The organism is Streptomyces sp. GL_140 (assembly GCF_057834465.1).
Genome location: NZ_JBYQMJ010000003.1, coordinates 1 through 57,671 on the forward strand (window position 1 = coordinate 1; position 57,671 = coordinate 57,671).

The window sequence follows — 57,671 nt, forward strand, 5'->3', positions numbered from 1 at the left end:
GGGTACCCAGGCGCTGCGCGCCTGGGAGAGACCGGGAGCGCTTCGCGCTCCCGAAGCTCCCCTTCGGGGAGCTCACCCTCCGCTTCGCTACGGGTACCCAGGCGCTGCGCGCCTAGGAAGAAAAAGGCCTCGCTGCGCTCGGCCCTGCTCGGCAAAGCCGAGCAGGGCCGGCCTTCGGCTGGAGTCCTGCGCTTCGCTTCGGACTATCCGGAGGGTTACCTCCCCCTCCGGGGGAGGTAACCCTCCGCTTTGCTTTGGGTACCTGAGCGCTGCGGGCTCAGGAGCGTGGCCCCTGCGCTTCGCGCAGGGGCTGGCCCTTCGGGCCGGTTGGTAGGCCTTCCGCTTCGCTTCAGGCCGTTGAGCGCTGCGCGCTGGGGAGGGGAACCGCCTCGCTGCGCTCGGCGGGGGCCGCTTTGCGGCCCAGCGCCTCCCCTTGGGGGAGGGGGGCGCCTTCGGTGCCAGGCCCTGAACTTAGCTCCGGGCGATAGCCAGCGTTTCGGGCCGGAGTCCCTCGTTTCGCTCCAGACTTCCTGTTCCGCTGCGCTCCATAGGTAGCCAAGCGCTGCGCGATTAGGAGAAGCACCGCTTTGTTGCGCTCGGTGGAGGCTGCTTTGCAGACCAGAGTGGGCTTTAGGCCGGTAGCTCTCCGCTTAGCTTCGAGCCAAGGCTGTCAGACCTGTAGCGCAGCCACAGGTGCCCGAGCCTGTGGGAGTGCAGCTGACCCACTGGTTTGCTGCGGGTCCTCAAGTGCTGCGTGCTTGGGTTCTAGTGAGCTGGGTTGCTAGGCACAACAGAGTCGGGCAGTAGCGGCCAGGGTTCGATGATCGGTAGCTGGACTTCTAGGCCAAGTTGGTGGTTCAGGACGGGTGTGTTTTGCCTGTAGAGCTACTCGATGGCTGGTCGCCGACTCGCTTTGTTGACGAGGTGTCAGAAGTGTCCTGTAGCGGGGGAGAGGGTTGATTCCTGGGCTTGGGTTAACGGCGTTAACGCCGTTAAGGGGGTCTGGGGCGGGGTGATTCAAAATTGAGGGTGGATAGAGACGGGAATCAGTCAGATTCTGCGGCGTTGTGGCTGTGGCGTAGGTCGTTCAGCCCTGGGGTGATGCACGTCTCCCGGCATTTGATCAAGGGCCAGGAACTGGTCGTCTGAAGGCTTTGAGACGGCCTTGAGTGCGCGCAGCGGCGTGCCCACCGGCCTATAGAAGGTACGGAGATGCGTCGCCGCAGGTCAGAGGGGGTACAGGCAGAAAGATATGTCCCCTCAGGAGGGACATATCTCGGTGGTTGTGTCGCTGCTAGGGGGACACAACGGCTGCAAAATGTCAGTGACGCTGACGTAAAATGGGCTAAAACGTCGGGGGCGCTGACGTTTTAGTGGAGATGTGTCGGCGAACTGGCGGTGGGGTGGGTGGGGTTGGTCGGGGAGGGTTGGGGGACGGGGGCTGGAAGGGTGTGGCTGAGATATGTCACCTGTGAGGGGACACAAGACACGCCGAACGTCAACGAGCGTGACACTTGTGTCACCCTTGTTGACATACTGATCTCCGCAGATCAACGGAGTGGAGAGCAGCCTCGTGTCATCAGAGCCACAGCGCCGCCGGGGCAATCCGGCTGGGACCCCGCGTCCCGATCTGCCGGTGGACGATGCGATCTCCGCATGGAGTCAGCCGCTGGCTCCGGTCAAGGACCTGGACAGCCTGGCCAAGCGGTACCCGACGCGGAAGCTGACTCTGGACGGCGAGCGCAAGCCGCTCGAGTTCTACGGGACCGAGAATCAGCCGAATGCGTTCTCGATGGACAGCCTCGAGTTCTTCCTCGTGATCGCCCAGTACTTCCGGGAAGCGTTGCCGCTTCGGCTGATCCTGCTGCTCATTGCCTGCCAACGGGCGGGGGGCCGGATTCCACTTACCCAGGAGGAGATGGCTACCATCCTGGATGTCAGCCGGACGAAGACCTCCGAAGCTCTGCACACCGTGATGTCTCATGGGATCGTCTTCAAGGTGAGGCGGGGTGTGTATCAGTTCAACCCGCCCTACAGTTATCGGGTGGCGGAGTTCATCCCGGGTACCGAGATGACGGGTGAGTTCGTGAAGGTGGAGCAGCACGGAACCATTTCGCAGATTCGTAGCGATACGAGCCTGCCCGACTTGGTGCGCTTCCCTTCGTTGGACCACATGAGGCAGGCCATCGCGGAACTGCGGGCCGAACGGGCAAGAGAGCGCGCTGCGCGTCGGGTGAGCCGGACGAAGCGCACGGGAGAAGGGACGGCTCAGTGAGCACCTTGCGATTCGCTGCGGTCAACGCGGATGGGCTTCTCTCGGACCTCGACCTTCCGCCGGCGGCCTACCGCGTGCTGTTGAAGCTGCGTTCGCTGAGCGAGCCGGGCGGGCGGATCCTCATCGACCAGGCGACGGTCGGCGGGATGCTCGACCTGAGCCGGCCGAGCGTGAACGCCGCGCTGCGGAGCCTGGAGCTCGCGAAGCTGGTCAGGAAGATCCGCAACGGCGTCTACCAGATCAACCCGATGCTGGCCGGGTACACCTCCTTCGAGGACGCTGTCGCGGCCGTGAACGAGATGGACGCGGACGAGCGGCTGGATGCCCGGGGCTATGTGGCCAGCTACCACCGGGCGGTGGCGGCCTATCAGGACCAGCTGGCCGAGCAGCGCAAGAAGCGGGCGGCTCAGGCCGTCGCGAAGAAGGCGGCGGAGTCGAAGCGGCGTAGGGCACTGCACGCGGTTGGCTGATTGTGTGGAGTTGAAGGGCTTCTGAGGGCGACTCAGGGGCTTGTGAGGGCCTCGGGGTATCCCGGGGCCCTTTGTGGTTCCTGAGGGGCTCAGAGGGGGCCTGGAGGGGCTTGGGGGAGTGGTTGGGGCTTGGGTGGTGGGGCGACTGCCCGTCAGGTCCTGCCTTTCAGGGGGATGGCTTGGTTATGCGGGTGTCCGCGATCGTGAACGCCATGGCTTGGATATGGCCTTCCGGCTGGGCTGGTGCGGGCATGTTGGCGTTTACGAACGCGATCCGCCGTGCCCGTGTCGGAGCGCCTCGAAGTCCCCGGCGGGCACCACGGTGAAGAGGTCGTGCAGTGTCCTGACTTTCGCGGCTTGCCGTGGGTACGGTGGCCGGATGATCGAAGTCCGTCGTGCCGGTGCCCAGGACGGCGATGCGCTCGGGGAGATCCATGCCGCGGCCTGGGAAGCGGCGTACGCACCCTTCTTCGAGGCGGGGTTCGCCGCGCGGGCGGTGCGGAGCAGACGTACCCGGTGGCATGCGCGGGTGGTGGAAGGGGCGAAGCCGATCCTGCTCGCCGTCGCCGACGGACGGCCCCTGGCGCTGTCCGCCTTCGGTCCGTCCCAGACGCGGGCCGGGTGCGCGGAGATCCTGAGCTTCTACGGGCACCCCGACGGCTGGGGCAGCGGGATCGCCGCCGCGTTGATGGCCGGGACGTTGCGCGCTCTGCGGGAGGACGGCTTCGCCCGGGTACACCTGTGGACCCTGCGCGACACCCCGCAGTCCCGTCGCTTCTACGCCAAGTCCGGGTTCACCGACTGCGGCACGGAGCGGGCCTGCGATTTCGGTGAGGGACACTTCCTCGATCAGGTGGAGTACGAGCGGGACTGCTGACGGGGGCGCACCCGGGTGTCCTCCTTTAGAAGTTGAGCTCCACGTAGTCGATGTCGGTGAACTCGACGAGGAGGCCCTGGGCACGGGCGCCGTGGTCCTTGAAGTAGATCTCCTGGAGGCCTTCGGCGGCGATGGTGCGCAGCTGGCTCTCGTTGGCTCCGGCTTCCTGGGCGGCGAAGAGGCGGGAGGCGTACTCCGGGGGGAGGTGCTGGGTGATGCGGCGCATCCGGCCGTCGTCGGTGGTGCCGGGGGCGGCGCTGAAGCCGAAGCGGGCGCGGGTTTCGATGACCAGGCCGGTCTGCTTGGCGGCCTTGGCTCGGGCGCGCTTGCGGACCAGGGGCTGCCAGCGGCGGCGTACCTCGCGCTCCAGGCGGGTGGAGAGCGCCGGCTTGGGCTGCTTGATCTGGTCCTTCACGTACCGCTCGACGGTGCGCCGGGAGATGGCGAGGAGGTCCGCCACGGCTTTGGTGGATTTGAGCTGCTTGACGAGGTACCGGATTTGGGCGCCCGCCGACTTGGGGATGGGACGGGTGAAGTTCTGTTCGTCGGCGCGGTCGAGGCTGTCGCTGATCTCGGACATGGGTGGCTCTTACTCTCCGTCGGCCGCGGCGTCGTGGCCCTTGATGTGGCGGGCGGGGTTGTGGCGTTCGTCGAGCATCTGGACGGCCCAGAGCAGGGGCTGGGTGCCCTCGTGCTTGACCATGCCGGGGCTGACGCCGAGGCGGAAGCCGCCGGGCAGCGGCTTGCCGTCGGGGGTGCGGGGGAGGAAGTCGAGGGGGCTGGGGCCGTCGGAGAGGTAGACCGCGCAGTCGGAGAGGACGGCGATGGGGTACTGACCGGAGGCTGTCGCGAGCTTTCGCATCTTGCGGTGCATGTTGACGCGGGCCGTCGAGATGACGGCGGCGCGGATGTCGGGACGCCACGTGGGGCGTTCGAGCGCGGGCCAGGCTTCGCCGGGGCGGTAGCCGGCGCCCTGCGGGCGTTCGCGGAGCTTGCCGATGCCGCCCTTGACGGTGGACTTGATCGCGGAGAGGACCGCGGTCCGGTGGGGGTCGTGCTGCTTGTGTTCCGTCATCGCGGTGAGGAACTCGGCGTCCGTGAGGTCCGGGTGGACGCCCAGGTCCGCCATGGTCGCCATGTAGGCGTCGCGCAGGCGGGTGTACCAGGCGTCCAGGTACGGGCCGTGCTCCGGGCGGAGCCAGGCCTCGGTGGGCTGGACGGGGACGCCGAGCTCCTGGGCGTAGGCGAGGGTCGGAGTGGCGTACCAGGCGGGGCCGGTCGGGGGCAGGCCGTGCGGGGTGAAGGGGCTGGGGAGGCGGGGGTCGAGCTCGGTGGTGGAGAGGTCCGCGAGCCAGCAGCCGGGGAGCTTCGGGTCGAAGCGGGGGGCAGCGGCGTGGACGGCGGGACCGATGCCGACGAGGAGGCGGTTGGCGGCGGCGGCGAAGGCCATGTTCACGTCGATGCCGACGGCGTAGGCGTGGGCGCACTCGGCGTCGGTGAGGAGCTGCGGGTCGCGGATCCAGTCGTACGCCTCTTCGTCGAGGACCTGGTCCGGAGTGCGCTGGTGGCTACGGGGGTAGAGGGCCGCGACGACCGGGTGCTCGTCGGGGGCTTCCGGGGGAGCGGGGTCGACGGGGCGGGTGAGGGAGCCGGCGACCGGGGCCGAGACCCAGGTGTTGGTGGACTCGTCCCGGGCGGCGCGGGTGGGCGGGCGGAGCGCCGTCATGAGCTCCAGGCCGGAGACAGCCGTCGAGCCGCGGGGGGTGAGCACGCGGGTGGCGTAGGAGGTGAGCAGCTCGGCGAGTTCCGGGGCGGGGAGGTCGGCGGTGCCCTCGCCCCAGGCGCGGGGGTCGAGGGCACCCCAGGGGAGGACCGCGAGCTGGACGCACTGGCGGCCGGTGGTGGGGGTGGCGGGGCGGTAGACGCGGGCCCAGGGGCCGAAGCCGCGGCGGGTCAGTTGCCACTTCGCTTTGGTGAGCTGCTTGATGACGGGGTGGTTGTCGGGGAGGCGCAGGCCCCGGCGGTCTTCGAGGACGAGGGGGAGGCCGAGGGACTCGGCGGCGGCGGGAGTGAGGACGAGGAGGGGGTCGCCGTCCTTGCCGTTGCGGTGGAGGCGGGGGGAGCGGAGGTCGGCGTCGGGGCCGAGGGCCCAGGAGATGAGGGCGGGGAGGGTGGCGGGGGGTGCGAGGACGATGCCTCCGGCGGCGTGCGCTTTGCCGGTGCCGTCCAGGACGGCGAGGGGGCCGTTGCCTTCCAGGGGGGTGGAGGCGGGGACAGGGCGGCGGCGCGGAGGGGTGGCCCGGGCGGGGGTGGGGGCGGGCGGTGCGGTCTGGGGGGTGGAGCCTTCGGCATTAACGGCGTTAACGCCGTTAATGGGTGCCGGGGCCTCGGGGGTGGGGGCTGCGGTGTGGGGTTCGGCATTAACGGCGTTAACGGGGGCCGGGGCGTTGGGCGCCGGGGCTTCGGCGGGGGGCTCGGCGTTAACGGCGTTAATGGGGGGAGTGCTCTCCGGGGTCGGGGCGGTGGCCTCGGCTCGGGGCACGTCCGCGAGGAGAGGCCCGGGCGCGGCATCCGGCTCGGCGTTAACGGCGTTAATGGGTGCCTCGGGCTGGGCCTCGGGCTCGGCGCTGGGGGTGGGGGCGTTAACGGCGTTAATGGGGTGGAGGTCTGCGAGGCCGTTGAGGAGGCGGGCGTAGGCGGCGCGCTTGGGAGGGCGCGGGGCCGTGCGGCCGGTCTCCCAGGAGGTGACCGTCTCGCGGCGGACGGAGAGGGCCTGGGCGATCTGGTCCTGGCTCAGGCCGGCCGCTTCGCGGAGGCGCTTGCGCTCGTCCGGGTGCGGGAGGGCGTCCTGTGCCGCCGCCTCTTCGAGTAGGGCGTCGACCGCCGCGAAGAGCGTGGTCTGTTCGTGGTCGTGCGCGTTGAGCATGAGAACCTCCAGGCGCAGCCTATGCGAGTCGCACCATGGAACGCACCTGAAACACACGTGGGGGCGTTAACGGCGTTAATGGTCGTCGGTCCGTTAGCGCCCCCGGGTCGTGTCAGATGCGGGTCAGGAGCAGCTCCGTGACCGCCTTCAGATCGTCCGGCGTGAGGTGCGCCGTGAGGGCGTCGGCGACGGTCTCGGGGGAGTCCGTCACGATCGTGATCCGGCGGGGGGACGGGGCGGCAGCCGGAGTGGGGGCCGGGGGCGTGGTGGGGGTTGCGGTCGGCTCGGTCTCGGCGGGGATCGGCCGGGCTGTGGTGGCCGTCGGGCGGGTGCGTTGGCGCGGGGGATTAACGGCGTTAACGGTTTCCTCCACCGCTGCCGCCTGATCCTCCTGGGGGAGGCGGCCGATGCGGCGGGCCGGTTCCACCTTCAGCTCGCCCGTCTCCACCTTGTCCTGGAGTTCCGGGGTGAGGTTGAGGAGGGTCAGGCGCTGGGAGACCCAGGCCGGAGTCTTGCCGAGCCGCTTGGCCACCTGGGCCTGGGAGCCGTGGACTTCGACGAGCTGTTCAAGGACTCGGGCCTGGTCCATGGGAGCCACGTCGACGCGGTGGACGTTGGCGATGAGCGCCGACTCCAGGATGTCCGCCGCCGAGGTGGCGAGTGAGTCGTTGACGTGGATGTGCATCGTCCGCAGCCCGGCCCGCTGGGCTGCCGCCAGGCGGCGGTTGCCGTCGATGACCACGTACGGGGCGCGGCCCAGGCCGTCGGTGTGGCCCGGGTGGGCCTCCATGAAAGCCATGCGGGTGGCGACGGCGAGGGGCTGCAGCTGACCCCGGACACTCAGGGACTGGGCCAGCTCGTGGATCTCGGTGAGGTCCTCGCGGAGGTTGAACGGGTTGTGCGCGAGGGCCTCGATGGGAACCTCGGACGGGGGGACCACCCCGGAGGTGGGGGCGCCGGTGGCCTCGGCGATGGCTGCGCGGCGGGGGCTGACGCCGACCGGCTGGGCCCGGGCGAAGGAGGTCGAGACTCCGAGTTTGTCGGCCTTGCTCATGAGATCTCCCTTGCGAGGGCGCGCAGCGCGATGGCCTGGTCGCCCTTGGGTGCGTAGACGAACAGGGGCTGCTTCACGCGGACGGCTTCGCGCTGTTCCTTGAGGTCCGGGACGATCGCCACCACGCGGGGATCCTTTATGTCCATCCAGGCCTGGAGGGACGAGGTCGCGATGTAGCCGCGCCGGCCGTCGTAGAGGTTCACGACGAGCCCGAGGTAGTCGATGTCGAGGCTGAGGTCGTCGCGCAGATCGTTGATCTGGGAGGTGAGGAGGTCGTAGGCGTCCGCGGAGGAGTCTTCGGCCTGGACGACGATCAGCGCGCCCGAGGCTCCGGGCTGTTCGGTGTCGCGGCGACGCCCGTAGTAGATGGCCGCGTCCATGCTGAGGCCGAGGCTCGGCGGGCAGTCGATGAGGATGACGTCGTAGTCGGCCTCGACGGGAGCCAGTGCGCGTTCCAGGGCCGCCTCGCGGGCGCGGACCGTGGAGAGGCGGACGTCGAGGAGGAAGGCGTCGGTGCAGGCGGGCAGGACGTGGAGCCGGTCGCCGAAGCGTTCGTCCTGGATGGGGAGGATCAGGTCGGAGAGGGGCCCCTTGGCCTCGCCCGCCATGTGGCAGGTGAGGCTGTCGCCGCCGATGGGCAGCGGCTGTCCGCCGAGCTGCTTGGTGAGGTGGCCCTGGGGGTCGAAGTCGACGATCAGGACGCGCATGCCGAGGCCGGGCAGGTCTTCCAGGTCGACGGGTGCGGCGGATTCGGAGCCCGGCTCGTAGCCGTCCTCGGAGGCCGAGGACCGCGCCAGTTGGCGGGCCACGCGGACCGGGTGGAGGGTGGCGGGATCCTCGGCGAGGGCCTCGGCGGTGCCGGCGGTGATGGCGGTCTTGCCGACGCCGCCCTTCTGGTTGCAGACCACGATGCGGCGGACCACGGAGGGCCGCTTCACCGTGGGGGCCGGGTTCATCTCCAGCCAGAGGCGGACCGCTTGGGCGAGTCCCTGGATGAGCGAGACGCCGCGGTCCTTGGAATCGGCGCGGAACGACTCCCATTGGCCGGAGGGCAGCCAGGTGGAGAAGGACTCGGCGCCGGAGGTGTCGACGGGGGAGGGGGAGGAAGCGAGCGCGCTCCAGTGGGCGATGCCCTGGTGAACGGCGTCCTGGATGTCCACCCGCAACTGGGCGGTCCGGATCTTCAGTTCCTGGCGCAGCCACGGAGGGAGTTTGGAGACGACCTTCTCTCGGTCGCTCTGTGACGAGGGCGAAGTCATGAGAGGGACTTTACTAACGTTCAGGGGTGCATGTGGGCGCCACGCTTGAGTTTTGCTAACGAAGTGGTGCGAGGGTGCGGGCGATCTGGGGCTGTTTGTGCCTGGATGCGTCGTCAGCCGGGGGCGCTGAGCGGGGAGTCGGGGGGGGGGCTTAACGGCGTTAACGGCGTTAATGCCGACAGGGGGTGGGGCTTAACGGCGTTAACGGTGCTGAGCTCGCTCGGCTCGGGGGCATTAACGGCGTTAACGCCGTGGGGGCATGCCTGTCGGGCCGGTCTTGGGCGTCGGTGCTCGACCTGGGTGCCGGATGCCATCTGGCTTGAGGGCAGTGGGTCGGCAGTGGGTCGTGGATTCCGTCGGCGGTGTTCCATGGTTCTTGGTCGTACGGCGCCGGCGGTGAAGTCAGGATCTCCCGGGGGAACACCAGTCGCGCGTGCGGGAGAAGACGGACGGCTCGTGGCTATGCCGAGACGGTGGCGCTGAAGCAGAGTGCGCCGTCCTGGTGGCCGGTGACGAGGACGGTGTCCGCGCCGTCGGGCAGCTGGCGGGGCATGCGGCGGGCCTCGATCATGCAGGGGGTGTTCAGCTCCACGTACCGCCTGAAATCGCCGGCGATGGCGAGGGGCAGCAGGGAAGAACGCTTGAGCAGGCCGGCGGTGGCCTGGCGGGCGGCTTCGAGCAGCACCATGCCCGGCACGTGGTCGAGGGGGTGGTCGAAGAGCACGGGGTGGCGGGTGTCCACCCTGAGCTGCCAGCGGTTCGTCTCGGTGGTGGGGGAGAGGACGACGTCCATGGGGGACATCCGTCCGACGCTCTGGGGCGCGGCCGGAGCGATGAGGGGCGGCTGACCCCCTTCGCTGCTGAGCGTGCGGCCGCCGCGCAGACGGCCGTAGACCGCCGGATTCAGGCACGTGTAGGAGCCGCCTCCCGTCGCGACGATGTTCCCGTCGCGGCGTATCACGACCTCCAGCCGCATACCGGCCAGAACTCCGCGGTGCTGCCTCACCATGGTGGCGACGACGTCGATTTCGAGCGAGGCGGGCTTGCCGGCTCCGGAGAGGTGCTCCGGCCGTACGGCCACGGCCAGGTCGTGGACCAGGAACTGGTGGCCCAGCGGCAGGCCGAACTCGGCGTGCGCCAGGAGCGTGCCGAGCTGGCGGATGGTTTCGGCGGCCATGAGCGGGTCGTAGGACTCGCCGTCGATCAGAGTGAAGAAGCTGTGGCTGCGTGACCACTGCGCGGAAACGTGGAAGTGGGTCTCATCCTGCCGCCACCAGTTGGTGAGCATGACCTCGGCGACGGCGGCGCGGTGTACGAACTCCTTCGGGACCGTGGCCGTCAGGGTGGGAAAGCGCAGGTCGGAGGGTGTTCTCAGGGAGCCGTCCGTGACGTTCACCTGGTACGCGTCCACCGTTGAGCGTGCAGCCTGAAACGTGCTCGCAGTCATTGTTCCCCCTGAACAGCGATGGCGAGGTGCGGATGAAGGAAAGATACATACCATCCGGTTTAATTTCCAGGGGGAATCATCCACGAAACGGGAATATCCGGAGTGATTGACTCCTGAACTTTTCCGCCGCGAGCCCTCACCCCGACAGCTGCGGTTCGGCCAACATACGAGGGTTCCCGTCGGACCGGGTCGACCTCCACTGCGACCCTAGGCGTCCTTTAGCCCGCGGTGCTTCGGTGGGGGGTCCCGGTCCGAGGGTGGGTGGTTGACGTTTTCGCAGATCGCATGGTGTTCGGGGCTGGTGGTGGCCGGGTCGTCGGGGCTCGTCGCAGCGGTGCCGATCGGGGCCGATTTCCGGGTCCTGATGGGCGTGGCGTCCGGCTCCGCGACCGAAAGCGGAGCGAGCGTTCGGCGGCAATCCCCCTCGCCGGCCTGGCTCTTGATCGAAGGCGACGGGTCGGTATCCGGACGGTCGCATCGCTTTCGGCCCGTCGCGGAGGGGCGGCGAATCGACGGCCGGGGCGCTGTCCGTCGTGTCGTCGGCCGTTTCGGCATAACCGCTCCGGGCCTGTTGATCAGTCACGCGTGCCGTTCACGGCCTCGCGGGGTGACCGCCAGTACGTCGCCCCGCCGTGCGGAGCCGACGGCGCGTTCCGGCCCTGTTTCGGGAAGGCCCTGCGGCAGGGGCGCCGTCCGCCGCGACTGGGCCACCAGGTGGACCCTGTCGTGTCGTCGGACCGTTGGGGAGCGCCGGGCTGGCTGATCAACACCGTCGGATTAATCGGACTATTCGCAATGAATATGGATTAAAGAATGGGGCAGATGAGCATTTAGCTCCACAAAGGTGATTTCGGCGCGCTCCCGTTCGGCTGATCCGAAGGGAAATTGCAGGTCAGGTGGTGTGTGGGGAGTGAGATCCCGAGGGGCGTGCATTAAAAACAGCGCGGACGGTTTTATATTGACAAACCGTCGGTCCTGTTTTTTACTGGTGATGCCTCAGTAGGGCGAGATCACCCACAGACCAGGGGGAATTCGGCGTGGACATCGATGTACTGGGCGCACTTTCAGTGCGTGAGAACGGCTTCTCGATCATGCCCACCGCGCCCAAGCCCCGTCAGGTGCTGGCTCTCCTGGCCCTGCACGCGGACCAAGTCGTACCGGTCTCCGCACTGATCGACGAGCTCTGGGCCGGCGAACCGCCGCGCAGCGCCCGCACCACACTGCAGACGTACGTGCTCCAGCTGCGGGCACTGATCTCCACCGCCCTCGAGCGGGATCCCGCCGAGGGTCACGAGGGAACCTCCGGGCGGCGTACGGCCAAGGGCGTGCTCGTCACCCTCCCCGGCGGCTACCTGCTCAACAGCGGGGGCGGCACCAGCGACGTCCGCGAGTTCGACCGGCTCGCCGGGATGGGCTACCGCGCCATGGACGCCGGGGACTTCCCGGGCGCCGCCCGCCTGCTGCGCGAGGCGCTGTCGCTGTGGTCGGGTCCCGCCTTCGCCGACGTACAGGGCGGCGTCCAGCTGGACATGGAGACGCGGCGGCTGGAGGAGACCCGGCTGTGCGCGCTCGACCAGCGCATCGAGGCCGACCTGAGGCTCGGCCGGCACCGCGCGCTGCTCGCCGAACTGACGGTGCTCGTCAGCCGGTACCGCACCCACGAGAACCTGCACGGACAGTTCATGCTCGCCCTGCACCGCTCCGGCCGACGGGGCGAGGCCCTGGACGTCTACCAGCGACTGCGCGCCACGCTCGTCAGAGAGCTCGGACTGGAGCCGTCGGCCGCACTGCGCCGGTTGCAGCGCTCCATCCTGATGGCCGGTCCCGAGCTGGCCGTGGAAGCGGCGGAGGCCGACGGCGAACGACTCGTACGTGTGGGCTGAGACGGCCGTGGCGAACGCGACGGGCCGCACCACGATCGGACGGACCCGGGTCACGGGCCGAGGAGGCAGCGCGGTGCAGGAGCGGTCGGAGCGGACCCGCAGGAACCTCCTCCACGCCGGGGCCGAGATGTTCACCCGCAACGGCTACGCCAACTCGACGCTCGCCGGGATCGCCGGGGCGGCCGGGGTGACCAAGGGGGCGCTGTACTTCCACTTCGCCTCCAAGGACGAACTCGCGGAGGCCGTCCAGCAGCGCGGCTGCGCCATGCTGGAGGACTGGGTGCGCACCCTGCGGGAATCGGGCGTCTCTCCGCTCCAGACGCTCGTCGACACCACCCACTGGCTGGCCCGCACCCTGCACGAGGAGCCGGCCATCCCCGCCAGCTTCCGCATCACCAAGGAGCACCTCGGGCGGCAGCCCGGCCTCACCGACTTCCACCAGGAGTGGATGGACGTGGTGTGCGAACTGCTCGGGCAGGCCCGAGACGCGGGCGAACTGCGCGAGGGCCGCTGGGAGAGCTCCGAATCGCTGGTCGCCGCGGCTGCCTGCGGGATCGAGGTCATGGCCGGCACCGGGATGCCGTACGAGGAACTGCGGCGCAGGGTGGCCACGATGTGGTCGCTGCTGCTGCCGAGCCTCGTACCGGTGGGCCGGTCGAAGGACTTCCGCACCGAGGCTCCGGACGTGCAGGGCGGACCCGGGGCCCCGCAGGGTTGCCGCCGGCAGGAGTTCACGGGCAGCGCCGTGTGACGGATCCGGGCGCGCGAGCCGGGCTGGCCGGGCGCCTTCGACATCTTGGAGGAGCCACCGATGACGATTGACCAATCCGGTCCGAGCAGGACCATGCCGCCGACGACCCCCGCCGATGTGCTCAGGGACCTCACCCGGGTGCTCGGCGACGTCCTGCGGGTCAAACCGGAGAAGATCGACCCGGAGGAGACCTTCTACAACCTGCGGCTCGACTCGCTGCTCACCGTCGAGTTCGTCGCCGTGCTCAACGCCCGCTACGGGACCCGCGTGCTTCCCGGCGACCTGAAGGACCACCCGACCCCGGCGGCCTTCGCGCGGCAGATCGCGCGGGAACTGGGCCGGGAGGCAGCCGGTGCCGTCCCGCCGTCCCCGGCGGCGGCACCGATGGTCGCGCGCGGGGAGGTCATCGAGGTGCTGCGCGAGCAGCTCGCCGGGATCCTGTGCTGCGACGTCTGGGACGTCGTCCCCACCACCACCTTCGACGTGCTGGGTCTGGACTCCGTCCTAGGGGCGGAGTTCATCGCGGTGATCAACCGCACCTTCGGTCTCTCCGAGCGGGCCGTCACGCTCTACGACCACCCGGACATCGCCGCGCTGGCCGCCTACATCACGGCGCGGACGGGCGGCATGGCAGGCGCGCGCCTTGAGCGGAACCCCGAAGTCGACGTCCTGCTCAACGCGGTGAGGGACGAGCGGCTCACCGTGGAGCAGGCGGTCGTGCTGCTGGCCCGCCGGGGATGATGGACGAGAAGGAGATCCTGACCCGGTTCAAGAACGGGACCCTGGACCGGGCTCAGGCGGCTGCACTGCTCATGCGCGCCCCGGTGGTCCCGGGAACCGCGGGCCCTCCCGCGCCGGTTGCCCCTGCGGACCCCGTTCCCGTTCCCGTTCCCGTTCCCATCCCCGTTTCCGTTCCCGTTTCCGGCCCTGTCCCTGTCCCCGCCACTGGCGGGGAGCGTTTCGCCGTCGTCGGGATCGCCGGGTGCTACCCCGGCGCCCCGGACCTGGACGCCTTCTGGCAGCTGCTCCTCAGTGGCCGCGGCACCGCCTCCGTACCGCCGCCGGGGCGCCCCGGCACCGAGGCGGGCCACTACCTGGAGCGCGTGCAGGACTTCGACGCCGAGTTCTTCGGGATCGACGCGGACGAGGCGGCCCTGATGGACCCCCAGGAGCGGCTCTTCCTGGAGACGGCCTGGGAGGCCCTGGAGGACGCCGGATGCACCGGCGGCAGGCTCGACGTGCTCACCGCGCCCGACGGAACGCCCCGCAGCGTCGGGGTGTTCGTCGGCGCGGGAGCGGGCGACTACGCGCTGCTCGCCGCCGAGGCGCGGGCGCGCGGCAAGTCCGGGCGGATGCCGCACGGCGGTACGTGGAGCCTGCCCAACCGGCTCTCCGGCCTGCTGGGGCTGACCGGCCCCAGCCAGTGCGTGGACACCGCCGAGTCCTCCGTGCCCGTCGCCCTCCACCTCGCCCTCGGTTCCCTGCGCCGCGCCGAATGCGCGGCCGCGCTGGTCGGCGGGGTTCAGCTGCGTCTGCACTCCTCCAGCCGCCGCCCCGGCGCGGGCGAGGGCGTCGGCGCGCTGCTGCTCAAGCCGCTGGAACGGGCGGTGGCCGACGGCGACACGGTCCATGCCGTCGTCCGCGGCAGCGCCGTCTCCCACACCGGATCGCAGGGCTGCGCGGGCCCGCCCGGCGCGCGTGCGCTGCGGGAGGCGCTGCGGGCGGCCGCGGTCGCGGAGGAGAGCGTAAGAGCCGGTGTGGACCCCGTGTCCGTCGGCGCGGTGGTCGGCGACGGCGGCGCCGCGACCGGCGCCGCCGTGGTGACGCGGGCCGTGCTCCAACTGCGTCATCGGGTGCTCCTGCCCGAGCCCGGACGCCGGGAGCCGGAGAGCTGGCCCGCCGAAGCCGGTCTGCCGCGCAGGGCCTCGGCCGGTGTGCGCGGAGCGGGCGGGGTGGACGCGCAGGTGATCCTGGAGGAGTACCTGCCCGGGGCGCAGGAGCGGGCGCAGGAGCGGGCGCAGCCCTACGCGGGCGGTCGGGCGAGCGGAGACGCGGGTGGCGGCGCGGGGGACGAGCTCTTCGTGCTGTCCGCGCCGACGCCCGCCCACTTGGCCGCCACCGCCGAGCGGTTCGCCGTGCTGCTCGGCGGCGGTCAGGCACCCCCGCTCGACGTGCTCGCCCGCTCGCTGCGCGCCGGCCGGGCCGCCATGGACTGCCGGTTCGCGGTGGTCGTGGCGGACGTGTCCCAGCTGGTGGGCGCCCTTGAGGAGTTCGTCCATGGCCGGCTGCCCTGCGCCGATCTGCGCGACGGCGCCGCGGACCCGCTGGGCCTGGGCGCCGTATCCGAGACCCAGGGGTACCTCGCCACCCTGTGGCGTGCCGGGCACCTGCACCAGCTGCGCGCGCTGTGGCTGTCGGGACTGGACATCGACTGGGCGGCGCTGCACCGGGCACCGGGCACCGGAGCCGTCGCGGTGCCGCTGCCCGCGTCGGCCTTCCTGCGCACGCCCCTGTGGCTGCCCGGGGTCTAGGCCGTCTCCGGGGGTGCCGCGCATTTCCCCGGTCCGGCTTCACCTTGGATTTCCGTGGGGCCGCTCCGCTCCCCTTTATCTGGTTATGGCGGAGCCGGTCGGGGCGGCCGGGATTTCCGTTGCGATCGGGAAATAGTCCCGCTTTCGAATGGTTCCGGGAATTCTTGGAACGCGGTCGGTGAAGTGTGGATAATCGCCCGGCCGGTCAGACGGTGACGGCCGCCGAAGGGATATTCAGGAGAGCGAACCGGCGTGCCAGTGCCTCCTGTTCCCGGGTGAGATGTTCGACCTGGGCGCGCAGCCGGGTGATTTCGGCGCCGAGATCCAGGAGGGCCGCCCCCTGCCCGGAGGCCGGCAGCGGTCCGCCCGGCACGCCGGCCGCGGGGGCGTGGTGGAGGATCGACTCCACCCGGCCGCGCAGGGCGGGCCCCGGCTCCACGCCGAGTTCGTCCCTCAGCTGCCGGCGGGCCCGCTCGTACACGCCCAGGGCCTCGGCGTGGCGGCCGGACCGGTACAGGGCCGCCATCAGCAGTTCGTGGAGGCGCTCGCGCAGCGGGTGGGCGGCCGTCAGCCGCTCCAGCTCCTCGATGGTTCCGCCGCTCGAAGTGCCCCGCAGCGCGGCCTCGTAGCGGGCCTCCAGCACGCTCAGCCGGGTCTCCTCCAGCCGGTCCGCCTCGGCCAGGCAGATCGGCCCGTGGCCGCTGCCCTCCAGCGCGGGGCCCCGCCACAGGTCCAGGGCCGTGCGCAGCAGTTCGGCGGCATGGTCCGGATCGGAGGCGGACGCCGCACGGCCCTCGGCCGACAGCCGGTGGAAGCGCTGGGCGTCGGTGGTGGCGCGGCCGAGCCGCAGCAGGTAGCCCACGGGGTGGGTGTCGATCCACTGCCGGCCGCTCCGGCCCGCGCCGCCCCCCAGCAGCCTGCGCAGCCGCGCGACATGGGCCTGCAGTGCGTTGGCCGCGGCCGTGGGCGGGGCGTCGCCCCACAGCTCGGCCACGAGCCGGTCGACGGAGAGCACTTCGCCGGCCCGCACCACGAGTGCGGCCAGCAGGGCGCGCTGCTTGGCGCCGGACGGCACGATCCGCGCACCCGTGCCCAGGTCGTGCACCTCGACGGGGCCCAGGACGCGGAAGTCCAGGCGCCGCGCGTCCGTGGTCCCGCGTGCGCTGAATTCCATGGTGGTGACTCCTCCCGGCGATCCGGCGGGACTCACGGAAAGACTGCGGACGGACAGGGGGAAATGGGTGCCCGTTTTCGTCCCTGTGGGGAATCTAGCAGCTGAATCAAGCGACGGAAATCCGGCTCTTGGAGATGCGCTCAACAGGTGCTCGAGATTATCGGGATGCCGCCCTGCGCCCGGCTAACGTGCTCGCGTCGAAGGCTTGAAATCGATGGGAACTCGACGACGTACGGAGGAAACCGTGAAGATTCAGATCTTGGGTCCGTTGAGTGCCGAAGTCAACGGGGGATCGATTGTTCCGACGGCCAGCAAGCCGCGCCAGATCCTGGCACTGCTCGCGCTCTACCCGGGGCGGGTGATGCCCGTACCGACCCTCATGGAGGAGATCTGGGGGACGAACCTGCCGCAGAGCGCGCTCACCACGATGCAGACGTACATCCTGCAACTGCGCAGAAGGCTCGGCACGGCCATGGGGCCGGGCGCCCCGGGCGCCAAGGAGGTGCTCGCGACCCGGCACGGCGGCTACCTGCTGCAGATCGCACCCGAGGCCGTGGACGTGCACGAGTACGAACGGCTGGTGACAGCCGGTCAGAGTGCGTTCGGCGAGGGCGACGACGAGCTCGCCGCGAGCCGGCTGAGGCAGGCGCTCGCGCTGTGGGAGGGGCCCGCGCTGGTCGACGTACGCGTCGGGCCGATCCTTTCGATCGAGGTGATGCGGCTGGAGGAGAGCCGGCTGGTGACCGTGGAGCGGCGCATAGACGTCGACCTGCGGCTGGGACGGCACACGGAGGTCATCGCCGAGCTCACCGAGCTGATCGCCCGTCATCCGCAGCACGAGGGCCTGCACGCGCAGGCGATGGTGGCGCTCTACCGGTCCGGCCGCCAGGCCACCGCGCTCGACGTCTACCGCAAGATGCGCATCCGGTTGATCGACGACCTCGGTGTCGAGCCCTCGCCCCAGCTCCAGCGCCTGCACCAGGCGATGCTGACGGTCGACCCCGCGCTGGACGTGGTGGCGGGTCCGCGGCGTGGCTCCACCTTCGACCTGTACGCGGCCTGAGGGCCGTGCGGACCGCGGCCGACGGCCGCGGTCCGTCCCGACGCGTCCGCACGCCCGAGGTCGAGGCTGAGATCGAGGTCGAGGGGGTCTCGAGCACTCCTCCGGCGCGGCCCGGCACTCTCTCGTGATCGAGGGCGAGGGAGGCGAGGGGCCGATGTCAGGTGAGCGAGTGCACCGCACGTCGTACACGGTGGACGTGGCCGCGCCCGCGGGCGTGGTCTACGGGCTGATCGCGGACACGACCCAGTGGCCGCTGTTCATGCCGCCGAGCCTGCACGTCGAACGGCTGGACTTCGACGGGACCCTGGACCGGTTCCACATGTGGGTCACCGCCAACGGGGCCGTCAGGTCCTGGCTGTCCCGCCGCACGCTGGACGCGCAGTCCCGCCGCATCGACTTCCGCCAGGAGACCCCGGCGGCCCCCGCGCTGGCCATGGGCGGCTCCTGGACGGTGGACTCCCGGGGCCCGGAGCGCTCCCGGCTGACGCTGGTCCACGACTTCACCGTCGCCGCGGACCGCCCCGGGGACGCCGACTGGGTCCGCCACGCCACCGACACCAACAGCCGCGCCGACCTCGCCCAGCTCAAGGAGACCGCCGAGCGCTGGAAGCGGCTCGACGAGCTGCTGCTGACGGTCGAGGAGGAGGTACGGATCAAGGGCCCCGCCGAACTCGTCTACGACTTCCTCTACGGAGTCGCCGACTGGCCCGGCAGGGTTCCGCACGTCCTGCGCCTGGACGTCACCGAGGACGTGCCCGGAGTCCAGCTCCTGCGCACCGACAGCCTGGCCGCGGACGGCTCCACCCACTCCACCGAGTCGGTGCGGATCTGTTTCCCGTACGCGGGCCGGATCGTCTACAAGCAGACCAGGACGCCGATCCTGTTCGCCGCGCACACCGGCGAATGGGCGGTGACCCCCGACGCGACCGGCACCACCGCCGTCTCGCGGCACAGCGTGCTGCTCCGCGAGGAGGCCATCGAGCACGTCCTCGGCCGCGGCGTGGACACCGGCCAGGCGCGGGCGTACGTCCGAGAGGCCCTCGCCCGCACCAGCGCCACCACCCTGAACCTCGCCAAGCGGCACGCGGAATCCGCCATCAGGACCCTGTGACACGCCGTTTCTTCAACGCGTCGATACGTCGGTACATCGATACGCCCTTACGTCCATACGTCCATACGTCCATACGTGAAGCCGCGGCGGTCTTGAGGACGCGGCGGCCCCGGCTCGCGCTCGGATCCAGAACCACTGGAACACCGGAGCGACCACGGAACCCTCCTGACCTGCACTGTTCCGGAACGGGAGGGCGGCGCCGAGGTGCGGACGGCCGTGCCGACGCCCGCCGGGGCGCGCGTGTCAGCGCCGTGTCAGCGCCGTGTGGGCACCGTGGCCCACGCTCGTTCCCCTTTGACCCATCGGGTTCGCCCACTCGCGCACACAAGCTCAAGGGAGGGAGTCGATGGCCGCGCCCGCGCCCGTGCCCGCGCCAGTGGCCGTCCAGGCCACCCCGCTCCAGCGCGACGTCCTGCTGGACTCTCTCGCCGGCCCCGTTTCCCCGCTCCACGTCGAGCAGCTGCACTGGCGCTGGTACGGGCCCCTGGACCCGCATCGGTTCACCGCCGCCTGGCAGGCGGTGTTCGACCGCGAGTCGGTGCTGCGCGCCGCCGTGGCCGACCCCCTGCGGGGTGCCTGGCCCCGGATCGCGGTGCACCCCCACACCGTCCCGCACATCACCCGGCACACGCGGGGCGCCGTCGACTGGCAGTCCCTGCTCGTCAGCGAGCGCAGGCGCGAGTTCGACCTGCGCCGGCCCGGCCCGCTGCGCATCGTCGTCCTGGACGAGAGTCCCGCCATGGGGCCGGTCGCCCGGGTCCTGATCACCTACCACCAGGCGCTGTTGGACCGCCGCAGCCTCGACATCCTCATCGGTGCCTTCTACCGGGCCTACCTCGCCGACGGCCGACCCCACGGCGGCGAACGCCGCCCCGACCTGCGCGACCACCGGAACTGGCTGTCCGCCCAGGACCTGGGTCCCGCCCGCTCGTTCTGGTCCGCCGCCGCGCCCCCGCGCCGTGCGGTGACCCTGCCCGCCCGGCTCACGGGCCGCCTCGCCGGGCGTCTCGCCGCCCGGCCCGGCCACGGCCGCACCCGTGAACGGCTCCACTCCTACGAGGCGTTGCGGCTGCGGGAGTGGGCCGCCCACTGCGGCGCCGCCGAGAGCACGGTCCTGCACGCCGCCTGGGCCCTCCTGCTGCACCGGGCGGCCGCGGGCCCCGACCAGCGACCCACCCCCGTCGCGTTCTCCGTGGCGGTGTCGGGCCGCGGCATCCCCCTCGAAGGCGTCGCCTCGCTCCCCGCGCCGCTGCGCAACCCGCTGCCCATGTCCGTGGACGTGGATCCGGCCGGCACCGTCGCGCAGCTGCTCGCCGCGCTGGGCGGCCGGGCCCTGGACATGGCGGCCTACGAGTGGGTCTCCGCCGGGCAGATCCACACCTGGGCGGGCCGCTCCCCGTACGAGGAGGGGCTCACCGAGTCGGTGCTCTCCTTCGAGGCTCCGCCGCAGTTGCGGCCCGGCCGCCCCGGCCCCGGCGGCCTGTACGAGGAACTCGCCGTGCAGGGCGTCCGGGTGGAGCGGCCCGAGGCGGTCGGCCCGCACACCGCGGTGCCGCTGACGCTCGCCGCGCACTACGACACCGTCGGCGAGCTGGTCCTGACGGCCGTCCACGACCGCACCCGGATCGCCGACGAGGACGCGGCCGCGGTCCTCGCCCAGACCGCGCGGCTGCTGCGCGGACTTCCCGCCGCGGGCCGGTCCGCGACCGTGGCCGACGCGCTCGGTCTGCTGGACGGAGCCCTCGTCCCCGCGATGGCGGCCCGCCCGGCCGACCTCCTGACCACCCTGCGCCGGGGCGCCCACCCCGGGGCGGGCACGATCTGCCTGCTCCCCCCGGCGGACGCGCCACCCGGCTGCTACGACCGCTTCGCCGTCGCCCATCCGGGACCCGAGGCGCTGATCGCCCTGGCGGCTCCGGCCGACGCCTCCGCGTGCCTACGGGCGCTGCGCCCCGTCCTCGCGACCGGCGAGTCCCTGCTGCTGGGCTGTTTCTCCGGCGCGGGCGCGGTCGCGTACGAGGTCGCCGACCGCATCGCCGCACACGGCTGGGAACCGCCGGCCGTCGTGGTCGCCGGCCGCGCCGACAACAGCGCCGATTCGGCCCGTGAGCTGTCCCTGGCCCTGGAATCCGCGGCCCGGGCGCGTGCGGCGCACTGATCCGTCAGGCGTGGCAGGCAGGTACTCCCCCGTTGAACTCGGACATCTCCTGGAAGAGGGCGCCCACGTCCAGGGGGTCGCCGGGCGCCGCACCGGCCAGTTCGGCGTACGCCCGGTGCAGGTTCGGTACGAGGCGTTCGGCGTCCAGCAGTGCGGAGAACGGCCCGTCGCCGAGCTCGCGGGCCAGCCGCAGCGGGGTCAGACCGGCCGCGACGCCGAGCCGCGCCTGCTCGGCGAGCCAGCGGAAGTACGCCGCGTTGGATTCGATGAGCTCGGGGCCGCCGACCGGGCCGTGGCCCGGGACGACGGTCTCGGCGCCGAGGGCCCGCAGCCGCTCCATCGCCGCGAGCGACCCGGAGACGGATCCCATCAGGCAGAACGGGGCCACGCCGGACATCAGCAGGTCACCGGCGAACAGCACGCGCTGCTCGGGCAGCCAGACGGCGGTGTCGCCGGTGGTGTGCGCGGCCGGACCCAGGTGCAGCAGCTCGGCCCGTATCCCGCCCGTGTGCAGGGTCAGGGCGTCCCGGTAGGTGACATCGGGCAGCGCGACCTCCAGCTCGCCCCAGCACACGTCCGGCCACAGCCCGGTCAGGGCGAGCCCGGTGGCGGACATCATCGTGCGGGTCTGTTCGTGGGCGAAGACCACCGACTCGGGGAACAGGTAGTTGCCGAAGGTGTGGTCGCCGTGGAAGTGGGTGTTGACCAGTGCGCGCGGCGGAGCCCCCGCGAGCCGCAGCACCTCATCGCGCAGCAGCCGCGCGCGCCGTTCGGTGGCGACGGTGTCGACGAGCAGGGCCTGCCCGTTCGCGCCGACCACGAGGCCCGCGTTGTTCAGGCACCAGCCGCCGTGCGGCTGCACGTAGGCGTGCACCCCGTCCGCGATCTCCGTGGTGGTGGCCTCGACCTGGACGCTCATGTCCGACTCCGTTCTCGTACGGGCCGCCACCCTCGCCCACCGGGGTCGAGCGGTCCTCAAGGCCGGTTCGTGCGGCCGTCGAGGCGTCCAGGACACGGTCAGGGCATCAACGCCGCCGTGGAGGGACCCCGATGACAGCAGAGACGAAGCCGGCCGCCCTGGTCACCGGCGGCACCAGCGGGATCGGTCTCGCCGTGGTCCGGGACCTGGCCGCCCGCGGCCACCGCGTCTTCCTGTGCGCCCGTACCGAGGAGCAGGTCGACACGACCGTCGCCGAGCTGCGCGCCGAGGGCCTCGACGTCGACGGCGCCGCGGCCGACGTGCGCGACCGTGCGTCGGTGGCCGCCCTGGTCCGCGCGGCGGTCGAGGCGTTCGGCCCGATCGGCGTGCTGGTCAACAACGCCGGGCGCAGCGGCGGCGGACCGACCGCCGACATCAGCGACGAGCTCTGGTACGACGTCATCGACACGAACCTCAACAGCGTCTTCCTGATGACGCGCGAGGTGCTCAAGAACGGCGGGCTGGAGGGCGCCCCGTACGGCCGGATCATCAACATCGCCTCGACGGCGGGCAAGCAGGGCGTCGTCCTCGGCGCCCCCTACTCGGCCTCCAAGCACGGAGTCGTCGGCTTCACCAAGGCCCTGGGCAACGAGCTGGCACCGACGGGCGTCACCGTCAACGCGGTCTGCCCCGGCTACGTCGAGACACCGATGGCCCAGCGCGTACGGGCGGGCTACGCGGCCGCGTACGACACCTCCGAGGAAGCGGTCATGCAGAAATTCACCGCGAAGATACCCCTCGGCCGCTACTCCACCCCCGAGGAAGTCGCCGCGCTGGTCGGCTACCTCACCACCGAACTCGCCTCGTCCATCACCTCGCAGGCGCTCAACGTCTGCGGCGGCCTGGGCAACTTCTGACCCCGAAAGAGGACTCAACGATGTCTGCCGGTCCACTCCACCACACCACGCACGAGGTGACCGTGGCCGCGCCCGCCGGGGTGGTCTACGGCCTCATCGCCGACGCGGCCCAGTGGCCGCTGTACTTCCCGCCCAACGTCCACGTCGAGCAGCTCGACTTCGACGGCACCCGCCAGCACCTGCGGATGTGGGCCACGGCCAACGGCAGCGTCAAGTCGTGGACCTCGCGGCGGGTCCTCGATGCGGCGGCACGCCGGATCGACTTCCGCCAGGAAGTGCCGGCCGAGCCGCTGACGTCGATGGCCGGCACCTGGGTGGTGGAACCGCTGAGCCCCTCGCAGTGCAGGCTGACGCTGCTGCACGACTTCACGGTCGCCGGCGACGACGCCGCGGACGTGGCTTGGGTCGAGCGCGCCACCGACACCAACAGCCGCGCCGAGCTGGCCAACCTCAAGCAGCTCGCCGAGGGCTGGACGCTCCTGGACGACCTGGTGCTCTCCTTCAACGACTCGGTGCGCGTCGACGGCCCTGCCGAGCTGGTCTACGAGTTCCTCCACCGGGTCCGCGACTGGCCGCGGCTGGTCCCCCACGTCTCCCGCCTCGACGTCACCGAGGACGAGCCGGGCATCCAGGTGATGTCCATGGACACCCTCACCGCGGACGGCAATTCCCACACCACCGAGTCCGTCCGGGTCTGCTTCCCGCACGCCGGGCGCATCGTCTACAAGCAGACGGCGACACCGCTGCTGATGGCGGCGCACACCGGCGAGTGGTCGATCGAGGAGGACGGGCACGGCGTGCTGGCCACCTCGCACCACGGCGTGCTGCTGCGCCCCGAGAACATCACCCGGGTGCTCGGCGCGGACGCCGGCATCCCCGAGTGCCGCCGCTACGTGCGCGAGGCGCTCGGCCGCAACAGTACGGCCACCCTCGACCTCGCCAAGCGGTACGCCGAGAGCTTCGTCCGTACTGCGTAGGACCGCGGTTCGAGCGGCTCTCCAGCGGGGTTGGGGAGAGTCGGCGGGACGCAGCGGAAGTTTGGGGGAGGACGGCGATGGAGGTACGGCTGCACTGCTTCGCGCACGCCGGGGCCGGCGTGTCCGCGTTCCGGCGGTGGAGCACGTCCGCCGGGAACGGGGTCGAGGTCCTGGCCTGGCCGCTGCCCGGACGCGACCGGCGGCGGCGCGAGGCGCGCATCACCACCCGCGAAGGGCTGCTCGCCGACCTCAAGCCGCTGTTCGACCAGGTGGCCGACGAGCCCGGCGTGCCCTACGTGCTGTACGGGCACAGCCTCGGCGGGCTGGTCGCCTACACCGTGGTGCGCGCACTGGAGGAGGCCGGGCTGCCGCAGCCCGCGCTGCTCGCCATCGGTGCCTGCCCCACGCCCGGTGCCCCCGCCGCGCTCGCCGGCGCGGCGGAACTGCCCGACACCGAACTCGTACAGGTCATGGAGGCCTTCGACGCGGCCCCGGCCGGATTGACGCCCGGCGACCTGTGGCACCGGTGCGTGCTGCCCGTGCTCCGGGACGACCTGCGCCTGGCCCTGGCCCTGCGCGCCGCCGCCGACGCCAAGCTGAGCGTTCCGGTGCTCGCCGTCAACGGCGCCGAGGACCTCCTCGCGGACGCCCGGGCGCTCGACGAATGGGGCGGGTGGACCACCGGACGGCTGGTCCGGCGGACGCTGCCCGGCGACCACTTCTTCGTACGGGACCCACAACTGCCGCGGCTGCTGGGCCGCGCCGCCCGGATCGTGCTGCGCCGGAACACAGAACAGGGAGAAGGGCGATGAGACGAGTCGTCATCACGGGGATCGGGGTCGTGGCCCCCGGCCGCCCGGGGACCAAGGAGTTCTGGGCGCTGTTGACCGAGGGGCGTACGGCCACCCGCGCCATCACCCTGTTCGACGCCTCCTCCTTCCGCTCGCGGATCGCCGCCGAGGCCGACTTCGACCCGATCGAGAACGGGCTGACGCCCGAGGAGAGCATCCGCCTGGACCGGGCCGCGCAGTTCGCCGTCGTCAGCGCCCGCGAGGCCCTGGCGGACAGCGGGATCGGCGGGTTCGTCGACCCCGCGCGGACCGGGGTCACCCTGGGCAGCGCGCTCGGCTGCACCACCGGACTCGACGCCCAGTACGGGGTCGTCAGCGACGGGGGCGCCCGGGACCTGGTAGACCACACCAAGGCCGCGCCCCACCTCTACGACTACTTCGTGCCCAGTTCGATGGCGGCCGAGGTGGCCCGTACCGTCGGAGCGCAGGGACCGGTGTCCCTGGTCTCCACCGGCTGCACCTCGGGCCTCGACGCGATCGGGCACGCCACCGACCTGGTCCGCGAGGGCAGCGCCGACGTGATGGTGACCGGCGCCACCGAGGCGCCCATCACCCCGATCACCGCCGCCTGCTTCGACGCCATCCGCGCCACCTCGACGCGCAACGACGACCCGGCGACCGCTTCCCGGCCCTTCGACGCCACCCGCAACGGCTTCGTGCTCGGCGAGGGCTCCGCCGTCCTCGTCATCGAGGAGTACGAGCACGCCCGCCGCCGCGGCGCGCACATCTACGCCGAGATCGCCGGGTTCGCCTCGCGCAGCAATGCCTACCACATGACCGGCCTGCGCCCGGACGGCGCGGAGATGGCCGAGGCCATCACCGCCGCCCTCGGCGAGGCGGGACTGGCCCCCGGGCGGATCGACTACATCAACGCGCACGGCTCGGGAACCAAGCAGAACGACAAGCACGAGACCGAGGCGTTCAAGCAGAGCCTCGGGCAGCGCGCCCACGAGGTGCCGGTCAGCTCCATCAAATCGATGATCGGCCACTCGCTCGGCGCGATCGGCGCCCTCGAAGTGGCCGCCTGCGCCCTGGCCATCGAGCACGACACGGTGCCGCCGACGGCGAACCTGCACGAGCCCGACCCGGCCTGCGACCTCGACTACACCCCGCTCACCGCACGCGCGCAGCGCACCGACGCGGTGCTGACCGTCGGGAGCGGGTTCGGCGGCTTCCAGAGCGCGATGATCCTGACCAGCCCCGACCTGACCGGCCCCGACCCGACCGGCGCCCACCCGACGAGCCACAGCTTGAAGGCGGAACGATGAGCACTGCCACCGCCACCACCACCGGAGCCCCCGCCGTCACCGGCATCGGCGTGGCCGCCCCCAACGGGCTGGGCACCGAGGCCTGGTGGGCCGCCGTCCTGCGCGGCGAGAGCGGCATCCGCCCCGTCACCCGCTTCGACGCCTCCTCGTACCCCGTCAAGCTGGCCGGCGAGGTGCCCGGCTTCGTCGACGAGGACCACGTGCCCAGCCGGCTGCTCCAGCAGACCGACCGGGTCACCCGGCTGTCGCTGGCCGCCGCCAAGGAGGCCCTGGACGACTCCGGCGCCGACCCCGCCTCCATGCCGCCCTACGCGGCCGGAGTGGTCACGGCGAACTCCTACGGCGGGTTCGAGTTCGGACAGCGCGAGCTGCAGGCGCTGTGGAGCAAGGGCGGCAAGTACGTCAGCGCGTACCAGTCCTTCGCCTGGTTCTACGCCGTCAACAGCGGCCAGATCTCCATCCGGCACGGACTGCGCGGCGCCAGCGGCGTCATCGTCTCGGAACAGGCCGGCGGGCTCGACGCGGTGGCGCACGCCCGCCGCCAGATCCGCAAGGGCGCGCGGCTCGTGGTGAGCGGCGGCATCGACTCCGCCATCTGCCCGTGGGGCTGGGCCGCCCACATCGCGGGCGGCGAACTCAGCACCTGCGAGGATCCGGACCGCGCCTACCTGCCCTTCGACGAGGAGGCGAGCGGGCACGTCACCGGCGAGGGCGGCGCCCACCTCGTACTGGAGGACGCCGAGGAGGCCCGGCTGCGCGGCGCGCGGGTGTACGGGACGATCGCCGGGCACGCGGCCACCTTCGACCCGGCCGACGCGGGCTCCGGCTCCGGCCGGGGCGTCTCCCGGCTCGGCGCCGCCGCCGAACTCGCGCTCGCCGACGCCCGCGTCCGACCCGACGAGGTCGACGTCGTCTTCGCCGACGCCGCGGGCAGCCGCGCCGCCGACCGCCTGGAGGCCGAGGCCGTCGCCGCGCTGTTCGGCCCCGGCGCGGTGCCCGTCACCGCGCCCAAGACCATGACCGGACGGCTCTCCGCCGGAGGCGCCGCCCTCGACCTCGCGGCAGCCTTCCTGGCCCTGCGCGACCAGGTGATCCCGCCGACCACGGGCACCGCGGCGCCCGCCGCCGACTGCCCCGTCGACCTGGTGACCGGAGCCCCCCGGACCGGAACACGGCTGCGCACCGCCCTGGTACTGGCCCGCGGCCGCGGCGGGTTCAACTCCGCCGTCGTCGTCCGCGCCCCGGGCGCATGACCCCCTCGACCCACCCGACGAGAAAGAGGTAAGAGATGGACCGGCTGGAACTCGGCGAACTGACCCGCATCCTGCGGGAGTGCGCCGGAGAGGAGGAAGGCGTCGACCTCGAGGGCGATGTCCTGGACCTGTACTGGGTGGAGCTCGGCTACGACTCCCTGGCGATCCTTCAGACCACCGGCTACATCGAGCGGGAGTTCTCCATCGTGCTCGACGAGGAGGCCTTCGAGGAGGCGGACACCCCGCGCCGCTACCTCGACATGGTCAACCGCGTGCTGGCCGCCCGGGCCACGGTCTGATCCGCACCCCTCCCGCGCCCCCTCCGCACAGCCCTGTACCGCAGCGCCGCCCGGTCCTCCCGGGCGGCTGCGTGCGTTTCGGGTGCCTTCCGCTCGGGTGCCTTCCGCGACGCGGTGTCCGCCGGCCACGGCCACCGGCCCGGTCAGGCCAGATCGTCCCGCGTCACCAGCCGGTGGCTGACCCGCCACCGGCCGCGGCACAGGACCAGGTCGTCCTCCATCACGCACACCCGGTGCACCCGTGACTCGCCGCCGCGCGGCGTCATGTACACCAGCGCGTAGCAGCGGGTGCGCAGCGTGCCGTTCGCCTGCCGCTGCACGTCGAGCATGCCCAGCCAGTGCCGCAGTTGCTCACCGCTCTTGGCCTGCAGCTCCCGGTTGCGCCGCACGTTCGCCGCGAGTGCGGCGCGGCCGCGCACCGGCTCCGGCAGGGTCGGCACGTCGAAGACGGCGTTCTCGGTGAACGTACCCGCCCACGGCTCCGCCTCGAACGAGTCGAAGAGCTGCATCTGGTGCGCGTAGAACTGCTGGACCTCCGCGTACACGAGGCTGAAATCCCGCTCCTGCGGTGGGTGGTCGAGCATCTGGGCGTTCATCATGGCGGGCTCCATTCCGTCGGATCTGCACAGTCTCTGCGGCGTGGATCGAGCGCCCTTCGAAGACTCCTCAAGCGTTCCTGGCCAGGGTGAGGATCCTGCCGCAGTCGCGGCCGCCCCTTCGGGAGCCAGGAGGACGGCACCATGGCGAGACTCGTGTATCCGCAACTCCCGTTGGACGGCCTGCTGCGCCGTGCGGCGCTCCGGGACCCCTCGGGGTGGGCGCTGCGCACCGGAGCGGGGCCGGGGAGCCGGGCCGTCACCTTCGCGGAACTGGATGCCGAGGCCGACCGCTTCGCCGCGTACCTGGAGCACGCCCGCGGCCGTCGCGGGGCCCGGATCGGCATCGCCAACACGCTGGACCCGGTCTTCGCCGCCGCCTACTACGGGACCGCGCGGAGCGGGAACACCGTGGTGCTGGTCAACCCGCTCATCAAGGAGGCCGGGCTGGCCCACGTCTTCGCGGCCGCCGCCGTGGAAGTGGCGTTCGTACCGGCCGCCACCGCCGAACTGCTGGTCAAGCTCCGCGACCGGCTGCCCGCCCTGACCACCGTCGTCGTCACCGACGCGCCCGACGAGGTGGTCCCCGGCGACTGCCTGTCGCTGGCCGCCGTCCTCGACCGGGCGCCCGTACCGGCCGCCCGGCCCCTGGACACCGGCCCCGGCCTCGACGAGGACGTGTGCATCCAGTTCACGACCGGCACCACCGGCCGTCCCAAGGGCGTCCGGCTCACCCACCGCAACCTTGTGGCGAACGCCGCCCAGATCGCCGGAGCACACCGCCTCGACGCGGATTCGGTCACCCTCAACCACCTGCCGCTCTACCACGTCATGCACCTCAACTCGGCGGTGTACGCGGGCGCCTGCCAGGTGCTGGCCACCGACCCCGACCCGGTGGCCTCGCTGGCGCTGGCGGCAGAGACTTCGGCCACCCACTACTACGGGCTGCCGGCCCGCCTGCACGCCCTGGCCCGGGACGAGCGCCCGGCCGGCCCGGTCCCGCACAGCCTCACCGCGGTCCTCTCCGGCGGCACCGCGCTGTCCCCGGCGGCCGCGCGCGCCCTGTCGGAGCGCCTCGGCGTGCCCGTGGTCCAGGGCTACGGGATGGCGGAACTCTCCCCGCTCTCGCACTGCCAGGACCCGCGCAGCCCCAAGAGCGGCTCCGTGGGCCCGGCGGTACCCGGCACCGAATGCCGTGTGGTCGACCTGGAATCGCGGCAGCCGCTCGACGTCTTCGCCACCGGGGAGGTCCAGGTCCGCGGGCCGCAGGTGATGGCCGGCTACCTCGACGACGGCCACGGCGGAGCCGTCCCCTCCCCGATCGACGCCGACGGCTGGTTCTCCACCGGCGACGTCGGCTACCGGACCGAGGACGGCGTGCTGTTCCTCGTGGACCGGCTCGGCGACGTCTTCAAGTACGACAACGAACTCGTCTCGCCCAGCGCCGTCGAGGCGGTCGTCTCCGACGACCCGCGGGTCGCGGAGTGCATCGTCACCGGCTGGCCCGACGCGGTGCACGGGGCGGTCGTGTGGCTCGGCATCGTGCTGCGCGACCCCACCGACCCGGGCCTGCTCGACGTGCTCGACTCCATCGTCGACGCCGCCAACGGGCGGCTGGCCCCCTTCGAGCAGATCCGCCGCGTCGAGGTGCTCGACGCCGTCCCGCGCAACCACGTGGGCAAGCCGGAGCGCCGTGGCCTGCGCCAGGGCATCCGCAGCCGGGCCTCGGCGGAAGCCGGCACGTGAGCGACCCGATCAGCCGTCCGACACAGATCAGAGGAGCAGCCTCCATGGGAACCTTCGCCGCCGCACCGTCCGAGGCAGGCAAGGAGCGGGTACTCGTGGTCGGGGCGGGCCCCGTGGGCCTGACCGCCGCCCACGAACTCGCCCGCCGCGGCCTGCGCGTGCGCGTCGTCGACGCCGCGCCGGGACCGGCCCCTACCAGCCGAGCCGTCGCCGTCCACCCGCGCACCCTGGAGACCTTCGACCAGATGGGCGTCGTGGACGGGGTGCTCGCCGAGGGCCGCAGGAACGGGGCCTTCACGATGTACGCCGGCGGCCGGCGCCTGGTCCGCCTCGAAGCGGACTACGAGTCGATGCCGACGCGTTTCCCGTACACCGTCGTCATCGGGCAGACCCGCACCGAAGGGCTGCTGCGCGACGCCCTCGCCAAGCTCGGCGTCACCGTCGAATGGGGCGTGCGGCTGACCGGCTTCGAGCAGGACCGCGACGGCGTACGAGCCGGCCTGGAGCACCCCGACGGCTCCGTGGAACAGTACGAGGTGCCCTGGCTGGTGGGGTGCGACGGCGGCCACAGCACGGTGCGCAAGCAGCTGAAGCTGCCGCTGCTCGGTGAGTCCAGCGAGACCTGGGAACTCGCCGACGCGTCCGTCGAGATGGACCTGCCGCCCGACACCATCTACTGGGTGCACACCGGCGGACAGGCCCTGATGATGGTCCCCTACCTCCAGGACGGCCGCTGGCGCCTGCTCGACACCGCCCCCGTACGCCGCCCCGGCGACCCGGCGGGATCCGGCGCGGAGGTCTCCCGCCGCTTCTCCGAGAAGCTCAGCGCCGGGCTCGGCCGGCCGGTGCGCGTCGGCGAACCCGAGTGGACCTCCGTCTTCACCTTCCAGCAGCGCATGGTGCCGCGCATGGACGACGGCCGCTGCTTCGTGGCCGGGGACGCCGCCCATGTGCACAGCCCGGCCTCCGGGCAGGGCATGAACACCGGAATCCAGGAGGCGTACAACCTCGCCTGGAAGCTCGCCATGGTGGACCGCGGCGAGGCGGGGGCCGAACTCCTGGCGACCTACGGGCAGGAACGCGTGCCGGTCGGCAAGGCGCTGCTCGGCTCGACCCGCAAGGCCACCTTCCTCGTCCAGTTCAAACTGCACCGGTTCAAGGACGCCATGGCCGGCCTGGCCCTGCCCGTGGTCTTCACCGTCGTGCGCAACGTGCGGCCGCTGCGCCGCGCCATCCAGCGCAAGGTCCTCGGCGGCATGTCGGGACTGCGCCTGGCCTACGAGGAGAGCCCGCTGACCACACCCGGCGAGGGGATGGGGCTGCCCGCGGGCTCCCGGGCGGCCGCGGCCGCGGCCCGCCACCCGGACGACCCCGGGTCGACGGCGCTCAACGCCGAACTGCGCGACACCCGCTGGTCGCTGGTGTGGGCTCAGGCCGGCCCGGGCGAGGCCTCGACCGTCGCGGCGACCGCGGCGGCCTCGTACGGCCGCTGGCTGTCGGTACGCACCGCGGGCGACGGCGCGGGCGGCCCCGGACCGCTGGCCGACCCCAACGGGCGGCTGCGGCGTTCGCTGGGGCTGGAGCCGGGCGGCTGGGTGCTGATCAGGCCGGACGGCTACGTCGCGGCGGGCGGGGCGAAGCTGACCCGGCTCGGCCTGGAGCGGGCGCTGGCGCCGCTGGGGCTGCTCGCGGAGGTCCGGCACATCCGGGGCGCCCGGGGCTTCGTACCGGCCCTCCCGCGGGTTTCGCACGCTTCGGCGCGGCTCACCGGGGAGGCCGAGCCGCGTCGCGCGTGAGGGAGCGCCGCCCCTGTCGGCCCGCGGTCAGCGGGCGGGCAGCAGCTCGGCGCGCAGCAGGTCGAGCAGGGCCGGCCGGTGGGAGTCGAGGTAGAAGTGGCCGCCCGGGAACCAGCGGAAGGTGGTGGCCGCCGCCGTGTGCCTGCGCCAGGCGGTGGCCTCCCGCAGTGTGACCCGGGAGTCCGCGTCGCCATTGAGCACCGTCACCGGGCAGGTCAGCAGCGGTCCAGGGCGGTAGCGGTAGGTCTCGGCGGCCTGCAGGTCGCCGCGCAGGGCGGGCAGGGCCAGGCGCAGCAGTTGCTCGGCGGCCAGGCTGCGGACCGTGCCGCCCGTCCCGCCCAGGTCCAGGACCACCTCCATCAGATGGTCCTCGGCCGCCAGGTGCATGTACGGCTCGTCCCGCTGCGCCGAGGGGGCACGCCGGCCGGACGCGAACAGCGCCACCGGCGGGGTGCTCAGCTCCTGGAGCCGCAGCGCCACCTCGAAGGCGACCATCCCGCCCAGGCTGTGCCCGAACAGGGCCAGCGGCCGGTCGCACCACGGCAGCAGCTCATCGACGACCAGGTCGGCCATCGCGCGGACGTCCGTGACGCAGGGCTCGGCCCGCCGCTCGGCGCGCCCCGGGTACTGCACGGTGAGGACGTCCACATCGGGCGACAGGCCCCGGGACACCGGGAAGAAGTAGGCGGCCGAGCCGCCCGAGTGCGGGAAGCACACCATGCGGACCGCCGCGTCGTCGGTCGGATGGAACCTGCGCAACCAGGTGCCGGTCGCGGTCGTCGTACCCATGCTCGCTCCCAGTTCTTCATGTGCCGCGTTCTTCATGTGCCGCTGCCGCTGATCCGCGCAGCTTCTCCCGCGCGGGTCGAGCGGTCTTCGAAGCCGCCTCGAACGGGCCCCGCGCGCAGGCCGGTGCCCGCGGCCCGGCCGGCGCCGTGGGCCCCGCCGCATCCGGTGTTCCCCGGTCAGGGCTGTACGCGGGCTCGACCGGACGTCGAGCCCGCGCCGTCACGCTGATCGAGCGCGCGTCGACACGACGGGTGCCCGTACACAGGCACGGACCCGCTCCGTGGCTCCGCCCGGCCCGAGCCCCGTGACGAAGGAGCTGATCCACGCCACATGGCCACCACCGAGGTCACCGAGACCACCCTCAGCACCCGGCCCGCCGCAGGCCCGGTCCCCGGCCCCCGCGACGAGGAGAACGCCGCGCTGCGGCGCGCCGCCCGGCTCGACTCCCTCCTGGGCGATCCGTACGACCCCGCCAACCCGCACGGCATCGCCGAGCTGCTCGCCGCCGACAAGCGGGGCGAGCCGCCCGCCGCGACCGAGCAACTGCTCGCCGAGAGCGGACTGGGCGCGGAGTTCGTCCCCGTCGAGTTCGGCGGCCGGCTCACCCGGGCCGACCTGCTCGTCAAGGCCCTGCGCCCGGTGTTCCGCCGCGATGTCGCCCTCGGCTTCGGCTACGGCATCACCTCGCTCTTCAGCACCGCCGCCGTCTGGGCCGCGGGGACCCCCCGGCAGCGCGCCGACACCGCCGGGCTGCTGCTCGACGGCGGGCGGGCCTCGATCGTCCACCACGAGGTCGCGCACGCGAACGCCATCCTGCGCGACGAGTTCACCGCCACCCCCGGCGCGGTCGGCTACACCCTCAGCGGCCGCAAGGACGTCATCATGAACGCGTCCCGGGCGGGCGCGTACGTCGTCTACGCCCGCACCTCGCCCGAACGCGGCCCCCGTAGCCACTCCGTACTGCTGCTGCGCCCCGACGAGCTGCCCGCCGGAGCGGTGGAGCGGCTGCCCCGGGTGCCCACCCCGGGCATGCGCGGCGGGCTCTTCTCCGGCCTGGAGTTCAACGGCTGCCCGGTGCCTTCCAGCGCCCTGGTCGGCCGCCCCGGCGAGGGCGTCGCCCTGGCCCTGCGGACCTTCCAGGTCAACCGCTGCCTGATCCCCGGACTCGCCGTCGCGGCCGCCGACACCGTCCTGCACTCCGCGGTCCGGGCCGTCTCGGCCGGGCGCGAGGGACGTACCGTCCGCCGCTGGCAGAAGCCCCTCACCGGGGTCTTCGCCGACCTGCTGGCCTGCGACAGCATGGCCACCGTCGCGCTGCGCGCGCTCAGCCTGCTGCCCGAGCGGGCCCACGTGCTGGCCGCCGCCGTCAAGTACGTCGTCCCGGACCTGCTGCGCGAGGACCTGGAGGCGCTGTCCTCCGTGCTCGGCTCGCACGGCTACGAGCACGGCAGCCCTCAGTACGGGTCCCTCGACAAGCTGATGCGCGACCTGCCGGTGGCCGGACTCGGCCACGCCGGCACGGCGGCCTGCCAGGCCGTCATCGTCCCGCAGCTGCGCAGCATGGCGGAACGCTCCTGGTTCAGCGCCGAGGAGGCGCCGCCGGAGCTGCTGCGTACCGGGGCCGAACTGCCCGCGCTCGACTACCGGCTGCTCGGCATCGCCAGCGGCGACGACTTCCTGTCCGCTTCGCTGGTCGGCTCGGCCGCCCGCCTGGAGGGCAGCCGCGCCGCCGGCGGCCACACCGCCGTGCTCGGCGAGCTCGCCGAGAGCTTCGTCAACGAACTGCGCGACCTGCGTGCCCGGTGCCTGCGCATCGCCGACGGCCGGGCCGCGCTCACCGATCCCGCCGTGGTCGTCCTCAGCGACCGCTTCGCCCTGGTCCTCGCCGCGGCCTCGGTGCTCGGCATCTGGGAGGGCCAGGACGGCTCGGACCCGTTCCTCGCCGAGCCCGCCTGGGCGGTCCTCGCCCTGACCCGGCTCGGCCGCCGGCTGGGCATCGCCGTACCCGAACTGCCCGACGGCTGCCTGGAACAGGTACTGGACGAACTCGTCCGCCGCTACCGCGCGGGCCTCAGCTGCGACCTCGACGGCCGGGAGCTGGTGCGGTGACCGCGCCCCACGGCCTTCGGCACGACCCTCAGGAGGAACGATTCCCCATGCAGGACCAGCCGGATCCGCCCCGCATCGCGCCGCCCGTGCACGTCCCGGGGCCCGACGGCCCTTGGGACGCGGTGCACGAGGCACTGGACAGCAACGGCAGCGCCGTCGTGTACGCCACCTGGGGGGAATGGCTGACCGCCGCCCTCTCCGACCCGGAACTGCGCCCGCTGCTGGGCCGCGACTGGCAGCGCTACCGCAACACCGCCGACACGGCCGTCCGCTACCGCTTCGTCACGTCCCGGATGATCATCAAGTACACGGCCGCCGCCGCGCTGCGCACCGCGCCCGCCGGACTCGACCTCGCGTACAAGCTCGGGGGCCGCCCCTTCATCCGGGGCCTCGACCAGATCGACGTCAGCCTCAGCCACACGGACGACCTGATCGCGGTCGGTGTCGGGCGCACCGGCCGGATCGGCGTGGACGTGGAGCCGGCCGACCGCAGGATGTCCTACGAACTGCTGCGCGGGCACATGTGCACCCCGGCCGAACACGCCGAGCTGGAGCGGATGTCCCAGGACCGGCAGGCGTCCGAACTGCTGCGGCTGTGGACCCTGAAGGAGGCGTACACCAAGGCTCTGGGCCAGGGCCTGCAGCTGGGCTTCACCGAGTTCGGCTTCGGGCTGGAGAGCGGGGGCCTCATCGGCCCGGACGGGGCCCCGGCCGCCCACGGGGAATGGGCCTTCGCCACCCACCACGTGCTCGGTGGCCGGTACCTGCTCAGCACCGCCTGCCACGACACCGGACTGGACACGGCCAAGGACACCACCGTGCACACGATGCTGGACGCGGCCTTCATGGACGCGGTGGAGGACGCCCTCTTCACGGGCTGACCCGCCGCGCGGTGGGACGCGTACGAGCCCGGCCGACGGATCGTCGGCCGGGCTCGTTGACGCGCGGGGTGCGGGGTGCGGGGTGCGGGGTCCGCGGTGGGGCAGGGGTCGTCAGACCGTGCTCACGGCCGGGGTACGGGCCTCCTCGCTCCCCACCTCGGGAGCCTCGGCGTCCTTCGCTTCGGCGGGCGGAGCCACGTTGCGCGGGATGGCCAGGGCGAACAGGCCGCCGACGAAGACCACGGCCACGCCGACCCAGACGGCCGGGTGCATTCCGTCCACGAACTGCTGTGCGCTCGCGGCGCTTCCGTTGCGCACGAAGACCGTGGAGAGCACGGCGATGCCGAGCGCGCCGCCGATCTCGCGGAAGGTGGTGTTCGCGCCCGAGGCCTTGCCCTGCATGTCCTGCGAGACCGAGCCGAGCACGACCGCAGCCGTCGGGGCGAAGGCGAAGCCCATGCCGGCGCCGCCGAGCATCATCGCGGCGAACATGTGGGAGTACGGGGTGTTGTCGGTGGCCACCAGGTTGATCCAGGCGAGGCCCGCCGCCTGGAGGAAGAGGCCGAGCGCCATGAGGCGGCCGCCGCCGACGCGGTCGGTGAACGCGCCCGCCAGCGGAGCGATGAACATCGGCATCAGCGTCCAGGCCAGGGTCAGCAGACCGGCGTGGAGCGGGGTGCGGTGCGGGGCGATCTGGAGGTACTGGGAGAGCAGGAAGATCGAGCCGAAGACGCCGAAGTACATCGTCGCGGAGACGATGTTGGTCATGACGAAGGCGCGGAGGCGGTAGAGGCCCAGCGGCAGCACGGGCTGGGCGGCGCGGGCCTCCCAGAGCACGAAGGCGACGAGCAGCACGGCGCCGCCGGCGAACGCGCCCAGGATGCGGCCGTCGCTCCAGCCGTCCTCGGAGCCGTTGACGATCGCCCAGACCACGGAGGTCAGGCCGCCGGTGGCGAGCACCATGCCGAGCGGGTCCAGCCGGGCTCCGGCCAGCTTGCTCTCGTCGAGGACCTTGAGCACCAGCGGAATGGCGATCACGCAGACGGGGACGTTGATCCAGAAGATCCACTGCCAGGCGATGCCGTCGACCACGGCGCCGCCGACGACCGGGCCGAAGGCCACGGCGAGGCCGCTGAACGCGGACCAGAGGCCGAGGGCCAGGCTGCGCTTCTTGGCGGGCACCGCCTGCGCGAGCAGCGTCATCGACAGCGGCATGACGGCGGCCGCGCCGATGCCTTGCAGGGTGCGGCCGGTGATCAGCTCGGTGGTGGTGTCGGAGAGTCCGCAGTAGATGGAGGACAGCGTGAAGATCGTGATGCCGAGCACGAAGATCTTGCGGCGGCCGAAGCGGTCACCGAGGGCGGCTCCGGTGAGCAGCAGGCAGGCGAACGCCAGTACGTAGGCGTTGACGAACCACTGGAGGTCCTGCGTGTCGGCCTTCAGTTCGCGGGCGAGGGTGGGCAGGGCGGTGGACACCACGAGGTTGTCCAGCGCGACCATGAACATGGGGACGCTGGCCGCAACGATCGACAGCCACAGCGGGACGCGGCGAGTCGCGCCGCCATCTAGCGTGCTCATAAGGAGTTCTCCAGAAGAGAAGGGGTCACCCGCGGGGTCCCCGCGGGGCGGGAGGGTGATCGGAAGCACTGGGCGGCGCGGCTGTGGGAGCCCGGCCCGGGGCGGGGGTTCCCCGGGCCGGGAGTGGAGAGGGGGACGCGGCCGGGAGCGTGGGGAGGGGCCGCGACCGGGAATCGGGACGTGCGGGTCACGAGTCGGTCTTGGCGGAATCCGCGAGGAACTGCGCGTCGAGGCGCTTCCTGGCATCCGTCCAGTCGAGCGGAAGACCGGACAGCGGAAGCTCCCAGAAGGTGAAGACGGAGGTGCGCATGGTGGAGCGGAGCTCGCCCATGATGCTGCGGTGCGGTTCCGCCCTGGCGTAGGCGTAGACGGCTTCGCGGCTCTCCCAGGCGGACAGCGTCCAGAAGGTGCGCTTGAGGGGCTGTGCGATCAGGGAGGCTTCGACCGCTCCCGGCGAGGTCTTCAGCTGGGCCCAGGCGGAGAGCGCCCGCAGGAAGAAGCGAGGCACGTCGGAGCCGGACTTCACCTCGAAGCGCGAAGCCATGACGTACACCCGGGCGTCGGTGGGGAGCGGGTTGCTGCTCTTCCAGGAAAGTTTCGGCACCGGAACTCTCGCCTTCAGTATTGGGGAGTGGCAGTATCCATAGTAGAGAGTGGAACTGTCCAATAGCTAGTCGAGAGCAGGAACTGATGCGCATCTCCGAGTTGAGCCGCCGCAGCGGGGTGCCGGTCACGACCATCAAGTACTACCTCCGCGAGGGATTGCTTCCGCCCGGCCGTCCTACGGCCGCGAACCAGGCGGACTACGACGAGTCGCACGCCCGGCGGCTTCGGCTCGTCCGGGCCCTGGTCGGGGTCCGGGGTCTGAGCGTCAGCGCCGCCAAGGACGTACTCGGCGGGATCGGTGAACACGAGGGTGATGTCCACCAGCTCCTCGGCATCGTCCTCGGATCAGTGGGAACGGCGGGCGCCGCCGCGGCCGCACCGGCCGGGGAAGAGCCGCCGCGTCCCCGCATGGCCGAGGTGGACGCCCTCCTGGACTCCCTGGGCTGGGAGGTCTCGGACAACGCCCCCACCAAGGGGGTGATCGCCGAGACCCTGCAGACGCTGGGCGACCTCGGCATCGAATACGACTGGAAGCGCCTGGTCCCGTACGCGGAACTCGCCGGGCAGATCGCCTCCGTGGACCTCGACGGGATCCAGGACCTGGCGGACCCCCTCGAACAGGCCGAGCGGGCCCTGGTGCTGACCTTCCTCCTGGAACCGGTGCTGATGGCCCTGCGCCGGCTCGCGCAGGAACACCAATCGGCCGCCCGCCGCCGCGGCCCCGGGCAGGACATCAGCCCTGAAGCTCCTTGAGCAGTTGGGCCGCGGCCTCGGCGCCCGAGGAGAAACCGGCCTCGTGCGAGCCGATCTGGTCCCAGCCCAGCTTCTTGGAGTGGAAGTAGGAGCCGGCCAGCTTCACCCGCGTGCCCTCGTTGACGTTGTATATGTCCGCCTGGAGGTTGCGGACGTGGATGTCGATGATCGGGTGGGTGTACGGGAACTCCGCGATCACCGTCTCCTGGTCGACCTCCAGCGGGTAGTCGAGCGTGACGAAGTAGTCCTTCTCGGCTGTGAAGCCGTGCAGCTTGTTCATGTAGTACGCGACGTACTGGCGCGCCTCGCCCCCCGCCTCGACCTGGCCGTAGTTCCACGCCTCCCAGCGGTCCTTGGTGGGCGGCATCACCGACGGGTCGGTGTGCAGCACCACGCGCGAGGAGCTGTAGCGGACCGGCGTCAGGACCTCCTTCTGGCGCGCGCTCGGGTTGGCCAGCAGCGCGAGGGCCTCGTCGGCGTGGGCGCCCACGATGACGTAGTCGAACGTCTCGCTGCCCTTCGCCGTGGTGACCGTGGCCCCGGAGCCGTCCTCCGCCTGGTGGATCGCGGTGACCGGCTCGGCCGTGCGCAGCTCGGCGCCGATCGCGGCGATCGCCTTGCGGACGTATGAGATGGAACCGCCGCCGACGGTCCGCCAGTCCACCCGGCGCCCGCCGAGGCCGCCCTCGTCGTGTCCCAGGTAGAAGGCGATCACGGTCGAGGCAGGGATCTCCCAGATCAGCTCGGCCGGCACCGACCACACGGCGGAGCAGAGCAGGATCACGTACGAGTAGCGGAAGGCCTGGCTGTAGTTGCCGCGGTCGAGGTACTCGCCGAGGGGGATGTCCGCCTTCTTGCGCAGGAAGTCGCGACGACCCTCCTCGTGGAAGCGGCGGGCCTCGCGCCAGATGGTGACGAACTCCTCCGAGTAGCGGGCGGTGACCTCCTCCTCGCTCAGGTCGAGCTCGTCGGTGCCGTACTCCAGCCCGCTGTCCAGGTCGAAGAAGTTGAAGCCGCCGAGGTGCTCGACGGCCTCCACGCCCAGCTCGTCGAAGAAACCGAACAGGTTCGGGTACGCCGGCCGGTTGAACACGACGAAGGCCGTGTCGATCCCGAGGACCTGGCCGTTCTCCTCGACCTCGACGGTGTTGGCGTGTCCGCCGAGCCGGTCCTCCCGTTCGAAGATCGTGATCTGGGCGTGGTCGCGCAGGTGGTACGCGGCGGAGATCCCGGCGACGCCTGCGCCGACGACCGCGACGCGGGGAGTGGGATTCTGCGACATGGGAGAGTCCTTCACAGTCAGGTTCAACGGCGGTGTCAGGTGCGGGCGGCGGAGAGGTCGGTGACGCGATCTGCGAGCGGGAACTGCCAGTGCGAGAAGAGCCGGTTCTCCCGGTGCAGATGCCGCAGCACCTGCATCACGTCGTCGATCACGGACTGGTCCGTGACCGCCTCGTGCGGGTACAACTCCCTGCGTACGCGCTCCAACTGGAGCAGCAGTAGAGCGGCGCTGGGAAGCGGGTCCTCGAGCGCCTCGTGCGAGTGAACGTAAGTGAGCACGATCGCCGCCGCGGCGTGCACGAGGCAGTACTCCTTGGACAGGTCGAACAGCTCCGCCGACTGACCGAAGCCGCGGCCCAGCCGGGCCTTGAGCTCGGCGGCCTTCGAGGCCAGGACACCGATCCGGCCGATCATCTCTTCGGCGACGTCCGCAGCGGCCAGCAGCCGCTCGCGGTCCGCGTCCTTCGCGATCTCCCGGAGCCGGCGCACCCCGTCGGGGCCAGCCAGCACCGCGTCGTCCAGGCCGCCGCGGCTGAACAGCTCCTGCCGGGAACCGTCGTAGACCGGTAGCTCGCGGTCCATGCCGAACAGCGTGGCGGCACGCTCGGCCGCTGCGTCGCGGACCTCCTGCGTCGCACTGCCGGCCGTGGCCAGCAGGCCCTCCAGCTGCTGCCCGATGTTGCGCAGGTTCACCACGGTGTTGCCGTCCGCGATGTTGGCGACCAGGAGATCGCGCAGCATCTTCTGGTACGGCCCGTAGTGCGGGTGGGCGCGCAGGAAGTAGCGCGCCCCCAGGACCACGTTCAGTTGCGACATGGTCTTCTCGAGCAGCGTCGGCGCCAGGTACTTGACCACCGACGACCAGATGCTCAGCTGCTCCGGCGCGGCCTGGATGCTGCGCACCGCGCCCAGGCTCAGCGCGTCCGCGATCATCAGGTCGGCGAACGCCTCGCACAGCTGGCGGCGGCTGTAGGGGACGTCGCTGACCACTCCGCCGAACAGCACCCGCTGCTCGGTGAAGTCGAGGGTGAGCCTCAGCCCGGTGTCGACGGCCGACATCGACAGGCTGCTGATCACGGCGCGCGCCACCTGCGTGGACTTCAGCGCGATCTCCAGCCCCTGGCCCTCGCCACCGACCAGCGCGGAGTCGGGTACGAAGGCGCCCTTGACCTTCAGGCCGCTGAGGTCGAGCGCCCGCAGTCCGTGCAGCTTCTCGACCGGCAGCTCCTCGACCGCATCGGCTTCGACCTGCCACTTGTCCAGGATGAAGAGGGAGTACGCACCGGGGCCGTTGCGCTTGCCGGTGCGGGCGCACAGGACCATCGTGTCGGCGACCGTGGCATTGCCGATCAGCCACTTCTCGCCTGTGAGCAGCCAGCCCCCCTCGGTCTTCTCGGCGACCATCTCGTTCGCGATCAGGTCGCTGCCGTGGGCGCGTTCGGTCAGCCCCCAGGAGAGCCCGCCGCCCCGCTTCATGTGCGCGATCAGCCGGCTCTTCTGCTCGTCGGTGCCCGCGATCCACACCGGCATGAAGCTGAGGTTGGTGATCACCAGTGCGGTGGCGGTGGTGGAGTCGCGGCGCGCGACCAGCCGCATCAGGTTGAACCCGGTCTCCACGTTGCCGGCCCGGCCGCCCTGCTCGGCGGGCAGCGAGTACTCGTGCACGCCCCAGCGCCGGAGCTGGCTGACGAAGCCGAAGGGGTACTCCTCGTGCTCGTCGTGGTCCAGCACCCTGTTGAAGGAGATCCGGCTGCCCGGGTCGTGCGGGTCGCCGAGGTACTCCTCCAGTTCCGCGGCCAGTGCGGTCAGATCGGACTTGGACATCAGGACTCTTCCTGTCGGGTCGTGGTGGCCAGCCGTACGGGCAGGGCGGTGAACAGCCGGCCGGACGCGCGCAGCGCCAGGACCGCGTCGAGCGCGGGCGCCAGCGCGGCGCCCCGTCCGCGCGGGTCCGTGCCTTCGGCGCGCGCCAGCAGGTAGCCGAGCACCGCGCCCAGCCAGCCGACGCTGCCGGGCTCGGTGCCGTACAGCGACCGGTCGCGGTTGGCCGCCCACAGGTGGACGGCGCAGCCGGCGGTGTGCAGCCACGCGTACCGCTCGGCCGCGTCCACCAGGGCGTTCGGGTCCGCGCCCGGAAGGCGGGCCGCCCGGGTCAGCTCGCCGAGGCCGGCGACGGCCGCGGCGAGCTCCGCCACCAGGGCCGCCACGGGGGCGGTGCCCTCGTCGGCGGCCAGGGCCCCGGAGGCGGCCGAGGCCGCCTCCGGGAGGGCGGCGAGGACCGGGTCCACGCCGCGGGCGAACATGTCGAGCCGGGAGGGCTCGTACGGGGGCAGTACAGCGTCCAGGGTGAACACGGTGGCGACCGCCGCCGGATCGGCCGGGGCCGCGCCCTCGGTGAGGGTGGGCACCTGGCCGGCGTAGGACTTCAGGTTGGCCAGCGTGCTCGCGTCGATCACGCGGACCACGGCCGAGTCCCGCTGGAGCTTCTGGAACAGGCCCGCCCCGCCCTCGCCCTCCCGCAGCACCGACCGGGTGGCCAGTACCGCTCCGGCCCGCCGGATCAGCTCGTCCGAGGCCTCCGCCACCACGTGCTTGGCGGCGAGCGCCCAGACCGAGAACGCCTCCGGCACCACGTGCACCCCGCGCGCCGCGGTCAGCGAGGCCACGTCCGCGGCGAGCAGCGCGGCCGCGGCGACCGACAGCTCACGGCGCGGCCACGGCGAGGCGGTCAGCACCGCACGGCCGACCTTGCGCTCCACGGCGAAGTCCAGGGCGAGGCGGACGGCGCTGTCCGCGATGCCCAGGCTGCCGGCCATGCTCATCAGGCGGACCGCCTGCTGCGCCTTGACGGCCGCCTCCAGTCCTTCGCCCTCCTTGCCGACCCGGGCGCCGTCCGGCACCTGGAACCCGGTGAAGCGCAGCCGGGCCAGGTCGATCCCGCGCATTCCGTTGGTACGGGCGGCCGGAGCGCGCTCGAGGCGCCCCTCGGGCGCGTTCCGCAGGTCCAGCAGGACCGCGGAGAAGGCACCGGGGCCGCGCTCGCCGGTGCGGGCGATCACGTAGACCGCCTCGCACCGCATGCCGAGCCCGACCATCCACTTCTCGCCGTCCAGCAGCCCCTCGGGGCTCAGGCGCACCTGGTTGGTCAGCAGGTCGCTGCCGTGCTCCGCCTCCGTGAGCGCGAAGCCCACGGCGCCTCCGCCGCGCAGGATCTCGGCGGCCAGCTGCTGCTGCTCCACCGTCCCGTGCAGCTGGAGGCAGGTCGCCGCGATGATGCTGAACATCGTGCCGGGCATGATGTTGACGTCCCGCCGGGCCGCCGACCGCACGAGGGTCAGACTCCGGTCGAACGACTCGAACGCCCCGCCCCACTCCTTGGGCAGGTAGTTGAGGTGGAACCCCGCCCCGGCCAGCTCCGCGCAGAACTCGGCCGGGAACTCCTCGCGCTCGTCACGGCCGACGGCCGCGGCGAACCCGTACGGGTTGGAGTCGTCGGCGGGGTCGCCGAGCAGCGTCTCCAGTTCCTCCGGGGTCAGCAGGCTCATGGCAACTCCGGCGAGGTCTCCAGCGGCACCGGGCGGTAGTCCGCGGCGGTGGCCGGGATGTGCACGCCGGCGTTGCGCAGCTGCGCCAGCCGGGTGTGGAAGGCGGCGCCCCGCATCAGGTGGTGGGCCACTTCGGCGACCCGGCGGTTGCCGGGCGTCTTGAGGTAGCTGCCGGTCACCCAGTCGTTGAAGGAGCCCATCGCCGGACCGCACCAGACCTGGTAGTCCATGGCGCGGTCCGCGTCACCGGTGACCGCCCAGCGCGAGGCCATTCCCAGGTACCACCGGAAGACCAGGGCCATCCGGCGCTTGGGGTTGCCGGCCGCGCGCTCCAGCTGCTCCGGGTCGCGGCGCGAGAAGTAGCTGACGCACTCCTGCCAGACGTCCTCCAGGGGCCGGCGGAAGACCTGCGTCTCCAGCTTGGTCCGGTCGGCCTCGGGGATCGACTCCAGCCCGTCGTACGCCTGGTACAGCTCGTACAGCCGACGGGCCCGCATCGGGAAGAAGGTGCCCTTCTTGAGGACCTGGAGGTCCACGCCCATCTCGAACATGTCGGCCGCCGGAGCCATCTCGCAGTCCGCGATGCCGGCCTCGGCGAGCATCGCCTTGGCCGCCGTGGAAGCGCCCGACTCCAGGCAGGACTGGTTGACGGAGCCGGTGACCGCGTACGCGGCGCCCATCGCGTAGGCCGCGGCCATCGCCACGGGCGTGCCCAGCCCGCCGCCCGCGCCGACCCGGATCGGGGAGGCGTAGTGGTACTCGCGCTGCATGGTGTCGCGCAGCCGCAGGATGGTCGGCAGCAGCGCGGGAAGCGGGCGCCGGTCGGTGTGGCCGCCGGAGTCCGCCTCCACGGTGATGTCGTCGGCCAGCGGCAGATGCCGGGCCAGCTCGGCCTGCTCGGAGGTGACCAGGCCCTGCTGCACCAGAGCGTTGACGAGGGCCGCGGGGGCCGGGCGCATGAACAGGCTGGCCGTCTCGGTCCGGGAGATCTTGGCGATCAGCCGGTTGTCGGCGACGACCCGGCCGTCGGCGTCCCGGCGCAGGCCCGCCAACCGGTAGCGCACCACGTGCTGGGTGAGGTCCATGTAGGCGGACGCCTCCACGCAGCGCACCCCGTGGCGCAGGAAGAGCTCGACGGCCTCCCGCTCCAGCCGGTCCTCACTGGGGCTGTGGATCAGGTTGACGGCGAAGGGCAGTCCGGGGATCTCGGTGGCGAACCGGGTCAGCGCCCGCTCGATGTGCTCGGGCAGCAGTCCGGCGGCCCCGAAGGAGGCCAGGAACCCCTCCTTGGCCAGGGCGATCACCATGTCGGCGGACGCGATGCCACCGGCCATCGCACCGGCCATGTAGGCGTAGCGCACGCCGTGGGCGGCGAGGAAGGAGGCCGAGCCCAGCCGCTCCGGGGGGAGCGGCTGCGCGGCGGCGAGCAGCGGCAGGCCGTCGCCGTCTGCGGTGGCGAAACCGCCGGCGGCGGCACCGATGCCCTCACGGGTGACGGTGATGAAACACGGGTGTTCGAGGTCGGCCAGCACTTGGTAGATACCGGCCGGGTCGATGCTCGGGTTGCGCTCTCCGTACCACCGGAGAGGGGTCTCGAGAGTGTCCATGGGGAACGAAGCTCCTAGGGCTCAGCTGGCGGGCCGTCAGGCCTCGGTGGAACGGACCTCGATGGCCACGTCGGTGAGTTCGTAGATGCGCAGGCCCGGCTTGGAAAGCTCCGCGTCGGCGATGAGCAGCAGGCGCCCCTCCTCGCGGCGCACCTCCTTGATGTGCACGTCGAAGTTGAGCTCCTTGTCGTGGCGCAGGATCTGGCCGCGGTACTTCCAGGCCATCTCCACGTCGGTGGCCATCGCGAAACGGGGCCTCTCGATGCCCTCCGCGAGGTTCTCCTCCATCACGTACAGCCGCATGGCCTGCAGGATCGCCTCGACGCCGAGCGAGCCGGGCATCACCGGGTCGCGGTGGAAGTGGCACTCGAAGTACCACTCGTCGGGGCGGATCTCGCGGTGGCCGTGCAGGTAGCCCTTGCCGTGCCGGCCGCCGTCCTCGACCAGGTCGACCCGGTCGACCAGCGCGTACCGCTCACCGGGCAGGTGCAGGTGGCCGCCGGTGGGGTCGGTGAAGGCCGGCGCGCCCGCCGGGAGCTCGATGCGGCGGACCCGGGACGGGTCGACCTGCTCCGTCTCGATCCACGGGGCGACGTACTTGCCGTTGTCCAGGCCCACCTGGTTGGAGAGGGCCGCGTCGCTGAAGTAGCCGAAGAGCGATTCGCCGGTGTAGAAGACCTCTCCGTCGGCGGAGAGCTCGTAGGAGAAGTTCTGCAGGACCGCACCGGTGACGGCGCTGGTCATCAGCAGCTTGGAGTGGTGGCGGATGGTCTTGCCCCGCAGGTCGATGTCCTTGACCAGGGTGGCGCGCCCGTCGAGGTTGCGGATCGCGTACTGCTCGTCGGGCCGCTTGAGGGTGGCGCCGAGGTAGTAGCCGAGGAAGATGGCCGCCTGGAGGGAGCTCTCCATGTACACGGCGTTGGGCATGTGGGGGTAGGAGTTCTGCTCGTAGTACCAGGCGTCCGGCGGGGAGTCGTACTCCGTGACCATCTCCGAGCCGGGGCCCAGGTTGCCGCGGGTCCCCTTGAGGGACATGACGCGGTCGACGAACTGGAAGGCGCCGTTGGGGATGAACGGCGCACGGCTGGTGCGGTAGACCTCGAACTCCGGGCCCATCGCGATGTCCAGCTCGCCCTTGGCGGCGTGCGCCAGGTGCATCTCGTTGATCATCGCGGCTTCGCCGCTGCGGTTGCGGCGGCCCAGGAACTTCGGGATGCCGCCGGCCTCCGGGCGGTACGGGGTGCCCTTCTTCTCCAGGACCTGCAGGCCGAGGCCCTTCATCCGGATGACGGGCAGGTCGCCCAGGTAGATCAGCACGTCCGCGATGACCGTGGCGCGGGGCAGGAGCGTGAGCTCCATGACCTCGACCTCGTAGCGGATCTCGGTGTGCTGCTGGGTGATCTGGCCGCGGACCTGGACCTCGATCGGCACGTCCGTGACGCACTGGAAGCGGGCGTCCGGCAGCGTCAGGTGCATGCCCTGGTGCAGCAGGTAGACCTGGAGCAGCTGGACCGCGCCCTCGGCCACCAGGGAGCCGGCGAGGACCGGGTCGTCCGGGAAGTGGCACTCGAAGTACCAGGCGTCGGCCTGGAGCTGCTTGGTCGCGCTGATCAGACCGAGGCCGCGGGGACCGCCCTTGCGGTCGATCGTGACGTCGTCGACCATCCGGAGCTTCGCGTCCGGCAGCCGCAGCGCCGGGTTGATGCCGGGGTCCTGGGCGTGGTCGGGGCCGAAGACGTCACCGGGGCGGCCCTGGGCGAGCAGCTCCAGGTCGGCGGCGTCCAGGTGGTTCTTGTCGGTGTACGCGAGGGGCTTGAAGTAGCCGCGGGGGAGCGCGGCCCGCTGGGCCTTCTCCTTGTCGGTCATGACGACGCCGATCGGGGTCTCCAGCTCGGCGGCGCTGAAGAAGCCGGCGCAGGCGTTGTGGAGTTCGAGGATCAGCTCGCCGTCGGCGTAGCACTTGTAGCTGAAGAAGAAGAGCGTGGTGTCGCCGTTGTGCACGAACCGGTCGATCGAGATGTCGTAGCGCAGGGTCTGGCCGACCTTGGGCAGCTCGCCGCGGAAGATCAGCGTGCTGTCGAGCAGCCGGTAGACGCGGTCGCCCTTGTTCTTGAAGTCGATGCCGAGGTAGCTGACCAGCAGCAGGTCGCACTGGCCGGCCTCGACGGTGACGGCCGGCGGCACGGCGCCGTCCACCGCGTACCAGGCGTCCTCGGGGACGTCGTACTCCGTGGTGATCGTAGCGGGCTTGAACTCGTGGGTGGTGCCGCTGAGTTCGGTGACCCGGGTGACGAAGTGGTACGGCGGCGCGGGCAGCCGGACGCGCTGGGCGTATCCGTCGATCACGCCGAACTCCGGGCCGAAGACCTTGGCGACGGAGCCGACGGCGAACTCCAGCAGGTCCGCCTCGTCCCAGATCACGCCGTCCGCCTTGGCGGTCGGCGCGGCGGGAGCCCCGGGCGGGAGAACGGCGGACGCCTCCACGATCCGCGGCGCCGCGGGAGCGGCCGGTGCCGGGGCCGGTGCCTGGACGGCGGCGGGTGCGGGCGCCGGTGCGGCGGCCGGCGGCGCGGCCTGGGTCAGGGCCTGCGGGGCGGCCTGCGCCAGCGCGGGCGCCGAGCCGCCGCGCAGGGCGGCCGGCACCGCGGAGGGGGCGCCCAGGAGCGCCTCCGCCCGGCTGAGCGTGGCGTCCTGCAGGATCCGCTGGGTCTCCATGACCACGGAGTGGGTGGCGACCATCTGACGCCGGATGTCACGGACCAGGTCGGCGGCGGGCGAATCCGAGCCGGCGGGATCGGCGGCGCGGGCCGGAACGGTGGCAGCGACGCGGACCGGGGCCTGGGCGGCCGGAGCCGGCCGGACCGCGAGTTCGGCGTCGGGAGCCGTGGATGCCGCGGGGACCGGGGGCGCCAGATCGGCGGCCGGCTGGACGGCGGAGGGCACCGGAGGCGCCCACGGAAGGAAGGAGATCGGTTCGCCGTCGAAGGCGATGACCTCCGGGTCGGCCAGGGTCGGGTCGGCAGGCATGAGGCGTGGGTCCTCCGGCGGTACGGACGGGACGGGTGCGGGTGTGATCGGGGCGGTGACCGCCACCGGAGTGGTGGCGGCGGGCGCCGGAGCGGCGGCAGGCGCCGGAGCGGTGGCGGGCGCCGCGGAGGACGCGCCGGAAGCGAGAGCGGCGAGCTCTTCGGCGACGCGCGCCGGGACGGGCCGGGCGCCGCCGACCTTGAACCGGGAGGCACGGGCGGAGGAAACCGGTGACACCGAGGCCGTGGCCCGCGGGGTCCCCAGCAGCGGTGTCAGATCGACCTCGAGACCGTGGCCGACCAGCCGCGCCACGAGCTGGGCGATCGACTTGGCGGCCGGGACTCCGCGCCGGTCGACCGGCACGGCCACGTGCGCGGCGTCGCCGAGCGTGTCCTTGACCCACCGCGAGCAGGTCGCGCTCGGGCCGACCTCCAAGAAGTAGCGGAAACCGCGGTCGTAGGCGCCCTGCACCAGACGGGGGAAGTCGATCTCGGAGCGCAGCGTGTGGGCGATGCGCCGGGCGATCTCCTGGCGGTCGATGCCGGACAGCGCCTCGTAGTCGTACGCGCTGAACAGCTCCAGATCGCCGGTCGAACCCGTCGGGTAGTCGTTGAGACCGGCGAGGCCGTCCAGTTCGGCGTCCACCGCCGGGCAGTGCATCACGACGTTGACGGGAGAGCGCGCCGCGGGGCAGCCCAGCTCCTTGATCAGGGCGCGGCACTGGGCCGGGTCGCCCGCGATCACGAGCTCGGTGTGCGTGTTGACGTGCGTCAGGTACACCCGGTCGTAGCGGGTCAGCGCCTCGCGCACGGTGGCCGAGTCGGTGAGCAGCACGTGGCTGGCCCACACGTCCGCGTCCGGGGTGTCCTCGGGCAGGTTCCACAGTTCGCGCACGGTGCGGCGCGGACCGCACAGCCGGTCCTTGAAGATCGGCGTGTTGCTGATCAGGCCGTCGGTACGGCCCTCCGGACGCCAGCCGCCCGTGGCGAACAGCATGCTCGACTCGCCCAGGCTGTAGCCGAATCCGCCGTGGGCGGTGATGCCCAGCACCTCGCGGAGCAGGTCCGTGTAGAGGATCGAGAAGCTGGTGCCGGTGGCGAGCATGAACGGGATGTCCTCGCCCAGCCCCGCCTCCAGGCCCATCAGCTCCCGGCGCCCCGGGGTGACCTGGGTGCGCGGGTACAGCTGCGCGGCGCGGATCAGCCGGGCCGGCTCGTCCGTCTGGCCCTCGAAGCGGTCCAGCAGACCGGGGAAGGCCCGGAAGAAGTCCTGGCCGAGCCCCGGGTACGAGTTGAACGCGCCGGGGTAGACCAGCGCGACCTTGCCGTCCGGGCCGATCGGGCGGGCGGTGAAGAAGCTGCCGACCGGTGTGGCCCACTCGCCGTCCTTGGCGTACACCCCCGGCAGGTCGCGCGCGGCCAGGTCCAGCTGGGCCCGCAGCTCGTCGGCGTCCTTGCCGACCAGCACCACGCGCAGCGCCTTGCCCCGCAGGGTGGCGGCCGCCGCGCGGGCCAGCTCGTAGGGATCGCGGCCCTCCGCGAGCAGATCGCGGTGGAGTGCGACCAGGGTGAGCAGGTCCCCCAGGTCGTCCGCGGCGAGCGGCAGCAGCACCGGCCCGTCCGCGCGCCGCCAGTCGGAGACCTCGACCGAGCCGCGGGTGGTGTCCGCGGAGAGCACGAGGTGCCCGTGGGCGCCGCTGCCGCCGATGAAGCTCATGGCCGCGTACCGGCGGTCGCCCTTCGCCGCCCGCAGCCACGGACGCGAGGCGTCCGGGACGTACAGCGCCGAAGCGGCGAAGTCCTCGGCCAGTTCCCCGGCCGGACGGCTCCAGCCGCGGGTGCCCGGCAGGTAGCCGTGGTGCAGGCTCAGCACGGACCGGATCAGCCCGGCCATGCCCGCCGCCGAACCGGCGTCGCCGATCTGCGCCTTGGCGCTGCCGAGGGCCACACTCGCGCTCTCGGCCGGGTACACCCGGGCCAGCGCCGAGATCTCGGCCCCGTCCTGGATCCGGGTACCGCCCGCGTGGGCCTCCAGGTAGCCGATGTCGGCGGCCGTGACACCGGCCGCCGTCAGCGCGGCCTCGGCCGCGGCCGCCAGGGTGGCGGCGTCGGCCTCCGGCAGGGCGCCGTCGACCGGCGTCGCGTGCCGGATGGCGATCGATTCGAGGCGCGCGTACACCGTCGACTTCGACTCACCGGGACGGGTGACGACGATGGCGCCCGCGCCCTCGCCGATGCGGCGGCCGCGACTGCCCTCGCCGAAGGTCAGGCCGGCCTCGGCCACCACCTCGGGCGTCAGCAGCAGGTTCTCCGCCGAGCCCGCCAGGTCCACCGCGCCGACCAGGACCGACTCGATGCTCGGGTCGAGCAGCAGCAGCCGCGCGACCTCCAGCGCCTCGGCGGTGCCCGACCCGTCGGAGGAGACGGTGAAGGACGGGCCGGTCAGGTTCCACAGCGAGGAGATCCGGCTGGCCATGACGTTGCCGATGTAGCTCAGCACCTCGTTGGCGGTGATCGGGTCCACCACCGCGTCGCGGCCCACGGCCGTCAGCGCGGCCAGCTGCTCCTCGTCGATGGGCACCCCGGCCCGCTCGAACTCCTGGCGCAGGAACGGCCCGAGCGTGTAGCGGCTCAGCCGCAGATGGGTGGTGGGCTCCATCTCCATCGCCACCACCACCGCGACCCGGCGCGGCTCGGGCGAGGTCCGCCCGGCCGGCACGGCACGGCTGTAGCCGGCGTCCCGCAGCGCCTCGTCGGCGACCTTGGTGGCCAGCGCGTGCTGCAGGTTGTACGTACGCAGGTCCGCCGGCGGGATCTTCTGGTCGACCGGGTCGATGCCGACCCCGTCGACGAAGGCGCCCTGCGGCAGCGCGTCGGGCGACACCCCGGTCGCGGACTCCAGCGAGCCGCCCCGGGTCTGGTCCAGTCCGCGCCAGCGGCGCTCGGGCAGCGGGACCAGCGCGTCGGCACCGTGGTGGATGGCCCGCTCGAACTCCTCTACGGAGCCCAGCGCACCGAAGTGCGCGCCGAGCCCCACGACGTCGAGGGCGGGCAGCTGGGCATCGGCCCCGGCCACGGCCGCGGCCGCCTGCGGGTCCTGCTGGGAGAGGATCACGTGCGCGTTCGTGCCGCCGAAACCGAAGGCGGAGACCGCGCCCCGGCGCGGGCCCTCGCCCTCGGGCCAGTCGCGGACCGAGCGCACCAGGGTGCCCTCGCCGACCGAGCCGTCCTTGGAGGTGACCGGCTGGTCCACGCCGATCGTCGGCGGGATGAGGCCGTTGCCCATGGAGAGGACGACCTTGAGCATGCTGCTGAGCCCGGCCACGGTGAGCAGGTGGCCGATGTTGCCCTTGACCGAGCCGATCAGCGGCACCCGGCCGGCGGCGCCGAAGAACTCGGCCACCGATCCGGCCTCGGTGACGTCGCCGATGGGCGTGCCGGTGGCGTGGCACTCCAGGTAGTCGATGCCGGCCGGGTCGATTCCGGCCTGGGCGTACGCGAGTTCGTACGACTGCAGCTGGCCGCCGCCCTGCGGGACCAGCAGGTGGCGTCCGCTGCCGTCGTTCGTCAGCCCGATGCCGTCGATCACCGCGTAGACCCGGTCGCCGTCGCGCTGGGCGTCCGCCAGCCGCTTGACCGCGACCATGCCCGCGCCCTGGCCGGTGAGGATGCCGCCGGACCGGGCGTCGAAGGGCTGGCTGAACCCGTCGCGCGGGTACGCCTGCAGGTCCCCGAAGGACAGGTGGATCAGGGTGGGGTCGGGCGCGCAGACGCCGCCGGCCAGGACCAGGTCGGCCTGACCGGCCGCGAGGTGGTCGCAGGCCAGCTTCAGTGCGTACAGGGCCGAGGAGCAGGCCGCGTCGAGGGCGTAGCGGGGGCCGCCGAGACCGAGCGCGGTCGCGGTGACACCGACCGGGGAGCCGCTGGGCCGAAGGTCCTCGGGGTTCAGGGCCTTGGCGTCGATCTGCGAACCGCCCGGCGCGAGGGCGCCGAGGGCCGGGTGACCGGCCTGGCGCAGGCCTTCCAGTACGGACTCCTGCACCAGCGGCACACTGACCTCGGCCGAAGCCAGGGTGGGGAAGGAGTAGTTGCCCAGGATCAGACCGGTGCGCGCCAATATCTCGGGGCGGTCCGCGTGTCCGCTGTCGCGCAGCGCCTCCCTGGCCACGTGCATGGACCAGTGGAAGATCCGGTCGAGCCCCGACAGGTGGCCGGGGTCGAGGAGGTAGCCGGACGGGTCGAAGTCGAAGTCGGTGATGAAGCCGCCCCGACGGCAGTAGATCTCGTGCTGGGGGTCGGTGTCCCGGTTGTCGAGGGCGGGGCCGAAGACCTCCTCCCCGCCTTCGCTGCGGCTGTCCACCCCGGAGCTGAGGTTCTGCCAGAACTCGGCAGGGGTCTCAGCTCCCGGGAACAGGCAGGAGAGGCCGACGATCGCGTACTTGCTCATGAGAGCTTTGGGGTCCCTTCTGAGGGGCGGCCGGCCCGGACGGCTCGCGTGGGACGAGTACCGTCCGGGCCGACACGACCGCTTGCGTCAGATACGAAGCGGAATCAGCCGCTGAGTCCGTGCTGGCCGGCGAACTTGGCCGCCAGCTGGGGAGCCGAGACCACGGAGACACCGTCGAAGCGGGTCAGGACCCGTCCGTCGGTCGACGTCGCGGTGACCGTGAGGGAGGCACTCGAACCGCCTCCGGCGGCCGCGGGCTCGACGACGATCAGGAAGGGCTCGCCGTCGGGCAGCGGGTGGTGCAGATCGGCCCGGCCCACCGACAGGGGCAGTCCGGCGGTGCCGCGGAACAGCTTCACCCAGACCAGGGCCGCCTGGAGCAGCAGGTCGGCGGTGCCCGGTGCGTAGCGGGAGCCGCCGAAGGCGCCTCCGTCGGGCCGGTGTTCGGCCAGCGACGCCTCCAGGACCAGCCGGGACTCCGTCTCGGCCAGCACCCGGCGGACACCGCGCAGGGACGGGCCGTGGAAGAGCGTGCCGTCCGTGTAGAACTCCGCGGCGTCCCGACCGGTGCCCGTCGCCGGAAGTCCGGCGACGACGGCCTCGGCGGGCTCGGTGTCCGTGGCGACCGCGACCCCGTAGTGCGGTCGTACGGCGCCCTGGGCGTCGGTCGAGCGGATGGCCGCCTTCAGGGTGTCCCCGGCCGGCGTCAGCGTCAGGCTGATCTCCTGCGGCTGGCTGCCGTCGAAGACGATGCCCTTCTGGACCGTGAAGTCACGCACCTGGCGCACCTCGGAACCGGTGGTGCGCTCCACCGCGCCGATCGCCCAGCCGATGGCGGCTGCCGCCGGCAGCACCGCCGACTCGCCGATCACGTGGTCCGTCACCAGCGGGTCGCCCGCCAGTGCGGCCAGGGAGCGCCGCACGGTGACCGGCGCGTCGCTGGAGGTCCGCTCCGGCTCCGACAGCGGGGTCGTCGGGCCGAGCACCGTCACGACGTCGTCCGAGCGGTCGGCGGCGAACTGCTCCGCGAAGAGCTTGGCCCCGGTGTCCACCGGGATCAGGACGATGCCGCGCTCCTCGAAGATCGCCTTGACCTGCGGGGAGACCATGCCGCTGTCCCAGGCACCCCAGTTGAGGGAGGTGACGTGCGCGGCCGGGTGGCTCCGCTTCCACGAGGACGCCCAGGCGTTGAGCACCTCGTTGGCCATCGCGTAGTCCGACTGGCCCTGGTTGCCGAAGAATCCGGCGACCGAGGAGAAGAGCACGACGTGGCGCAGGGCCTCGGCGGGCAGCGCGGCGGTCACCGCGCGCAGTCCGGCGAGCTTGGGCGCGAAGACCCGCTCGATCTCGGACGCCTTCTTGTTGGCGATGAACTGGTCGGCCAGCACACCGGCGCCGTGCACCAGACCGGTGATGCGCTCCCGGTACGGGGCCAGGGCGGCCGCGGTGGCCGCGGCGTCGGTGATGTCCGCCGCCAGGTACTCGACCTGGCTGCCGGCGGCGCGCACCTGCTCGAGGGTGCCGCGGATCTCGCGGGCGCCCACCACGGACTGGCTGAGCTGCTCGACGCGCTTGGGCGTCGGCTTCTCACCCGTGGCCTTCAGGTGCACGGCGGCCGCGCCCTTCAGGGCCGCGTCCTGGATGCCGCGAGCCCACTCGGGCTCCTCGCCCAGCGGGGTACGGCCCAGGAGCAGCAGGCCCGTCCGGTACTGCTGGGCGAGCTCGATGACACAGGCCGCCGTGATGCCGCGGCCGCCGCCGGTGACCACCAGCAGGTCGTCGGAGGTGAGCTGCGCGACCTCGGCGCCCGAAGCCGTCAGCGGCTGCTCGGCGAGGGTCAGGCCGACGCGCTGCGTGCCGTCGTGGCCGACCTGCACGGTGTCGGTGGCGGCGTCGTACGCCTCGTCGAGGACGAGGGCCGCGGCGCTCTCGGCGTCGAGCTCGGGGGCCAGGTCGACGGCGCGGCAGAACACCGTCGGCGCCTCCACGGCCAGGGTCTTGACCAGACCGGCGACACCGCCGGCGGGGGCCAGCTCCTCGGTCACTCCGCCGAGGCCGAAGCGGCCGTCGAGCCGGGTGGCGGTGAGGAACGTGGCGCGGCCGGTGGCGGCGGCGGTGCCCAGCGGCTCCACCGCGTGCTTGGCGACGAGCAGGGTGTGCGCCAGGCGGCGGACGCCTTCGGACCAGTCGCCGTAGTGCGCCGTGGAGAGGTCGACGACGAGGCTGACCCGGTCGGCCAGGATCTCGTCCGCCCGCTCGGCCAGTTCGGTCACGCCCCAGGAGGTGAGGGCGTGGTTCGTGACGCCGGTGATCCGCTCGGCGACACCGGGCAGACGCAGCACGTGCACGCGCCAGCCGGAGGCGGTGAGACGGCCGACGAGGGCGGGAGCCAGCTCGGATCCGTCGTCCACGATGAGGGCGCCCGTGCCCTGCTCGTACGCGCCGACCAGGAGGTCGGGGGTGGCGAGGGTGACCAGGGCGGCCTGCGCCCGGCCGATGCCGGCCTTCGGCTTGACCGCCGCGGGGGCGGCGGCGGCCTGCGCAGCGGGTGCTGCGGGCTCGGAGGCGCCGGCGATGAGCTCGATGATGTCGCGCAGGGTGCGCAGCTCGGCGAGCTGCTCGGGGCCCGCGGTGACGGTGGCGTTCGCGCGCTCTTGGAGGACGCCCATGATTTCGACGCGCTTGATGGAGTCGATGCCGAGGTCGGCTTCGATGTCCATGTCGAGTTCGAGCATGTCGGCGGGGTAGCCGGTCTTCTCGCTCACGACCTCCAGGAGCACGGCCTGGACGCTCGCGGCGTCCGGACCGGTAGCGACTGCCGCGACGGGAGCCGCGGGAGCGGCGGAGGCGGCGGCGGAGCCCGCACCGGCGTCGGCGCCGGCGATGAGCTCGATGATGTCGCGCAGGGTGCGCAGCTCGGCGAGCTGCTCGGGGCCCGCGGTGACGGTGGCGTTGGCGCGCTCTTGGAGGACGCCCATGATTTCGACGCGCTTGATGGAGTCGATGCCGAGGTCGGCTTCGATGTCCATGTCGAGTTCGAGCATGTCGGCGGGGTAGCCGGTCTTCTCGCTCACGACCTCCAGGAGCACGGCCTGGACGCTCGCGGCGTCCGGACCGGCCGAGGCGGCAGCGGCGGGGGCGGCGGCAGCGGCGGGAGCGGAGCTCGCACCGGAGCCGGCGATGATCTCCACGATGTCGCGCAGGGTGCGCAGTTCCGCGAGCTGCTCGGGGCCTGCCGAGACGGTGGCGTTGGCGCGTTCCTGGAGGACGCCCATGATTTCGACGCGCTTGATGGAGTCGATGCCGAGGTCGGCTTCGATGTCCATGTCGAGTTCGAGCATGTCGGCGGGGTAGCCGGTCTTCTCGCTCACGACCTCCAGCAGGACGGCCTGGACGCCTGCGGCATCCGGACCGGCAGCGGGGGCCGCGACGGGAGCGGCGACGGCGACCGAGCCCGCACCGGCGTCGGCGCCGGCCAGGATCTCCACGATGTCGCGCAGGGTGCGCAGCTCGGCGAGCTGCTCGGGGCCTGCCGAGACGGTGGCGTTGGCGCGTTCCTGGAGGACGCCCATGATTTCGACGCGCTTGATGGAGTCGATGCCGAGGTCGGCTTCGATGTCCATGTCGAGTTCGAGCATGTCGGCGGGGTAGCCGGTCTTCTCGCTCACGACCTCCAGCAGCACCGCTTCCACGTCCGCACCCGAGGGGGCGGTGGGGGCCGCGGGAGCCACCGGCTGCGGCGCGGGGGCCGCGGGAGCCGGTGCCGGAGCCGGGCGAACCGGAGCCGGGGCCAGCGCGGTCGGCGCCTGGGCCGTCGGTGCCTGAGCGGCGGCCGGGGCCGCGACGGACGCCGAGACCAGGGCCGGGGCGGGCGCGGGAGCCGGGGCCGGTGCCGGGGCGAGGGCCTGCGGCGCCGGAGCGGCCGGAGCCGCCTGCAGCGCGGCCGGGGCCCGCACGGGGGCAACCGCCTGGCGCGGGGCCGAGGTGGTCCGGGACAGCGTGGTCCGCTGGGCGGAGGCCGGGGCCGAACCCAGTTCCAGACCGGCCAGGTCCCGCAGGATCTCGTTGGCCCGCAGGTGGCTGCGGCCGATGTCGAGGCCGTGCTCCTTGACGGCGTTGACCGCGTCGAGCACCTCGGGAAGCTGCCCCTGGTCGGCGGCGCGCTCCAGCAGACCGGCGAGGCGCTCGGCGCTCTGCAACTGGCCGCTCAGGTAATCGTCGTGCAGGGAAAGGTGGTCGGCCACAAGATCGGCCAGGCGGTCATTGTCCACGTGGGCTGTCTCCATGACGGCGGGAGCTGGGACGGGGGCTGGGACGGGAGCCGCCGAAGCCGCGACGGGGGCCGGGGCCGGAGCGGTCTTGACGGCGAGGGCCGTCCCGGCCGCGACGGGCGCGGAGACCCGGGCCACCGCCGCCACCGGAACCGGAGCCGGCTTGGGAGCGGCCGGAGCAACTGGCGCGGGAGCGGCCGGAGCCACCGGGGCGGGTGCGACGGACGGAACCGGTCTCGCGGCGACGGGCGCCGGCAGGGTCGGGAGAGCGATGCGGTACCCGTTCTCCAGCGCGTTGTCGTACGCGGCCTTGCGCTCGGGGGACACGTAGTTGATGCCGTTGAGCAGGATCGACATGCCCTTCTTCGCGGGCGCGGCCTCCTCCTCGGCCACCGTGTAGCGGTCCGTGGAGGCGAGCTGTAGACCGAGCACCGAGAGCTGGGCCACGCCCTGCTTCAGCGCGGCGTCCGCGTCCTTGCCGGCACCGGCGTCCAGCGCGACCACGGTGTGCTCCCGGTCGCCGAGGATCCGGCCGACGAGCTTGGTCAGCACGTCCTTGGGGCCGAACTCCACGAAGACCCGGAACCCGGCCGCGTACATCTCCTCCACGCGGGCGGCGAAGTCCACCGGGTTGATGAGCTGCTCGGTGAGGATCCTGCGGTTGGCGGCGACGTCGTCCCCGTACACCGCACCACGGGTGTTGGCGAATACCGGACCGCTGGGCCGGCGCACCTCGACCGCGTCCACGCTGCCGCGGAACGCCTCGACGGCGTGGCCGACGAACGGGGTGTGGAACGCGGCGGACACCGGCAGGAGGCTGGCCCGCAGACCCGCTTCCTTCGCCGCCGTGATCAGCAGCTCCACCTCGGCGGTGGCGCCTCCGACCACGATCTGGTCCGGGGCGTTGCGGTTGCAGACGACGACCCCGTCGCGGGCGGCGAGCAGCTCGGCCACCCGCTCCTCCGGGGCGGACACCGCGGCCATCGCACCGGCCTCGAATCCCTCCTCGGCCGGCGGTGCCATTGCGTTGCCGCGGGCACGGGCGAGGGCGAAGAACGCGTCGTCGTCGAGCGAGCCGGCCGCCCACAGGGCCGTCAGCTCACCGAAGCTGTGGCCGAGGAAGCCCTCGGCGGCGAAGCCGAGGTCGGACAGGTAGCGGAACTGACCCGCCGACAGC

Annotated in this window: 38 protein-coding genes (1 of these 38 running past the window's edge); 21 read left to right on the top strand and 17 right to left on the bottom strand. The window is 72.2% G+C overall.

Annotated elements, in window-relative coordinates:
- Positions 1-1,636: 1,636 nt before the first annotated feature.
- The 3 genes from AC3IYJ_RS41375 (at position 1,637) to AC3IYJ_RS41385 (ending at position 3,622) form a co-directional block, all read left to right on the top strand.
- Positions 1,637-2,275, top strand: a complete 639-nt coding sequence (locus AC3IYJ_RS41375; RefSeq protein WP_239516702.1) for a helix-turn-helix domain-containing protein — start codon at positions 1,637-1,639, stop codon at positions 2,273-2,275.
- Entirely contained in the window at positions 2,272-2,745 is a 474-nt protein-coding gene (locus AC3IYJ_RS41380) for a MarR family transcriptional regulator (protein ID WP_112453053.1), read from the top strand. The genes AC3IYJ_RS41375 and AC3IYJ_RS41380 overlap by 4 nt, the downstream gene beginning before the upstream one ends.
- Before the next feature lie 379 nt (positions 2,746-3,124).
- Positions 3,125-3,622, top strand: coding sequence for a GNAT family N-acetyltransferase (locus AC3IYJ_RS41385; RefSeq protein WP_489403363.1), 498 nt, complete (start codon positions 3,125-3,127; stop codon positions 3,620-3,622).
- Between the two features lie 25 nt (positions 3,623-3,647).
- Here the strand turns inward: AC3IYJ_RS41385 and tpg are convergent, their stop codons facing one another.
- The 5 genes from tpg to AC3IYJ_RS41410 all read right to left on the bottom strand — a co-directional run bounded on the left by tpg (position 3,648) and on the right by AC3IYJ_RS41410 (position 10,272).
- Entirely contained in the window at positions 3,648-4,202 is a 555-nt protein-coding gene (gene tpg, locus AC3IYJ_RS41390; RefSeq protein WP_489403364.1) for a telomere-protecting terminal protein Tpg, read from the bottom strand.
- A gap of 9 nt (positions 4,203-4,211) precedes the next feature.
- The gene (tap, locus tag AC3IYJ_RS41395) at positions 4,212-6,548 is read right to left on the bottom strand and encodes a telomere-associated protein Tap (RefSeq protein ID WP_489403365.1); all 2,337 of its coding nucleotides are present in this window, start codon (positions 6,546-6,548) and stop codon (positions 4,212-4,214) included.
- Between the two features lie 112 nt (positions 6,549-6,660).
- The gene (locus AC3IYJ_RS41400; protein WP_489403366.1) at positions 6,661-7,602 is read right to left on the bottom strand and encodes a ParB/RepB/Spo0J family partition protein; all 942 of its coding nucleotides are present in this window, start codon (positions 7,600-7,602) and stop codon (positions 6,661-6,663) included.
- Positions 7,599-8,861: a ParA family protein gene (locus AC3IYJ_RS41405; RefSeq protein WP_489403367.1), complete on the bottom strand. Its 1,263-nt coding sequence runs from the start codon at positions 8,859-8,861 to the stop codon at positions 7,599-7,601. The genes AC3IYJ_RS41400 and AC3IYJ_RS41405 overlap by 4 nt, the downstream gene beginning before the upstream one ends.
- Positions 8,862-9,321: 460 nt before the next feature.
- Positions 9,322-10,272, bottom strand: a complete 951-nt coding sequence (locus AC3IYJ_RS41410; protein WP_489403368.1) for a ScbA/BarX family gamma-butyrolactone biosynthesis protein — start codon at positions 10,270-10,272, stop codon at positions 9,322-9,324.
- Positions 10,273-11,345: 1,073 nt separating this feature from the next.
- Here AC3IYJ_RS41410 and AC3IYJ_RS41415 point away from each other — a divergent pair.
- From AC3IYJ_RS41415 to AC3IYJ_RS41430, 4 genes are all read left to right on the top strand, one after another.
- Positions 11,346-12,191, top strand: a complete 846-nt coding sequence (locus tag AC3IYJ_RS41415; protein ID WP_489403369.1) for an AfsR/SARP family transcriptional regulator — start codon at positions 11,346-11,348, stop codon at positions 12,189-12,191.
- Positions 12,192-12,264: 73 nt separating this feature from the next.
- Positions 12,265-12,942, top strand: coding sequence for a ScbR family autoregulator-binding transcription factor (locus AC3IYJ_RS41420; RefSeq protein WP_489403370.1), 678 nt, complete (start codon positions 12,265-12,267; stop codon positions 12,940-12,942).
- 60 nt (positions 12,943-13,002) lie between these two features.
- Complete coding sequence (locus AC3IYJ_RS41425; protein WP_489403371.1) at positions 13,003-13,683, top strand: phosphopantetheine-binding protein; 681 nt, start codon at positions 13,003-13,005, stop codon at positions 13,681-13,683.
- Positions 13,680-15,473 (top strand): beta-ketoacyl [acyl carrier protein] synthase domain-containing protein, encoded by a 1,794-nt coding sequence (locus AC3IYJ_RS41430; protein ID WP_489403372.1) that lies wholly within the window; start codon positions 13,680-13,682, stop codon positions 15,471-15,473. The genes AC3IYJ_RS41425 and AC3IYJ_RS41430 overlap by 4 nt, the downstream gene beginning before the upstream one ends.
- 205 nt (positions 15,474-15,678) lie before the next feature.
- On the opposite strand, the gene AC3IYJ_RS41435 is transcribed toward AC3IYJ_RS41430, so the two are convergent.
- Complete coding sequence (locus AC3IYJ_RS41435) at positions 15,679-16,647, bottom strand: AfsR/SARP family transcriptional regulator (protein ID WP_489403373.1); 969 nt, start codon at positions 16,645-16,647, stop codon at positions 15,679-15,681.
- A 244-nt stretch (positions 16,648-16,891) separates the two neighbouring features.
- Here AC3IYJ_RS41435 and AC3IYJ_RS41440 point away from each other — a divergent pair, with 244 nt between their 5' ends.
- The 3 genes from AC3IYJ_RS41440 (at position 16,892) to AC3IYJ_RS41450 (ending at position 20,979) form a co-directional block, all read left to right on the top strand.
- Positions 16,892-17,710: an AfsR/SARP family transcriptional regulator gene (locus tag AC3IYJ_RS41440; protein WP_489403374.1), complete on the top strand. Its 819-nt coding sequence runs from the start codon at positions 16,892-16,894 to the stop codon at positions 17,708-17,710.
- A 154-nt stretch (positions 17,711-17,864) separates the two neighbouring features.
- Positions 17,865-18,821 carry an aromatase/cyclase gene (locus tag AC3IYJ_RS41445; protein ID WP_489403375.1) on the top strand — a complete coding sequence of 319 codons (957 nt, stop codon included), beginning with the start codon at positions 17,865-17,867 and terminating at the stop codon, positions 18,819-18,821.
- A 346-nt stretch (positions 18,822-19,167) separates the two neighbouring features.
- Positions 19,168-20,979, top strand: coding sequence for a condensation domain-containing protein (locus tag AC3IYJ_RS41450; protein WP_489403376.1), 1,812 nt, complete (start codon positions 19,168-19,170; stop codon positions 20,977-20,979).
- 4 nt (positions 20,980-20,983) lie between these two features.
- On the opposite strand, the gene AC3IYJ_RS41455 is transcribed toward AC3IYJ_RS41450, so the two are convergent.
- Positions 20,984-21,898 (bottom strand): MBL fold metallo-hydrolase, encoded by a 915-nt coding sequence (locus tag AC3IYJ_RS41455; protein WP_489403377.1) that lies wholly within the window; start codon positions 21,896-21,898, stop codon positions 20,984-20,986.
- A gap of 131 nt (positions 21,899-22,029) precedes the next feature.
- Here AC3IYJ_RS41455 and fabG point away from each other — a divergent pair, with 131 nt between their 5' ends.
- From fabG to AC3IYJ_RS41485, 6 genes are all read left to right on the top strand, one after another.
- A complete protein-coding gene (gene fabG, locus AC3IYJ_RS41460; RefSeq protein ID WP_489403378.1) occupies positions 22,030-22,815 on the top strand; it encodes a 3-oxoacyl-ACP reductase FabG in 786 nt (261 codons plus the stop codon).
- Between the two features lie 20 nt (positions 22,816-22,835).
- Positions 22,836-23,792, top strand: a complete 957-nt coding sequence (locus tag AC3IYJ_RS41465; protein WP_489403379.1) for an aromatase/cyclase — start codon at positions 22,836-22,838, stop codon at positions 23,790-23,792.
- A 77-nt stretch (positions 23,793-23,869) separates the two neighbouring features.
- A complete protein-coding gene (locus AC3IYJ_RS41470; protein ID WP_489403380.1) occupies positions 23,870-24,604 on the top strand; it encodes a thioesterase II family protein in 735 nt (244 codons plus the stop codon).
- Positions 24,601-25,911, top strand: a complete 1,311-nt coding sequence (locus AC3IYJ_RS41475; protein WP_489403381.1) for a beta-ketoacyl-[acyl-carrier-protein] synthase family protein — start codon at positions 24,601-24,603, stop codon at positions 25,909-25,911. The genes AC3IYJ_RS41470 and AC3IYJ_RS41475 overlap by 4 nt, the downstream gene beginning before the upstream one ends.
- A complete protein-coding gene (locus AC3IYJ_RS41480; protein WP_489403382.1) occupies positions 25,908-27,164 on the top strand; it encodes a ketosynthase chain-length factor in 1,257 nt (418 codons plus the stop codon). Before AC3IYJ_RS41475 ends, AC3IYJ_RS41480 begins: the two co-directional genes overlap by 4 nt.
- 35 nt (positions 27,165-27,199) lie before the next feature.
- The gene (locus AC3IYJ_RS41485; protein WP_489403383.1) at positions 27,200-27,463 is read left to right on the top strand and encodes an acyl carrier protein; all 264 of its coding nucleotides are present in this window, start codon (positions 27,200-27,202) and stop codon (positions 27,461-27,463) included.
- A gap of 143 nt (positions 27,464-27,606) precedes the next feature.
- On the opposite strand, the gene AC3IYJ_RS41490 is transcribed toward AC3IYJ_RS41485, so the two are convergent.
- Positions 27,607-28,062, bottom strand: a complete 456-nt coding sequence (locus AC3IYJ_RS41490; RefSeq protein WP_489403384.1) for a nuclear transport factor 2 family protein — start codon at positions 28,060-28,062, stop codon at positions 27,607-27,609.
- A 141-nt stretch (positions 28,063-28,203) separates the two neighbouring features.
- Here AC3IYJ_RS41490 and AC3IYJ_RS41495 point away from each other — a divergent pair, with 141 nt between their 5' ends.
- A complete protein-coding gene (locus AC3IYJ_RS41495; RefSeq protein ID WP_489403385.1) occupies positions 28,204-29,805 on the top strand; it encodes a class I adenylate-forming enzyme family protein in 1,602 nt (533 codons plus the stop codon).
- Positions 29,806-29,849: 44 nt separating this feature from the next.
- A complete protein-coding gene (locus tag AC3IYJ_RS41500) occupies positions 29,850-31,601 on the top strand; it encodes an FAD-dependent oxidoreductase (protein ID WP_489403386.1) in 1,752 nt (583 codons plus the stop codon).
- Between the two features lie 27 nt (positions 31,602-31,628).
- On the opposite strand, the gene AC3IYJ_RS41505 is transcribed toward AC3IYJ_RS41500, so the two are convergent.
- Positions 31,629-32,390 carry a thioesterase II family protein gene (locus AC3IYJ_RS41505; RefSeq protein WP_489403387.1) on the bottom strand — a complete coding sequence of 254 codons (762 nt, stop codon included), beginning with the start codon at positions 32,388-32,390 and terminating at the stop codon, positions 31,629-31,631.
- A 330-nt stretch (positions 32,391-32,720) separates the two neighbouring features.
- Between AC3IYJ_RS41505 and AC3IYJ_RS41510 the strand changes: the two genes are divergently transcribed.
- Complete coding sequence (locus AC3IYJ_RS41510; RefSeq protein ID WP_489403388.1) at positions 32,721-34,499, top strand: acyl-CoA dehydrogenase family protein; 1,779 nt, start codon at positions 32,721-32,723, stop codon at positions 34,497-34,499.
- 47 nt (positions 34,500-34,546) lie between these two features.
- A complete protein-coding gene (locus tag AC3IYJ_RS41515) occupies positions 34,547-35,380 on the top strand; it encodes a 4'-phosphopantetheinyl transferase family protein (RefSeq protein WP_489403389.1) in 834 nt (277 codons plus the stop codon).
- Positions 35,381-35,491: 111 nt separating this feature from the next.
- Here the strand turns inward: AC3IYJ_RS41515 and AC3IYJ_RS41520 are convergent, their stop codons facing one another.
- Both AC3IYJ_RS41520 and AC3IYJ_RS41525 read right to left on the bottom strand, forming a co-directional pair.
- Entirely contained in the window at positions 35,492-36,958 is a 1,467-nt protein-coding gene (locus tag AC3IYJ_RS41520; RefSeq protein ID WP_489403390.1) for an MFS transporter, read from the bottom strand.
- A 187-nt stretch (positions 36,959-37,145) separates the two neighbouring features.
- Complete coding sequence (locus AC3IYJ_RS41525) at positions 37,146-37,562, bottom strand: DUF3291 domain-containing protein (RefSeq protein WP_489403391.1); 417 nt, start codon at positions 37,560-37,562, stop codon at positions 37,146-37,148.
- A gap of 86 nt (positions 37,563-37,648) precedes the next feature.
- On the opposite strand from AC3IYJ_RS41525, the gene AC3IYJ_RS41530 reads away from it, so the two are divergent.
- Positions 37,649-38,317: a MerR family transcriptional regulator gene (locus AC3IYJ_RS41530; RefSeq protein WP_489403392.1), complete on the top strand. Its 669-nt coding sequence runs from the start codon at positions 37,649-37,651 to the stop codon at positions 38,315-38,317.
- Here AC3IYJ_RS41530 and AC3IYJ_RS41535 read toward each other — a convergent pair.
- The 6 genes from AC3IYJ_RS41535 to AC3IYJ_RS41560 all read right to left on the bottom strand — a co-directional run.
- Positions 38,298-39,599: an NAD(P)/FAD-dependent oxidoreductase gene (locus tag AC3IYJ_RS41535; protein ID WP_489403393.1), complete on the bottom strand. Its 1,302-nt coding sequence runs from the start codon at positions 39,597-39,599 to the stop codon at positions 38,298-38,300. The two genes, AC3IYJ_RS41530 and AC3IYJ_RS41535, sit on opposite strands and share 20 nt — an antisense overlap.
- Before the next feature lie 35 nt (positions 39,600-39,634).
- Positions 39,635-41,422 carry an acyl-CoA dehydrogenase family protein gene (locus tag AC3IYJ_RS41540; RefSeq protein WP_489403394.1) on the bottom strand — a complete coding sequence of 596 codons (1,788 nt, stop codon included), beginning with the start codon at positions 41,420-41,422 and terminating at the stop codon, positions 39,635-39,637.
- Entirely contained in the window at positions 41,422-43,143 is a 1,722-nt protein-coding gene (locus AC3IYJ_RS41545) for an acyl-CoA dehydrogenase family protein (protein WP_489403395.1), read from the bottom strand. Before AC3IYJ_RS41545 ends, AC3IYJ_RS41540 begins: the two co-directional genes overlap by 1 nt.
- Positions 43,140-44,750 (bottom strand): PfaD family polyunsaturated fatty acid/polyketide biosynthesis protein, encoded by a 1,611-nt coding sequence (locus AC3IYJ_RS41550; RefSeq protein ID WP_489403396.1) that lies wholly within the window; start codon positions 44,748-44,750, stop codon positions 43,140-43,142. The genes AC3IYJ_RS41545 and AC3IYJ_RS41550 overlap by 4 nt, the downstream gene beginning before the upstream one ends.
- A 36-nt stretch (positions 44,751-44,786) precedes the next feature.
- On the bottom strand, positions 44,787-52,223 hold the full coding sequence (locus AC3IYJ_RS41555; protein WP_489403397.1) for a beta-ketoacyl synthase N-terminal-like domain-containing protein: 7,437 nt from the start codon (positions 52,221-52,223) through the stop codon (positions 44,787-44,789).
- A 104-nt stretch (positions 52,224-52,327) separates the two neighbouring features.
- A protein-coding gene (locus AC3IYJ_RS41560) for an SDR family NAD(P)-dependent oxidoreductase (protein ID WP_489403398.1) crosses the window boundary here: on the bottom strand, positions 52,328-57,671 show its 3' portion. 1,949 nt of this gene lie beyond the right edge of the window; only the last 5,344 of its 7,293 coding nucleotides appear in the window; the start codon falls outside the window, past its right edge; the stop codon is at positions 52,328-52,330.

What these genes read in the sequence shown, in the direction of transcription:
- AC3IYJ_RS41385 (WP_489403363.1), top strand. Translation starts at nt 3,125, where the DNA reads ATGATCGAAGTCCGTCGTGCCGGTGCCCAGGACGGCGATGCGCTCGGG.
- AC3IYJ_RS41540 (WP_489403394.1), bottom strand. Translation starts at nt 41,422, where the DNA reads ATGTCCAAGTCCGATCTGACCGCACTGGCCGCGGAACTGGAGGAGTAC.
- AC3IYJ_RS41495 (WP_489403385.1), top strand. Translation starts at nt 28,204, where the DNA reads ATGGCGAGACTCGTGTATCCGCAACTCCCGTTGGACGGCCTGCTGCGC.
- fabG (WP_489403378.1), top strand. Translation starts at nt 22,030, where the DNA reads ATGACAGCAGAGACGAAGCCGGCCGCCCTGGTCACCGGCGGCACCAGC.
- AC3IYJ_RS41450 (WP_489403376.1), top strand. Translation starts at nt 19,168, where the DNA reads ATGGCCGCGCCCGCGCCCGTGCCCGCGCCAGTGGCCGTCCAGGCCACC.
- AC3IYJ_RS41485 (WP_489403383.1), top strand. Translation starts at nt 27,200, where the DNA reads ATGGACCGGCTGGAACTCGGCGAACTGACCCGCATCCTGCGGGAGTGC.
- AC3IYJ_RS41405 (WP_489403367.1), bottom strand. Translation starts at nt 8,861, where the DNA reads ATGACTTCGCCCTCGTCACAGAGCGACCGAGAGAAGGTCGTCTCCAAA.
- tpg (WP_489403364.1), bottom strand. Translation starts at nt 4,202, where the DNA reads ATGTCCGAGATCAGCGACAGCCTCGACCGCGCCGACGAACAGAACTTC.
- AC3IYJ_RS41455 (WP_489403377.1), bottom strand. Translation starts at nt 21,898, where the DNA reads ATGAGCGTCCAGGTCGAGGCCACCACCACGGAGATCGCGGACGGGGTG.
- AC3IYJ_RS41475 (WP_489403381.1), top strand. Translation starts at nt 24,601, where the DNA reads ATGAGACGAGTCGTCATCACGGGGATCGGGGTCGTGGCCCCCGGCCGC.
- AC3IYJ_RS41535 (WP_489403393.1), bottom strand. Translation starts at nt 39,599, where the DNA reads ATGTCGCAGAATCCCACTCCCCGCGTCGCGGTCGTCGGCGCAGGCGTC.
- AC3IYJ_RS41425 (WP_489403371.1), top strand. Translation starts at nt 13,003, where the DNA reads ATGACGATTGACCAATCCGGTCCGAGCAGGACCATGCCGCCGACGACC.
- AC3IYJ_RS41550 (WP_489403396.1), bottom strand. Translation starts at nt 44,750, where the DNA reads ATGGACACTCTCGAGACCCCTCTCCGGTGGTACGGAGAGCGCAACCCG.
- AC3IYJ_RS41470 (WP_489403380.1), top strand. Translation starts at nt 23,870, where the DNA reads ATGGAGGTACGGCTGCACTGCTTCGCGCACGCCGGGGCCGGCGTGTCC.
- AC3IYJ_RS41530 (WP_489403392.1), top strand. Translation starts at nt 37,649, where the DNA reads ATGCGCATCTCCGAGTTGAGCCGCCGCAGCGGGGTGCCGGTCACGACC.
- AC3IYJ_RS41500 (WP_489403386.1), top strand. Translation starts at nt 29,850, where the DNA reads ATGGGAACCTTCGCCGCCGCACCGTCCGAGGCAGGCAAGGAGCGGGTA.
- AC3IYJ_RS41505 (WP_489403387.1), bottom strand. Translation starts at nt 32,390, where the DNA reads ATGGGTACGACGACCGCGACCGGCACCTGGTTGCGCAGGTTCCATCCG.
- tap (WP_489403365.1), bottom strand. Translation starts at nt 6,548, where the DNA reads ATGCTCAACGCGCACGACCACGAACAGACCACGCTCTTCGCGGCGGTC.
- AC3IYJ_RS41490 (WP_489403384.1), bottom strand. Translation starts at nt 28,062, where the DNA reads ATGATGAACGCCCAGATGCTCGACCACCCACCGCAGGAGCGGGATTTC.
- AC3IYJ_RS41520 (WP_489403390.1), bottom strand. Translation starts at nt 36,958, where the DNA reads ATGAGCACGCTAGATGGCGGCGCGACTCGCCGCGTCCCGCTGTGGCTG.
- AC3IYJ_RS41510 (WP_489403388.1), top strand. Translation starts at nt 32,721, where the DNA reads ATGGCCACCACCGAGGTCACCGAGACCACCCTCAGCACCCGGCCCGCC.
- AC3IYJ_RS41545 (WP_489403395.1), bottom strand. Translation starts at nt 43,143, where the DNA reads ATGAGCCTGCTGACCCCGGAGGAACTGGAGACGCTGCTCGGCGACCCC.
- AC3IYJ_RS41435 (WP_489403373.1), bottom strand. Translation starts at nt 16,647, where the DNA reads ATGGAATTCAGCGCACGCGGGACCACGGACGCGCGGCGCCTGGACTTC.
- AC3IYJ_RS41400 (WP_489403366.1), bottom strand. Translation starts at nt 7,602, where the DNA reads ATGAGCAAGGCCGACAAACTCGGAGTCTCGACCTCCTTCGCCCGGGCC.
- AC3IYJ_RS41430 (WP_489403372.1), top strand. Translation starts at nt 13,680, where the DNA reads ATGATGGACGAGAAGGAGATCCTGACCCGGTTCAAGAACGGGACCCTG.
- AC3IYJ_RS41445 (WP_489403375.1), top strand. Translation starts at nt 17,865, where the DNA reads ATGTCAGGTGAGCGAGTGCACCGCACGTCGTACACGGTGGACGTGGCC.
- AC3IYJ_RS41465 (WP_489403379.1), top strand. Translation starts at nt 22,836, where the DNA reads ATGTCTGCCGGTCCACTCCACCACACCACGCACGAGGTGACCGTGGCC.
- AC3IYJ_RS41555 (WP_489403397.1), bottom strand. Translation starts at nt 52,223, where the DNA reads ATGAGCAAGTACGCGATCGTCGGCCTCTCCTGCCTGTTCCCGGGAGCT.
- AC3IYJ_RS41480 (WP_489403382.1), top strand. Translation starts at nt 25,908, where the DNA reads ATGAGCACTGCCACCGCCACCACCACCGGAGCCCCCGCCGTCACCGGC.
- AC3IYJ_RS41515 (WP_489403389.1), top strand. Translation starts at nt 34,547, where the DNA reads ATGCAGGACCAGCCGGATCCGCCCCGCATCGCGCCGCCCGTGCACGTC.